We start from the raw sequence: 57,671 nt of genomic DNA on the forward strand, positions 1-57,671 counted from the left end.
CGAACATGCGGTTGTAGGTCATGACCGGCGGTTTCTGGTCGAGCAAGTGATCTTCCAGGGCTCGCCAGTACAGGCTCAGGGCCTCGAAGAAAAACCGGTCCGGGTCATCCTTGGCAAAGCTCATCTGGCCCACCGCCGTCGGCACATCCAGGCCGAGGTTTTCGATGAACCCGGCGGCGGCGACAAAACAGTCCAGCAACGGCGCAGACGCAAGCTCTCCCTTGACCTTGTAATCGAAGCCAGGCCCGGCGCTGGCGTCGCCGCCAAGGGAGGCCAGGACACGCCTCGACGATTCGTAACTATCCAGCCATATCAATGGCTTACGACAGAAAGCTTGAAACAGGGTTCGCTTCACCGCCGATTCCGCACGCAGTGTCAGCTTGGCGTTGGGCCGGGTCAGTTGTGGATTTTCCCCAGGGTCGAAACCCAGCACCACCCAAGCATCAAGCGACGGAATGTAACCGTGGCAATGAAAGGCGCTGCCATTGATATCAAAAGCCTGGCGGTTGGGTTCGATACCCTTGATCGGCCAGGCGCCGGCGCGGAACCACAGGTCTTCCACCAGGTCGCAGAGTTCCTCATCGCGTTTGGCCGCCAACTCGGTGACGGCCACGCGTTTCTGCACATCGGGGTGGTCGCGCTCCAGCTCCTTGAGTTGCAAGGCGTGGCGCGACAACGGCTGGATCAGCTCGCGAAAACGCTGATCGCGGCTGTGCAAGGCGTGATAACAGGCGTTGAGTTGCTGACGCTGGGCGTCATTGATACGCAGGTCGAACGGGTTGCTGTCCACTTCGTCATCCGCGCCTTGGGCGCGGTGACTGAGGTTTTCGAAGGCTTGCAGCCGTTCGAAGCCCGGCAGGCTGCGAACCATCGGCAGGATCCGCGAGTGGAAGGTGCGCACCAGGTCACGCGCGTCCCTGAAGCTGATTACCCGCCCCCAGAGCGCGAACAGCTCGATCAGTTTATTGATGAAATCCTTGCGCGACTCGCGGGTAAAGGTCACCACGGTCATCGAGCCCAGCTCGAATCCCAGGTAGTGGTGGAGCAGCAAAATGCGCAGGACCAACGTCGTCGACTTGCCCGCGCCCGCTCCGGCAATCACGGAGGTCGAAGGCGTGTCACTGAAGATCATCTTCCACTGCGCGGCGCTGGGCTGGGCATATGCCGGCAGCAGCCGGGCGACGTCGGCCTTCACGCGCTTCTTCAATTCGGCGCTCAATGGCAGGCGCCAATCGTCGAACAGATGCTCATCGATGTTCGGTGGCCGGTGCTCGGTGCTGCGCGAGTCGCGAATCAGCAGGACCTGCCGGCCCTCTTCGAGTCCTTCGAGCTTGCCTTCCTTATATCCGTAATCCACCCCGGCGATATGCCCACTGCGAAAACCGTCTGCCTGGCCATGCAACCAGGACGCGCGGTGCTGCGCGCGCAGGCGTGTCAGGCCATGACCAAAAAAGCGCGCGGCCAGGCGTTTGAGCAGTGGCATTTCAGCCAGGGGGCGAAGTTCAGGCGGAAGATCGGGGGTGTGTTGCGGCACGCGGACGGACTCCAGGGTGTGAGGCTGTTGAGGGCTATGGTGTCTGTATTTGCCGTTCAGTTCTAGTGAAATGCTTAGGACTCATCGACTTATGCGCGATATTGAAGGTTGTATAAGATCCATTTGAGGTAACTTCCTATCAAACTATTCGATGATTATGAGGCACTTTTTACGCTTTTTATCGATTATTGCCTGATGGATGATGCCCGTCATCAACCACCGGTCTCGATTCGTGGCCAGGCCCTTGCGCCCCATGACGAACCTTACAGGAGACGATCATGCTTGAACTCAGACCTTTCAACTCGCTCGGCGGCGCTCACCATGGCTGGTTGGATGCCCATCACCACTTTTCGTTCGCCGAATACCATGACCCCAAGCGCATGAACTGGGGCAACCTGCGGGTATGGAACGATGACGTGATCGCCCCGGGCACCGGTTTCCCGCAGCACCCGCACCGGGACATGGAAATCATCACCTATGTCCGTGAAGGGGCGATTACCCACCAGGACAACCTGGGCAACAAGGGTCGCACTGAAGCCGGTGACGTTCAGGTCATGAGTGCTGGCACCGGGATCGCCCATAGCGAATACAACCTGGAAGCGACACCGACGCGGATTTTCCAGATCTGGATCATCCCGAACGAATCCGGCCTGGCACCCTCCTGGGGCGCCAAGCCGTTTCCGAAGGGCCAGCGCGAAGGGTTTGTGACCTTGGCCAGCGGCAAGGCCGGGGACGATCAAAGCCTGCGAATCCGCGCCAATGCGCGGTTGGTGGCGGCGAACCTGAAGGCGGGTGAAACGGCGGAATATCACTTGGACAACGGCCGTCGCGCTTACCTTGTTCCGGCCACGGGGGTCATTGAAGTCAATGGCTTGCGAGCACAAGCTCGAGACGGTGTTGCGATTGCTCAAGAGCAGCTGTTGCGGGTGACGGCGATTGAGGACAGTGAGATTGTGTTGGTGGATCTGGCTTGATTAGGTAAGTCCCAAGCACCGTTGGTGCCTGGACTACCGTCTTCGCTGGCAAGCCAGCTCCTACAAGGTTGCATCAATCCTGCAGGAGCTGGCTTGCCAGCGAAGGGGCCATCATTTATTTCGAAGAAATAGCGCCATCCACCAGGGTCTGGGCCTCAGCCACCAACTGCTTGAGGTGGTCGTCGCTCACGAAGCTTTCCGCATAGATCTTGTAGATGTCTTCGGTGCCCGACGGACGCGCCGCGAACCAGCCGTTTTCGGTCATGACCTTCAGGCCGCCAATGGCCTGGTCATTCCCCGGGGCGTGGCTGAGGATGGCCTGGATCGGTTCGCCCGCCAGCTCGGTCGAGGTGACCTGATCCGGCGACAGCTTGCTCAGCAGTGCCTTTTGTTCCGGGTTGGCCTTGGCGTCTACCCGCACCGAGAACGGCTCGCCCAGTTCATCGGTCAGGGCACGATAAGCCTGGCTTGGGTCGCGACCGGTACGGGCGGTCATTTCAGCCGCCAGCAAGGCCGGGATCAGCCCGTCCTTGTCGGTGCACCAGACGCTACCGTCCTTGCGCAGGAACGAAGCCCCCGCACTTTCTTCGCCACCAAAGCCCAGGGAGCCGTCGAACAGGCCATCGGCAAACCACTTGAAGCCCACCGGCACTTCGTACAGGCGGCGTCCCAGGCGCTTGGCCACCCGGTCGATCAAGCCGCTGCTGACCACGGTCTTGCCCACCGCGGCATCTGCTCGCCAGTGCGGGCGGTTCTGGAACAGGTAATCGATCGACACGGCCAGGTAGTTGTTCGGCGCCAGCAGACCGCCAGAGGGGGTCACGATGCCATGACGGTCGTGATCCGGGTCGCAGGCGAAGGCCACGTCGAATCGTTCTTTCAGGCCGATCAGCCCCTGCATTGCGTGGCTGGACGATGGGTCCATTCGGATCTGGCCATCCCAGTCGACAGTCATGAAGCGGAAGGTAGGGTCGACCTGCTTGTTCACCACGTCCAGGTCCAGACGGTAGTGCTCGGCAATCGCCGACCAGTAGCGCACGCCTGCGCCTCCCAGCGGATCGACGCCCAGGCGCAGCTTGGCATCACGGATGGCGTCGAAATCGATCACATTGATCAGGTCGGCGACATAGGTGTTGAGGTAGTCGTGACGATGGGTGGTACTGGCCTTCAGCGCCTGCTCGTAGCTGATGCGCTTGACCCCGGCGAGTTTGTTCGCCAACAGCTCATTGGCCTTGGCTTCGATCCACTTGGTGATGTGGGTATCGGCCGGGCCGCCATTGGTCGGGTTGTATTTGTAGCCCCCGCTTTGCGGCGGGTTGTGGGACGGGGTGATGACGATGCCATCCGCCAGGCCCGAGGTACGCCCGCGGTTGTAGCACAGGATCGCATGGGAAACGGCTGGGGTCGGCGTGTATTCGTCACCTTCGGCGATCATCACCGTCACGCCATTGGCAGCCAGTACTTCCAGGGCGCTGGCGCCGGCCGGCGTGGACAAGGCGTGGGTGTCGATGCCGACGAACAAGGGGCCATCGATGCCCTGGGCCTCGCGATACAGGCAGATGGCCTGGCTGATCGCCAGGACGTGCCATTCGTTGAAACTCAAATCGAACGAGCTGCCCCGGTGCCCGGAGGTGCCGAAGGCCACTCGCTGGGTCGAGATGGCGGCATCGGGCTGGCCGGTGTAATAGGCCGTGACCAGTCGCGGGATGTCTACCAACAATTCTGCCGGTGCCGGCTTGCCCGCAAAAGGACTGAGTGTCATGCGCAACCTCTGAGATAGAGTTCAGGAATTGGAACGGAGTTTACTGGCAGTTTGACCTAAGCGCGATGGAATCGATCCATCGGCATGATTTTACCTGGGCTCAATCAATGGCTTCCAGGCGCAAGGCGTCCCCCAGCAAGCCCAGCGCGGCGGCCAGGTCCTGATCGCTGCCAACGCCATGGCTCAAACGCAAGTGTTGCCCATGCAAGCCTTGCAGACTGAACAGCTCGCCGGGCGCAACCACCACCTGTTGCCTGAGCAAACGCTGGAACACCCGGCTCATATCGACCCGGCGCAGCGAACGCAACCAGATCGTCGCGCCGCCCTGGGGCTCGACGTACTGCAAGGCGTCGCCCAGTCGCTCCTGGAGCAGCCGGGTCATCTGGTCCTTGCCGTCCTTGAGGCGCCGACGCAATACCTGCAGGTGTTGATCGATGCGTCCGTTGCTGTACAGGCGAGCGATGGCTTTCTGGCGAATCGGCGACAGGCGAAAGGCTCGTAATAGAAATTGCCGCTGCAGCTCGCCGCTCATATGGCGAGACAGCAGATAACCGTAAGGCGCTTCCGGGCCGATGATCTTTTCGAATGCGGAAAACACCATCAGGCGCTCCGGGGCCAACAGCTCGCGAAATCGCAGTAGATCGGGCTCAAACCCGAGTTCGCCATAACTATCGTTTTCCAGCACCCAAGTGTCATGTCGGCCCAGCAATTGCGCGATCGCTTGCCGGTTATCATCGGGTGCCTTGCTGCCCCGGGGCATGTTCAGCCCGGACGACACCATCACCAATCGCACCGGCTGCTCTTCCAGCAGGTCTCTGAGGCGCTTGCAGTCCAGGCCACCGTCGCCCAGCAGCGGCCATTCGATCACCTTCACGCCGGCTGCCTGGAACAGGCGCAGGATCGCCCAGTCACACGGCGACTCGACCACCACCGTCGCGTCCTTGAGAGCCAATACGACGATCAGTATTTCCAGCACACCGCGTAGATCGGCGCCGATGTAGACATCATCGGCATGCCAGCAGCGCACCGGCGAGGTGGTATAGCGCGCCGCCAACGCGGTACGCAGCTCCAGTTCGCCGCAGGGCTGCGCAGACGGCTGCGGCTGGCGCGGGTATTGGCGCAGCAGCTCCCTTTCCAGCAGCAACAGCGGGCTGTCGAGCGGTTGCAGCAAGGCCGGTTCATCCGCGCTGAGGACCAGCATGGCGGGAAGACGGGCGTTGACATAGACGCTCTCGAGCAAGTCATTGCCATCGTACAGCGTACTGCTGGGCGCGACCGGTAGCGCGTAATAACCGGACTTGGCCACCGAATAGACCCGCCCCTCCTTTTCCAGAAGCGAATAAGCGTACTGGATGGTCGAGATCGACACGCCCAGGCGCTCGGACAGCTCACGCAAGGATGGCAGGCGTACGCGACTGTCACTCACGGGTTCGCTGATCAGGCAGGTCAGGTAACGGTAGACCGCCTGGTAGGCGAAATCGGTTTCACGCTGTCCTTTCATGACAAGGGGCCCCATCCGTGGCGGTGGCCGCCACGCACATCCGAAAGGGCCGGCAACATGCGCACGATCAACGTCCTGCCGACCATTGAGCGGTCATCGACGCCTCGTCGCTTGCCTGCACTGGCACCGAGGCCTCGCTCGCGGGCGGGTTCATCGGCCTGCCCTGCTCTGCCACCGGCCCCATGCGATACAACCTGCCGATCAGGCTCACAGGCAAGCCGCTGACATCGACCATCCACTGCAGGATCTGCTCCGCGACCGGATGCCCCTGCATGGCCCGGTGCAACTCGGGCAAGGCCACGAGCATGCCCGGGTGACATAGACGCAGGAAGCGCTCGAGGGCCGCGCCCTGCTCGACAAAAGGGGCAAACAGCAGGCACACCCATTGCGCCTCGTTCAGGCCAAAGTTCTGCTGCGCCTCCTCGGCGATGCGTGCGCGCTGGCCGGCCAGGGTCGCCGGGTTGCCGTACGCCTCCTCTGCCCGTTCGTACAAGTATTCCTCCAGTTGGTTACGACGCATCATCACCAGGGCGCGCTGCAGGTAGTGGGCAACACCTGCCTCATAGGTGCCGCCCTGGACGAAGCCGGCTTGCAATCCGCGCAGGTGCGCCGAGACAGCCACGCTGACGAACTGGTTTTCGCCAAGATGAACCGCCAGTTCATCGGCCTGGAAGCCGAGAAACTCGGTCAGCAACGGCCAACGATCTTCAAGGTGGCTGACCAGTACGTCGTGAATATCGATGTAGGTAGTACGACGACAGGCTTCAAACTGTTCAGCCGGACGCCAGGTCTCCTGGCCGTAGTCGGCATAAAACGCCTGGTAACAGTCACTGCCCAATTCATCGAGCAGCATGAACAACCCGCCGTAATCCGCCTCGTGACGGTTCGACGTCTCGAGACCTGCCTTGGCGGCCGCGCGCTTGAGCCCTTCGATAAAGCGCTTCTGCTGGCGCGGCGAGTCGCCACTGACCAAGGCATCGACACCATGATTCCAGCGGGCGATCTGTCCATGGAACTCGCCCGTGGCCAGATACCCGTCGTCCAACAGGTCAAGAGGTCCGTCCACGGCACGACGATGGCCGATCATCAGCAGGTTCGTCCGATTGGCTTCACACCCGGCGCTGGACACCGGTGCCTGGTGATCGAACGGCAGTACCTCACGGTTATCCACCATCAACACTTCGACTCGGGGATCGTCGTAGAGGAACAAAGCGCTGTAGCTGCGATGGATGTTATCCAGCGCCAATTGGCTCATGCCATTGAGCCGCAGGGTCGCGACCCGCAACTGGAATGTCGCGGGCGCCCGACTGGCGATCGTCAGCTGCGCGGCACGCAGCAGTGCCAAGGTGTAGCAACTGTCACGCGAGCCACACTGGATGGCCAATACCTTGAAGCCACCGATCCGATCCATTCCTCCGGCGGCGACAGCCAGGCGCTGTATCAATAACTGCAATGCCGTGCGCTCGGCACGGGAAAAAAAACTCAGCAGTCGTTGCAGCACTTGTTGATAGACATAGTTCATCGCCTGATCATGGATATGGGTCATTTTCTATTTACCTGATATTCGTAAGTTCGACACAGCGCAAACAACTGCACGCACAGCGCAAAGGGATGCCTGAATGGGGATTAATTACTGGACTTTATTACCAAATGCTAACGCTAAAGTTTTTGGTCAACATTTGAAATAATTGATCGCCAGAAGCGAGACAGCCACGCAAGGGCTTGCGCGCAGGCTCTTGGCCGCAGCTTGTGACGATTGCCTTCGGCATCCTAGGAAATGTCTGACAGCGTCCCACAGACATTTAATACAAATAATGAGGAAAGAAGCTTCTCGAAATAATGTGGCGACCGCACAACGATTCACTAGTTGTCGAACATGGGTCAACGACGCGCATTGAAAAGTTTCGGCTAGATACCTGGCCATGACTCATTCCTTGAGATGAAAGTAATCATGCAATTATCAGTACTTGGATGTTGATTAGAAGCTACAGATCGAGAGCAAAAACCGGTTCAGTTGCTGAACCGACCCACCTTCAGGCTGGTGGGACGTCTCATGTCGGGGGGGGGAAAGGCACTCAAACGCAAGAGTCCGTGCAGGCACGGACTCTTTGAGGGGGATCAGGCAGGTTCGACTTGCAGGGCAACCCTTTCGCGGCATGGGCATTCGTCCATGTAGCGGTGCGCCTCGACAAACTCGGCAAACGGGAAGACCCGGGTCTTGAGCGGCAGCAATACGCGATCGGCAGTCATCTGGTTGATGTCGCGCAAGGCACGTTGCAGTGCGACCTGGTCCTGGATGATGCCCAATTCCGGCTTGCCGGTGAAGTTACCGATGCAGTGCACGAAGAACTGAATGTTCTTCTGGAACGCCGCACACGCCGGGAATGGCGTCTGGTTGCCGCCTTGCAGGCCGTACAGCACCAGGCTGCCGCGAGGCGCCAGTACGTCGCCGAGCAGGGACATCTGAGGGCCACCCAAACCATCAAACACCACGTCCACGCCGCGGTTGTCGGTGATCTTGTTGATCCGCATCAGCAGGTCTTCTTCCTCGGTGACGATGACTTTCTCGGCACCCAGCGACAGCAGGTATTCACGCTCGTCCGCGGTCTTGGTCGCGGCGATCACTCGAACACCCAGGGCCTTGCCCAATTGTACGAACGAAGGGCCGGCGCAGTGACTGGCGTCGGTGACCAGGGCAAATTGCCCGGGTTTGACCCGCGCCAGATCAACGTAGCCAAAATAGGCAATCAACAGCGGCGTGTAATGCACGCTGGCTTCGATCGGGCTGAGCACGTCCGGGTAACGCGACAGCGACGAGCGCGGCAGCACGATCAGCTCGCCGTAGACCGGATAATCGTTCGGGCTCTGGGCCGGGAAACTGGCAACCTTGTCACCGACCGCAAGGTCATCGACACCCTCACCGACAGCGGTGACGATACCGGCCATTTCCTGGCCAATACCGGCTGGCAAGCGAGCGTGTGACGACGCCAGGTTCTGCCGCCAGAGCGTGTCGTACCAGCTGATGCCAATGGCTTCGACGCGCACCTGCACTTCGCCCGGTGCAGGCAGGGCCGCCGCATGCTCTTCGCATTTGAGCACCTCGGCTGAACCAAACTTGTGAAAACGGATCGTGCGGGACATCGCAAACCTCGCCAATTGAACCTCTAATGCCTTGAACTCTAGCTGGGCTTTCAACCCAACACTATCAGTGGCTATTAATAGTCGACATGCCTGTCATTGATTCCGCAGCTGCGGCGACATCGTCAAATGTCGCAAGAAACCGAAGCAGCCTTTTTGGGAAAACTGAATTACCCGGTGCAGAGTACCAGCCTTTGCCCGTAATATTCCTGCTGGCCATTGTTCCCATATGGCCGCTCACGTCAAGTTTGCTGACTCTGCCAGGACTCAAGATGAATCGTAATGACCTGCGTCGTGTCGACCTGAACCTGTTGATCGTATTCGAAACCCTGATGCACGAACGCAGCGTGACCCGCGCCGCGGAGAAGCTGTTCCTCGGCCAGCCGGCCATCAGTGCGGCGCTCTCGCGCCTGCGCGGGCTGTTCGACGACCCGTTGTTCGTGCGCACCGGTCGCAGCATGGAACCGTCCGCGCGGGCGGTCGAGATCTTCGCCCTGCTCTCTCCGGCGCTGGATTCGATTTCCACCGCCGTCAGCCGTGCCGCCGAGTTCGACCCGGCCACCAGCACCGCGGTGTTTCGCATCGGCCTGTCGGACGACGTCGAATTCGCCCTGCTGCCCATGCTGCTCAAGCGCCTGCGCGCCGAATCGCCGGGCATCGTGCTGGTGGTGCGACGGGTCAACTACATCCTGATGCCCGGCTTGCTGGCCTCCGGCGAAATTTCCATCGGCGTCAGCTACACCACCGACCTGCCCGCCAACGCCAAGCGCAAGGTGTTGCGCCGCAGCATGCCAAAACTGTTGCGCGCCGACACCGTGCCTGGCCCATTGAGCCTGGATGACTTCTGCGCCCGCCCCCATGCGCTGGTGTCGTTCGCCGGCGACCTCAGTGGCTTTATTGACGAAGAGCTGGAAAAGCTCGGGCGCAAACGTCACGTGGTGCTGGCGGTGCCGCAGTTCAACGGCTTGAGTACCCTGTTGAGCGGTACCGATATCGTCGCCACCGTGCCGGACTATACGGCCGATGCGCTGACGGCGGCTGGCGGGGTGCGGGCTGAGGACCCGCCGTTGCCGGTGCGCAGCTTTGAATTGCACATGGCGTGGCGTGGGTCCCAGGATAATGATCCGGGGGAGCGTTGGTTGCGGTCGCGGATTCAGATGTTTTTTGGGGATCCGGATAGCCTGGCGTAGGCGCCTGAGCGTCACCCATGACGCTGGCCGAATTAAAACGGCGTTAGCTCAGCAACTCGACGTTCTCGTCGATTCGGCCTTGAATGGTATCAAGGGTGTCCTGGGTAATATCGCGCGGGTACATGTCCTGGGCGATGGCAACGAACTGGCTCGCGACGCGGCGAATGCTGTCAATGATGCCGCCAGCAATCTCCACTGAGACCTCTGCCTCATCTGCAAGCCTGATCATCGCACCTCGATCAATCGCCATCGCCTCGCCCATCACGTCCATCTGGTGATAACCGCCCGGTCCCTCGCAGAACGTCACGTCGTAGGCTGGCGCCAGCTGCCAAGCACCGGACCGCGACATGACATAGGCAAAATTTTTGGGGTGGTCGTCCCGGTTGTTGAACGCGACATTGAAGACGGCACGCTCGAAGGCGATAGCTTTCTCTCGTACGTCGTTGGTGCACATCTGTGTCGCCCGCAAGAAGTTGACATAGTCCAGGGCTCCCGGCGACCTGTAGTCAGCCCCGGTAAAGGCTGCAAGGCTTTGCATGGGCACGCGCTGGCCGTCCAGGCGATCAAAGCGTTTACTCGCGAAGGCTGCCAGCCCATTGGGCAGATTGAAGTGCTGCGTGTCCGGGGTCTGGATGCCGCACCTGCGCAGGCACTCGGTATAGACCATTTCGATAGCGCAGACTTCAGGATGCTCTTCCTTTGCCGGGAACTTGATCAGCCAGGCTTCGAGGTCCGGCTTGGCGGCGGTGGTAAAAGCCCCCGTTTGAGGATTGCGATAGACCAACGCCTTTGGCCTTGCGCCTTGTGGCGAGCCCCCCACCAGAAGCAATGTCTGCAGGAATTCCCCGCCTTCACCCTTGAGAACTTCCTGAACTTCAGCCGCCAGCAACTCAAGGGGGATATGCGCTTGCGGCTGCTGCCCCTCGGGCGCTACGGGCTCGAACGACATTGCCCCCATGGCGTTGTTGCCAATAAAAGCCAGCCGCTCCAGAGGTCCTATGCGTGCCGTATTTAGGCCGCGGCGCCGGATCAACCGGTCCATCAGCAGCATGCCCCAGCCGTCAGGCAGTGAGTCATAAACTGGCCCTGGCAGTGCCAGCTGGTGGGACGCAAAGCCTCGACGCAACTGGGGTCCCGCCAATGGAAGCGTGTAGGACGAAAGCTCCAGGCCTCTAGTCTTCGCTTCATTGCTGTACTCAAACACAATTTGCGGGCGACCGGTGATGGCAGTCGTAGACACGAGCGTGCCCCACAACCAACGCTCACCCCAACCATCGTAGTAGACGTCAACCTGCTCAAGCATGGTCGGTCTTCCTTTTGATCCGATGACGATTGACGGTGTTCTCGTAGCGGCGAATGTCTTCAATGCTGTCCAGCTTTGGCAAGAACAGTGCTTCGAGCTCCTTGGTTCGTCCAAGGACCATGGCCACACGAATCACGTTCTCCAACCCGACATTGCGCCCGGCTTCGAGGTTCGACACGGTATTGGTGCCGATACCGGCGCGACCGGCCACATCGGCTTGTGTCATCTGCTGAGCCAGCCGCTCCGTGCGCAGGCGCTCGCAGAGCCGCTTGACGATCTCATTCGGCTTACTGAAGCTCAAATCCAACATAACGGGTCTTCCGTCGATTTACGCCACTTAATACCCAAAATTATAGAATTATCATCCATCGAATTCAAGAAACATAATTCCCTTTAATTGTGGCTTATCTTCTAATGAACCGGATAAACCACACAATTCAGGAATTAATATTACTTTGGGGTTCACCCTGCCGAATGGCTCACGCCGAATGCAGCACATAGTGCACGGAGTAGCCTCCAAGCCGTTGCTCCAGCTGTTCGCGCTGCCCAGCATCCAGACCAGCCACTCGAATATCCACCCGCTGCCCATGGCGATCATCACTAAGCACTTCCACCTGGCCATCGGCTGCCACCTGCCAGACCTCCTCCTCGAACACCCGGCGGATCGCATCCAGGCGCAAGGCGGGCTTGAAGGTCTTGCCCACGGCCGTCAACGGGATCTGGTCGATCAGCCAGATATTCTTGGGGAGCGCGGCACGCTCGTGAATGTGTTGTATGGCGTGCTCCATCAACTCGGCTTCGCCCACCTGCTCACCGGCCTTGAGCTGGACGTAGACCACCGGCAGCTCGCCGGCCTTGATGTCAGGCTTGCCCACCGCAGCGGCCAGCGCGACCGAAGGGTGGTGATGCAGGGCTTCCTCGATCACCTGCGGGTCGATGTTGTGGCCGCCGCGGATGATCAAGTCCTTGCTGCGACCGGTCAACCAGATGTAGCCATCGCGGTCGATGCGCCCCAGGTCGCCGGTGTTGAACCAGTCGCCGTCGAGCCACAGACCCTGGTTCTTGTCCGCTTGCAGGTAGCCCTTGAATACCGTGGGGCCGCGCAGGCACAAGGTGCCGGCCTCATCCGTCGCGGCGTCACGCAGGTAATGGCCGTCATCATCGAGCACGACGATCTTGACCTGGCAATACGGCAGGCGCAGGCCAATGGAGCCGGGTCGGCGCTCTCCGTCGCTGGGGTTGCACGCTGTGGCGCAGGTGCCTTCGGTCAAGCCGTAGCCTTCGATGATTTTCAGTCCCGTGCGGGATTCGAACTGACGGATCAGTTCCACGGGCATGGGGGCCGCCCCGCACAGGGCAAAGCGCAAGCTCGAGACATCGATGCCGTCGTTGGGGATCTGGGCCAGTGCCGCATAGATGGTAGGGACGCCGCTGAAACTGCTGACTCGGTATCGCTCCACCAGCTTCCAGAAATCCTTGATGAGGGTCGGATTGCGATAGCCCTGCGGACCGGCTAGCAAGACTTGGGCGCCATAGGCAAAGACGGCGAGCCCGGAGACCATCACCCCGTTGACATGAAACAACGGCAGCCCGCATAGCAGCACGTCATCGGGCACATAGCGACCGTGCAGGCCAATGATCTCGGCCATCGCCACCTCGTTTGCATGGCTGTGGGGTGCCAGCTTTGGCGTGCCCGTGGTGCCGCCCGTGTGGAAGTAGGAGGCGATGTCGTCCGGGCGGATCACCCGTGCGCTTTCCAGATGGTCATCGGGACAGGCAGCCAGCAGATCGTCGAAGTCCAGCACACCTTCCGGCATGGCCGGGCGCTGGGCCTTCACGGCACTGCGTTGCGGCTCTGGCAGCAGGTTCGCCAGATCGACGGTCACGATAGTCGCCAGCTCTGGCAGGCTCTCGCGCAACGTGGCGACCTTCTGCCACAGGTCAGCACCGGGGAACGGCGCCAGGGTGACCAGCACCGTGGTATTGGAAGCGCGGATCAGTTCGGCGATGTGTTGCGGCTCCAGCAGCGGATTGATGGCATTGACGATCCCGGCCGCTTCGCCACCCCAGATGACAAAGTGGGTGTGTGGCAGGTTGGGTAGCAGAAAGGACACCGCCTTGCCTGGACGCACACCCAGGCGATGCAGGGCATTGGCGGTTTGCGTGACCTTGGCGAACAGCTCGGCGTAACTGATAGTCCAGGGCTGGTCCTCGATACTGCCGGTCGGCAAAAAGCTCAGGGCGGGCAGCTCGGCGTAGCGGCGTGCCGAACGTTGCAACAGTTCATAGGTGCTGGAAGGCAGGTCGCGCTGTGCCAGTGGCTGTTGTTGTTCCAGGGCTTCGATATCAATCAGCCGGGCGAGAGATACGGGTGCAGTCATGGTCTTGTCGTTCCGTCAAAGAAGGTCCGCGGGTGTCAGCCAGCTTAGGTCAGTTCCTGATTATTGGCGCCGGCGGATGCGTGGTTGGAAACGCCTGCTCAAAGGCCCGGCATACCCGCAGCACCTGATCATCGTTAAACCGCGCGCCAACCACCTGTAACCCAATGGGCAATCTGTCGCTGGAAAACCCACAGGGCACTGAAGACTCCCGATGCGTCGGGCCCTTGTAGGAGCAAGCTTGCTCGCGATGGAGGTCAACGATGACGCGGGGATCCTGACACCACGCGGTGCTCTCAGGTTTTTCGCGAGCATGCTCGCTCCTACAGTTAATCGGGTACAGCCGCAGGAGATTGGTCGACCTTGAGGCCGCCATCGCCGGCAAGCCAGCCCACAGGGACCATTGCGAATCCGGAAACACACAATTTCCATCAACCGGGTTGATTGCCTCCTGACGCAAGGCGCAGGCTAGAGAGCTGCCCAGGCCTCTCCTATCATTCCGAATGATAGTTACCTTCGCCCCATTCGATTCGTGCGATACCACCCTGCCGAGCATCATTCGCCAATCTTAATACATTGGCGGATGCATCCATGGAACAGTCATTCAAACATTTGCGCTTGCCGTTGGCCCTGTTGGCCGTCGTTGTGATGAGCGCCTGCGGCAAGGCGCCAGAGACTGCCGCCAGCCTGCCCGCAGCCAAGGTCAGCGTGGCCAAGGTGCTGGAGCAACCGGTCAACGAGTGGGACGAATTCACCGGACGCCTCGAAGCACCGGAAACCGTGGAGATTCGTCCACGGGTCTCGGGCCAGATCGATGAAGTGGCCTTCACTGAAGGCGCCCTGGTCAAGAAAGGCGACCTGCTGTTCCAGATCGACCCGCGTCCGTTCCAGGCTGAGGTCCGTCGCCTCGAAGCGCTGGTCGCCCAGTCCCGCGCCAACGCCACCCGCAGCGAAAACGAAGCCCAGCGTGGCGAACGCCTGCGCACCAGCAATGCGATTTCTGCCGAACTGGCCGACTCGCGCACCAGCGCTGCCCAGGAAGCCCGCGCCGCCGTTGGTGCCCTGCAAGCACAGCTCGACCTGGCCAAACTGAACCTGAGCTTCACCCGTGTCACCGCGCCCATCAGCGGTCGAGTCAGCCGTGCGGAAATCACCGCCGGCAACCTGGTGACTGCCGATACCACCCCGCTGACCAGTGTGGTCTCCACCGACAAGGTCTACGCCTACTTCGATGCCGACGAGCGTGTGTTCCTCAAGTACACCCAGCTCGCCCGCCAGGGCAAACGCGGCGCCACCACCCCGGTGTACATGGGCCTGTCCAACGAAGACGGCAACCCGCACCAGGGTGTGATGAACTTCGTCGACAACCAGGTCAACCCGAAAACCGGCACCATCCGCGGTCGCGCCGTGTTCGACAACAGCGACGGCAGCTACACCCCGGGCCTTTACGCGCGCCTGAAACTGGTGGGCAGCGGCACCTACAACGCCATGCTGATCAACGATGAGGCGGTGGGTACGGACCTGGGCAAGAAATTCGTGCTGGTGATGGATGCCGACAACAAGACGGCGTATCGCGCCGTGGAGCTAGGTCCAAAAATCGAAGGCCTGCGCATCGTGCGCAACGGCCTGAACAAGGACGACACCATCATCGTCAAGGGCCTGCAGCGGGTACGCCCGGGCTCACCGGTCACCCCTGAAGTGATCCCGATGGCCACCGAGCAAACCCTCGCGGCCCTGGCCCAACAACGACAAGCGCTGGAAGCCAGCAACCTGCCCCAAGTCGCGCCTGCCAAGGTCGCGCCGGGTACGGTTGTGAAAGTGGCTGCCGCGACTCCACGCGGTTAAGGGATAACGACTCCGATGAATTTTTCCCAATTCTTCATTTCACGGCCGATCTTCGCAGCGGTGCTGTCATTGCTGATCCTGATCGCCGGTGCGATCTCGCTGTTCCAATTGCCGATCAGCGAATACCCGGAAGTGGTACCGCCGACCGTTGTCGTGCGCGCCAACTTCCCGGGTGCCAACCCGAAAGTCATTGGTGAAACCGTAGCCGCTCCCCTGGAGCAGGCGATCACCGGCGTCGAGAACATGCTGTACATGTCCTCGCAGTCGACCGCCGACGGCAAGATCACCCTGACCATCACCTTCGCGTTGGGCACGGACCTGGACAACGCTCAGGTACAGGTGCAGAACCGCGTGACCCGCACCGAGCCGAAACTTCCCGAGGAAGTGACGCGCATCGGTATCACCGTGGACAAGGCGTCGCCCGACCTGACGATGGTGGTGCACTTGACCTCGCCGGACAAACGCTACGACATGCTGTACCTGTCCAACTACGCGATCCTCAACATCAAGGATGAGTTGGCGCGCCTGGGCGGTGTCGGTGATGTGCAGCTGTTCGGCATGGGCGACTACTCGCTGCGTGTCTGGCTCGATCCGAACAAGACCGCTTCGCGCAACCTGACAGCAACCGACGTTGTAACCGCCATTCGTGAGCAGAACCGTCAAGTGGCCGCGGGTGCACTGGGCGCGCCCCCTGCCCCGAATGCGCAAAGTTTCCAGTTGTCGGTCAACACCCAGGGCCGTCTGGTCAGTGAAGAAGAGTTCGAGAACATCATCATTCGCTCTGGCGAAAACGGTGAAATCACTCGCCTCAAGGACATCGCCCGCGTCGAACTGGGTTCCAGCCAGTACGCCTTGCGTTCCCTGCTGAACAACCAGCCGGCGGTGGCGATCCCGATCTTCCAGCGCCCTGGCTCCAACGCCATCGAGATCTCCAATGAAGTCCGGGCGAAAATGGCCGAACTGAAGAAGGGCTTCCCCGAAGGCATGGACTTCAGCATCGTCTATGACCCGACCATCTTCGTGCGCGGCTCCATCGAGGCGGTGGTTCACACCCTGTTCGAAGCGCTGATCCTGGTGGTCCTGGTCGTGATCCTGTTCCTGCAGACCTGGCGCGCCTCGATCATTCCGTTGGTGGCGGTGCCGGTCTCGCTGATCGGTACCTTTGCCGTGATGCATCTGTTCGGCTTCTCGTTGAACGCCCTGTCGCTGTTCGGCCTGGTACTGGCGATCGGTATCGTGGTGGACGATGCGATCGTGGTGGTGGAGAACGTCGAGCGCAACATCGAACTTGGACTCACACCGGTTGAAGCCACCAAGCGCGCCATGCGTGAGGTGACCGGCCCGATCATTGCCACGGCGCTGGTGCTCTGTGCGGTGTTTGTACCGGCCGCGTTCATCTCCGGGTTGACCGGGCAGTTCTACAAGCAGTTCGCCCTGACCATTGCCATTTCGACGGTGATCTCGGCCTTCAACTCCCTGACCCTGTCGCCGGCCCTGGCTGCCGTGTTGCTCAAAGGTCATGACGCACCCAAGGACCGTTTCTCCAGGGTGCTGGACAAGCTGTTTGGCGGCTGGTTGTTCCGTCCGTTCAACCGCTTCTTTGAAAAGGCCAGCCATGGTTATGTCGGTACCGTTGCCCGGGTTATCCGCTCGAGCGGCATCGCCCTGCTGCTGTACGCCGGCCTGATGGTGCTGACCTTCTTCGGTTTCTCCAGCACCCCGACCGGTTTCGTACCCGGCCAGGACAAGCAATACCTGGTGGCCTTCGCGCAACTGCCGGATGCCTCGAGCCTGGACCGCACCGAAGACGTGATCAAGCGCATGTCCGACCTGGCCCTGAAACAGCCAGGTGTGGAAAGCGCAGTGGCCTTCCCTGGCCTGTCGATCAACGGTTTCACCAACAGCCCGAACGCCGGCATCGTGTTCGTGACCTTGAAACCGTTCGATGAGCGTAAAGACCCGAGCATGTCCGCCGGTGCGATTGCCGGTGCCTTGAACGGCCAGTACGCGGACATCCAGGAAGCCTACATGGCGATCTTCCCGCCGCCGCCGGTACAAGGCCTGGGCACCATCGGTGGTTTCCGCCTGCAGATCGAAGACCGGGGCAACCTGGGCTACGAAGAGCTGTACAAGGAAACCATGAACATCATCGCCAAGAGCCACAGTGTTCCGGAACTGGCGGGCCTGTTCACCAGCTACACGGTGAACGTGCCGCAGGTCGATGCCGCCATCGACCGGGAAAAAGCCAAGACCCACGGCGTGGCCGTCAGCGACATCTTCGACACCCTGCAGATCTACCTGGGTTCGCTGTATGCCAACGACTTCAACCGCTTCGGCCGCACCTATCAGGTCAACGTCCAGGCTGAGCAGCAGTTCCGTCTCGAGTCCGACCAGATCGGCCAGTTGAAAGTGCGCAACAACAAGGGCGAGATGATCCCGTTGGCGACCTTCATCAAGGTCAGCGACACCTCGGGCCCGGATCGCGTCTCCCATTACAACGGTTTCGTCACCGCGGAAATCAACGGTGCCGCAGCCCCCGGCTACAGCTCCGGCCAGGCGGAAAAAGCCATCGAGAAACTGCTCAAGGAAGAACTGCCTAACGGCATGACCTACGAATGGACCGACCTGACCTACCAGCAGATCCTGTCCGGCAACACCGCGCTGTTCGTGTTCCCGCTCTGCGTACTGTTGGCGTTCCTGGTGCTCGCGGCGCAGTACGAAAGCTGGAGCCTGCCACTGGCGGTGATCCTGATCGTGCCGATGACCCTGCTGTCGGCGATTACCGGGGTGATTGCTTCGGGCGGCGACAACAACATCTTCACCCAGATCGGCTTGATCGTACTGGTGGGGCTTGCGTGTAAGAACGCGATCCTGATCGTCGAGTTCGCCAAGGACAAACAGCTCGAAGGCATGAACCCGCTGGCCGCGGTCCTGGAAGCCTGCCGCCTGCGTCTGCGGCCGATCCTGATGACCTCGTTCGCCTTCATTATGGGTGTAGTGCCTCTGGTGTTCTCCAGCGGTGCCGGTGCCGAGATGCGTCACGCCATGGGTGTGGCGGTGTTCTCCGGGATGCTCGGGGTGACCTTCTTCGGTCTGTTGCTGACGCCGGTGTTCTACGTACTGATTCGCAACTTTGTCGAACGCGGCCAAGCGCGCAAAGCAGCCAAGGCCAACTTGAAGCTGGAGTCGCACTGATGAGTTTGAAAGCTTTCCTGCCGAGCCTGCTGGCATTGGCGCTGAGCGCCTGTGCCGTGGGCCCGGACTACCAGACCCCAGCCACTGAACCGGCCCACATCACCACGGCCACCGACGGCGCTGCCGGCCAGAAGAACTTCGACCGCTCGCGATTCGAAGGTATCTGGTGGCAGCAGTTCGAAGACCCGACGCTCAACCAGTTGGTGACGGAGTCCCTGAAAGGCAACCGCGACTTGCGCGTCGCGTTTGCCCGCTGGAAAGCGGCCCGGGCGATTCGTGATGACGTCAGCAATGACGCCATGCCGACCATCACCAGCCGCGTCAGCAGTGACATTGGCAAAGGGCAGATTCCGGGCGAGACCACCGACCGGGTCAATCAGGAGCGCTACGACCTGGGCCTGGACATGGCCTGGGAGATCGACCTGTTTGGCCGCATCCAGCGCAACCTGGAATCGGCCAACGCCGAGCAACAGGCGTTCGAAGCCGACCTGTACCAACTGCAAGTGACCATGATTGCCGAATTGGTCGATGCCTACGGCCAACTGCGGGGTGCGCAGCTGCGTGAGAAAATCGCCCTGGCCAACCTGCAGAACCAGCAGGAGTCGCGCAAGATCACCATCAGCCTGCGCGATGCCGGCGTCGGCGATCAGCTCGACGTGGAACGCGCCGACGCACGCCTGGCCTCGGTCGAAGCCAGCGTGCCGCAATTGCAGGCCGAGCAGGTGCGGCAGAAAAACCGCATCGCGACCCTGCTGGGTGAGCGTCCGGACAAGCTCACGGTCGACTTGCGTCCGAAGGACTTGCCGGCCATTGCCAAGGCCCTGCCGATCGGAGATCCGGGCGAGCTGCTGCAACGCCGTCCGGACATTCGCAGTGCCGAACGCCAACTCGCATCGGCCACGGCACGGATCGGTGTGGCCAAGGCGGATCTGTTCCCGCGCGTCAGCCTCAGTGGCTTCCTTGGTTTTACCGCCGGGCGTGGCTCGCAGATCGGTTCCTCGGCGGCCAATGCCTGGGCACTGGGCCCGAGCATCACTTGGGCGGCCTTTGATCTGGGCAGCGTGCGCGCCCGTTTGCGCGGCGCCGATGCCGATGCCGAAGGCGCTCTCGCCTCTTACGAGCAGCAAGTCTTGCTGGCCCTGGAAGAATCGGAAAACGCCTTCAGCGATTACGGTAAACGTCAGCAGCGGCTGATTTCGCTGATCCGTCAAAGCGAATCGAGCCGCTCGGCTGCCGACCTCGCCGAGATCCGCTACCGCGAAGGCACCGCCGACTTCCTCGTGCTGCTCGATGCCCAGCGTGAGCGCCTGGCCGCGGAAGACACCCAGGCCCAGGCTGAAGTCGACCTGTACCGCGGCATTGTCGCGATCTACAAGGCCCTTGGCGGTGGGTGGCAGCCGGAGACGGTCGCCAGCAAGTAACACGATTTTCTACAGAGCTCCTTTGGTTGGCCGCAACCAACCAATTTTTTGGCCCCGCGTCTCATTCGGTCGCGGGGCTTTTTTTTGCCTGCGCGGTATTGAATCCACAACACCCCCTGTAGGAGCTGGCTTGCCAGCGAAGACGGAGGCACATTCACCATTGAGGTGACTGAACCACCGCATTCGCTGGCAAGCCAGCTCCTACAGGGTTAGTGGTGTTCCTGGACGGTGACGGTCGCTGTTGTTCCCGCCCGTAATTTCGCTTTACCGGCATAGTCATCATCGATCCTGATCCTTACCGGGACCCGTTGCGCCAGCTTGACCCAGGTGTAGCTGGGGTTGATGTTCGCCAGCAAGCGTCCACCCGGCAGGTTTTCCCGGTCGGCGATGGCGAAGGCGATGCTTTGCACGGTGCCACCGAAACGTTCGCCGCTCATCAACTCGATGTCGACCCGATCACCCTCCTCGATGCGCGGTAGTTTGGTTTCTTCGAAGTAGCCGCTGACATAAAACGAATCGCTGTCTACCAGTGCCACCAAGGGACCGCCTGCGGTGGCGTAGTCGCCCTGGCGGGTCAGCAGGTTGGTAACGTAGCCGCTGATGGGCGATTCGACCCGGGTGCGTTCCAGGTCGTGTTCGGCTTCGGCCAATGCGGCGCTCGCCAGTTGCACATTGGCCTGGGCAAACCCCAGGTTGGCCTGGTTGCGCAGCAGATCAGCCTCGGCCACCGCCACATCGGTACTGGCTTTTTCCCACTCTTCGCCGGAGATCGCCGAACGCTCCTTGAGCGTCCGCCGGCGACGCTCCTCGCTTTGCCGCTGCCTGAGCAACGCCTGGCTGGCGACAATGGTCGCCTGCGACTGCCCCAACGAGGCCTTCGACACTTCCACCGCGCGCTTGCCGTGTTCCACCGCCAGGGCATAACGCGAGGGATCGATTTCCAGCAGCAACTGGCCCTTCTCCACATGCTGGTTATCGTGCACGGCAAGTTTGACGATGCGTCCGGCGACATCGGCGGACAGGGTCACCACATCAGCCCGCACCCGTGCGTCGCGGGTCCAGGGGGCGCGGGTGTAATGCTCCCAGGCAAACCAGCCGAGCACGAAGGCCAGTAGTACCACCGCCAGCGTGGTGAGATGGGCAAGGATCTTCTTCACGGCATCAGGCTCCCATCACCAGGATCAGCGTCGCGCACACGCAGGCGTACAACGCGCCTTCGAACAAGGCTTCATGCCAGACGAACTGCAACACACCGAGGCGCCGCAGCAGCCAGTCCAGCACCAGGAAAATCGGCAGCCCCAGCAATAGCGCCTGGGCGATCGGCGGCAGGTAGACGCCGCCTATTTCCACATCAATGGGCAAGTTCAGGTACTCCTGGCGAGGGTTCGGGCTCGAAGTGAGCACGGTGGCGTTCCAGGAACGACACCACGATCAACAGCGCCACGCGCATGCGAAACACTGACCACAGCTGTTCATGGACACTGCAGTGCAGCGCGTCCAGTTCATCGCCCAGGCCGTGCAGGCTGTCGAGCACGCGATCGACGTCGATGCCGGGCCGCCCGGCGACCAGCCGACCGGTTTCGCGCACGGTGGCGGACAGTCGATTCTGCGTCTCGGGACTCAGCAGCGCGTTGCCCTGCCCCTGCTGCCGGAGCTGGTTCAAGGCGATGCCTAACGCCATGCAACCGAGACTGACTTCGAACAGGTCCCTCGTTGGCTTGTCCTGGATGGCCGGCAGCAGGCCGAGCATCGTGGTCAGGCGGTCGACGATGCGGCTTTCGAAGGCGAACTGGTTTTTATCGGTGGGCGGGGATTTCAACAACGCGTAGACCTGCTCGCAATTCTCCTGATGCAACCGGCGCAGGCGCAGGACCGGCCGGAACGGAAAGATCAAGGCATACACACTCAATGCCAGCGCGGCGGCGCAGGTGTAGGCACCGGCAAACTCGAACCACTGGATCGCGGTGTTTTGCCCCAGACCGGTGTTTGCCGGGCCCAGCAACAGGAAAGTCGTCAACCCCAGGCCAATCCCCGTGCCCGTGGTCGGCGGGCTGGACAACCCCACCGCGACGGCATAGAGCAACGGCACCAGCAGCAGGGCCAGCAGTTCGAAACTGCTGATCATCGGCACCAGCGCGAACTGCAGCACCGACGACACCACCAGCGCCAGGCCCAGCCCCCGGGCATAGCTCTGCACAGCCAGCAACGGCCGGGGAAACGTCGCCATCAGCGAGCACAGGATCCCCGTCACCACCATCCCGCCCCGCGCCCCGTCCCAACCGGTTTCGATCCAGATCAGGCCGGCGACCATCAGGGCGCACCATGCGCGGATGGCATTCATCGTCGCCAGGGTGAAATCCAGGTGCAGCGGATTGGCCTGGCCGCGAAACACACTGCTGGCCTTGCGTCCGCTCTGGATCACGTCGCTCAGTTCCAGAATCGTTTCCAGCTGCTCGAGCATCCGCGCTTGTTCCCAACGCAATGACCAGGACAGTGAGCGCAAGGTCGCCTTCAAAGGCTCGGTCAGTTGCTCGGACCGGTAGGCCAGCGCATCGAAACGCTGCTGCAACCCTGCAAACTGGCGCCGCTGCTCAGCCGGCAGCGCACGTCCCTGGCGGGCCAGTTCATCGAGGAACACCAGTTCTTCGCCGAGCAAATGCTGTATTTCGCTCGGGATCTCGCCTTCCCAGCGCTCCAGCAGCAACTCGCGCTGGTGGCGCAAGGCGGTGAGTCGGGCGGTCAGCAGCAACAGTTGGTTGCCGAGCAATTGCACCAGGTCGTCGGCGCTGCGCAGTCGCGGCGCGTCGTAATACAGATGCCGGCGTACCCCCTCCAGCGCACTGATCTGCCCCAGCAGCTGCATTTGCCGACGGTGAAAGTCTGCCTCGCTTTCCTCGGTGCGGATGACGGCACTGGCATGGGTTGCCAGCAGCTTGATGACCTGATCGATCCTGTCGAAATACTCCTTGGCCACCGCCTCCGGGCGCGCGGTCAGCAGGCTGACGACGCAGACGCAGGCCACCGCCAGCAGCGTCTCGGTCACGCGGGTAACGGCGAGCATGAAGGTGCCGTCCTGGTCGGGGACCGCCAGCAGGCCCACGACCACCGCCGTGTAGCCGCTGAGGACAAAAGCCTGGGAGCTGGTGTAGCGCAACAAGGTGCCACCGGCGGTGCACAGCGCCAGCCACAGGGACAAGGTGATGAGGAAAGGCAGCGGCGCCTGGGGGAAGATCGCCATGATCACCACGGCCACCGCCGCCCCCAGGGTGGTGCCGATGACCTGGCCGAAACTGCGCGCCAGCACCATGCCGGCCAAGGGTTGGCTGATGATGACCACGGCCATGATCGACCACTTGGGCTGCTCGAGATCGAATACGAACGCCAGGTACAGGGTCAACAGCCCGGCCGCGATGGTGCGCAGGGCGAACAGCAGCACGCCGCGCCCGGGGTTGAGCATTGCCTTGAAGTATAACAACAGCGCTTGCATGGGCACGCCTGTCCAGTCCAATCCAGCAAGCGTAGTCACTGCGGCGCAGTCTCGACAGGTTTGAGTATCGCAGTCAGGGTTTGACTCCAGGCCGTGCCTGACCGAAGCTGACAGCTTTGCCCAAGCCTGCCAGCTTCCGGATTTTGCATGCCCCAGTCCCGCCGCTATCTGCTCATCAGCCTCTGTGTCCTGTTTGCCGTCGGCCTTGCCTGGATGTTCCTGCGCAGCAGCGCCCCGGTGGTGCCCGAAGCGATCAAGCGCGGCTACAGCGAAGCGCTGACGGCGGCCCGCAATGGCCAACCGGGGGCCGCGCGGGTGCTCTACCAGCAATTGGCCCGCCCGGACATTTCGCCCAAGCGGCGCGTCTGGCTGCATGCCGAACTGCCCAACTACCCCAGTTCCGTGGCGCTGAAACTGGCGGATGCAGACTTGCAGAATGAGGCGCCGCAGGTCCGTGTCGCGGCGATCAGGAGCATCAGCGGGCTGGTGCCCAGCGGTCAACGCAGCCTGTTGCTGGGGCCGTTGCTCGATGACGGCGAGCAGAGCGTGCGCTTCGCCGCCGTCAATGCGCTGCTGGGCTTGTCGCCCGATGATCTTGGCCTGTATTTTGGCCCGCTGGAGCAGGCCATCGATGCCTGGCAACAGGTACTGAAAAGCGCCCCGGAAAGCGCCGACAACCAATATCAGCTGGCCCGGTTGTACCTGCACAATGCCGAATTCAAGGAGGCCCAGCAGGCCCTTGAGCATACCTTGCGCCTTGCGCCAGACAACCTGCCGGCACTGGTGATGCAGATCGAGGTCCTGGACAAACTGGGCCAGGTCGACGCCGCCCGCCAACTGTTGGCCAAACAACTCAAGGCCCAACCCGATTCGGCCTATCTGCAACATGCGCTGGGGATGTGGTTGCTGCATCACGGCCAAAACGAGTTCGCCCTGCTGGGTTTGTCCAAGGCGGTGGAGCTGGAGCCGAACAACAGGGATTACCGCTACGACCTGGCCACGATGCTGCATGACGAACAGGAGCTGGAAGCGGCGCAGAAACAGCTGCAGGAAATCGTTCAGCGGCATCCGAACGATCGTCGGGCACGGGTGCTGCTGATCAATTACTGGAAGGAAAGCGGGCAGTTGCAGAACGTGCAGATATTGTTGGCGCAGCTGGAACAGATGAATCCGGATGATCCGGCGTTGCAGCAAGGGCTCTAGAAGATCCAATACACAACGCCATGCCATGTTTCTGCGCGCTTCTGTAGGAGCCCGGCTTGCCGGCGAAGGCGTCCTTGAGATCGCCTTCGCCGGCAAGCCGGCTCCTACAATGGTTGCGAACACCCAACGCCTTCTCCTTACAAAAAGTTGAACGCTCATTGCCGCCAAAGGTCAAGTGAACAGGTAGCCGACTATGCTTTACGTGCTGCCTCGCTTCCCCTAGTCATGAGAGGGCATTTTTTGTCTACATCCAACGAGTTGATCAGCGTAAAAGCCGCCACAGGGATTGATGGTCTCGATGACATCCTCAATGGCGGACTGTCCCGCGGCCACGTGTTTTTGCTTGAGGGAGAACCCGGTACCGGCAAGACCACGGTCGCCCTGCACTTTTTGTTGGCCGGCGCCAAAGCCGGCGAACGCTCGTTGTACATCACCCTGTCGGAAACCGAACGCGAATTGCGCCAGGGTGCGCGCTCCCATGGCTGGGAGCTGGACGACAATGTCCATATCTTCGAACTGACGCCCCCCGAAAGCCTGCTGACGGCCGAGCACCAGCAATCGCTGCTGTATTCATCGGACCTGGAGCTGGGTGAGGCCACCAAACAGATTTTTGAAGTGGTCGAACGCGTCAGGCCAACCCGCGTGGTGCTCGACAGCCTCTCCGAGATTCGCCTGCTGGCGCAAAGCTCGCTGCGTTACCGCCGGCAGATCCTCGCCATCAAGCACTACTTCGTGCGCTACGAGGCCACGGTGCTGCTGCTCGACGACCTGACCACCGAATCCCTGGACAAGACCGTGCACAGCGTCGCCCACGGGGTGGTTCGCCTGGAGGAGCTGACGCCCAACTATGGCGCCGAGCGCCGCCGGGTTCGCGTGGTGAAGTACCGTGGCCAGAAATACCGCGGCGGTTATCACGACTTCACCATCATGGGCGATGGCGTCCACGTGTTCCCCCGCCTGGTGGCCGCCGAGCACCGGGGCGATTACCTGCGCCAACAATTGACCAGCGGCATCCGCGAAATGGATGCGCTGCTTGGCGGCGGTATCGAGACCGGCTCAAGCACGCTGATCCTCGGCCCGGCCGGCACTGGCAAGTCGTTGATCTCGATGATTTTTGCCGCCGCTGCCGTCTCCCGAGGCGAGAAAGCGGCCCTGTTCATCTTCGATGAAGAACTGGGCCTGCTGTTCGCACGCATGAAGAACATCGGCATCGACTTGAAAGTCTTACAAGACACCGGCAATTTGCTGATCGAGCAAGTGGATGCTGCCGAACTCTCTCCTGGCGAGTTTTCCCACCGGGTGCGGCGCTGCGTCGACGAGGGCGACATCAAGACCGTGGTGATCGACAGCATCAACGGCTATCAAGCGGCGATGCCCGAAGAAAACGCCCTGGTGCTGCACATGCACGAGCTGCTGCTGTACCTCAATCGCAAAGGCGCGGCGACTTTCATGACGGTCGCCCAGCATGGCCTGGTCGGTGACATGCAGGCCCCGGTGGACATCACTTACCTCGCCGACACGGTCATCCTGTTGCGCTATTTCGAAGCCCTGGGCAAGGTACGGCGAGCCATTTCGATCATCAAGAAACGCACCGGCAGCCATGAATCGACCATCCGCGAATACAAGATCAATGGCAACGGCATGACCATCGGCGAGCCGCTGGAAACCTTCCAGGGCGTGTTGCGCGGTGTGCCAACCTACCTGGGCGCGAGCAATCCCCTGCTCGGGGATGAAAGCCCGTGATCGTCCATGAAGCGACGTCCGAGCGAGCGATCATTCTTGCACCGCTCGGGCGCGACAGTCAGATCGCCATGATGCTGCTCAACGAGGCAGGCTTCGCCGGAGTCGTCAGCAACGACCTGCCGGGGCTTTGCCAGGAACTGGAGCAAGGCGCCGGCTTGTTGCTCATGTCCAGCGAAGCCTTGCTGCACAGCGACCTTGAGCCGCTGCTCGGGCTGATCGAGCAACAACCGGCCTGGTCCGATTTGCCGATCGTGCTGCTGACCCACCACGGTGGCCCGGAACAAAATCCGGCGTCACGCTTTGGCCCCCTCCTGGGCAATGTCACGTACCTGGAACGGCCCTTCCACCCGGAAACCTTGATCAGCATGGTCGCCGCCGCCCTGCGCGGACGCCGACGACAATATGAAGCCAGGGATCGGCTGGTGGACCTGAGCCAAAGCGAGCTGCGCCTGCAAAACACCCTCGAGACCCTGGAGCAGCAGGTCGAAGAGCGCACCGCACAACTGCGCCACAACGAGGAAGTGTTGCGTCAGTCGCAAAAAATGGAAGCGGTCGGCCAACTCACCGGTGGCATCGCCCATGACTTCAACAACATGCTGACCGGCATCATCGGCAGCCTGGAACTGTTGCGCCGACGCCTGGCCCGGGGGCGCACCGAGGATCTCGACAGCCTGATCGACCTCGGCGTGACTTCGGCCAACCGCGCCGCGAGCCTGACCCACCGGCTGTTGGCGTTTTCCCGGCGCCAGTCGCTCGATTCCAAGCCCGTGCAGATGAACACCCTGGTGGTGTCCATGGGCGAACTGTTGCAGCGCAGCATCAACGAAAGCATTCACCTGGACATGCAGTTGGACGAGCAGCTGTGGGTCGCCGAAGCCGACCCCAATCAACTGGAAAGCGCCCTGCTCAACCTGGTCATCAATGCCCGCGACGCCATGCCCAATGGCGGAAAACTGCTGGTGCAGACCTCCAACCGCCACCTGGACGCCGAATTCACCCAGCCCCACGGCAACCTCAAGCCCGGCGACTACGTGGTACTGAGCGTCACCGACAATGGCTGCGGCATGCCGCAAAGTACGATCAATCGAGCCTTCGACCCGTTCTTTACCACCAAGCCCATCGGCCAGGGCACCGGCCTCGGGTTGTCGATGATCTATGGCTTCAGCAAACAATCGGGCGGGCATGTCGCCATTCATAGCGAAGTCGGCACAGGCACCACGGTTAACCTGTATCTGCCGCGTTTTGGCGGAGACCTGCCCGAGGACCAGCCGATCGACACGGAACATCCTCCCTACGCGCAAAACGGCGAGACCGTGCTGATCGTCGAGGACGATCCGGCGGTGCGGCAATTGGTCAGCAACGTGCTGGGCGACTTGGGCTATGCCTTCGTCGAGGCCTGTGATGCCGACACGGCAATGCCGATCCTCGACTCGACCCAGCGCATCGACCTGTTGATCAGCGACGTCGGCCTGCCCGGCATGAACGGCCGGCAACTGGCGGAAATCGGCCGGCAGCTGCGGCCGGACCTGAGGGTCCTGTTCATCACCGGGTATGCCGAGCACGCGGCGGTGCGCGGCGGGTTCCTCGATCCGGGCATGCAGATGATCACCAAGCCATTCACCTTCGACCTGTTGACGGCCAAGGTGCAGGAGATGATTCGCGCCTGATCCCGTTCAGAACACACCACTCCCTGTGTAGGAGCTGCCGCAGGCTGCGATCTTTTGATCTTGATCTATAAAAAAGCAAGGTCAAAAGATCGCAGCCTTCGGCAGCTCCTACGACAGCATTTCCTGCATCATTTCCTGCAATCGGTCGAGATCGAAGGGCTTCTCCAGAATCGGTGCCTTGCGCGTGATCGGGCTGTCCGTCTCGCGGATTTCCTGGGCGTAGCCGCTGATGAAAATCACCTTGAGCTCGGGCCGCAGCTTCACCGCGGGTTCGGCGATCTGCACGCCGGAGATTCCGCCCGGCAGGCGGAAGTCGGTGATCATCATGTCCAGGTGCGGCTTGCTGGCGAGGATCTCAAAGGCCTGCTCGCCGTTCTCGGCCTGCAGGACCCGGTAGCCCTCCCCCGACAGGTAGGCCGAGAGCACCATCAGGATAGAGGGATCGTCCTCGACGACGAGGACTACATCTTGTGCATCTTCACTCATGGGAAGCCTTTGTTCGGTCAATAGCTGCTGATACGACCGTGGGGTCGATCAGAGGTTGCGTTTATCTGGCTGTTTTCCTACAGCGGCAGACAAACGCGAAACAGGGCGCCTTCGCCAATCCGGCTTTCGACGGTAATGGTGCCGCCATGGGCGGCAACTATCTGTTCGGAAATAAACAACCCCAGGCCCAGCCCGGCGGCAACATGGTTGGCCGAGACGCGCTCGAATTGCTGGAAAATTCGCTGTTGGTTCTCTTCACTGATGCCGATTCCGCTATCACGGACTTCGACCCGTGCCTCACCGTTCTCACTGTACACCTTAAGGCTGATCGGGCTCTTGGCGCCATAACGCAAGGCGTTGGTCAGCAGGTTGGAAATCACCTGTTCAATGCGAAATTCATCCCAATCGCCCATCACCGGTTGCTCGGCGTCAAGACTGACCGACGCCTCGGCGGCCTCGATCTGCGGGGCGAAATTCTGTACCAAACCCCGAGCCAGCGCCGCCAGGTCGAAGTGTGTGGGGCGGATCGACAACTTGCCGGTGCGGATGCGTGACACATCCAGCATGTCTTCGATCAGGCGGATCAGGCTCTTGATTTGCCGTTCGTCGCGATCGACCATGGCGTGCATCTTGTCGAGGGTAAACGCCGCGGCGTTGTCCCGGGCCAGGTGCATCTTGCGCAACTGGGTTTCGAGAATCAGGCCATTGAGCGGCGTGCGCACCTCATGGGCAACGATGGACATGAAATCATCGCGCATGCGCACCGCCTGCTCCAGCTCCAGCTGGGTACTCTGCAACTGCTGGAGCAGCGCTTCCTGCTCGCGGCGGCTGCGCTCAAGCGCTTCGACCTGTTGTTTCATGGCCTTGCTCTGGCGGTAAAGGTCGACGAAGACGTTGACCTTGCTCTTGACCGCCTGGATATCCAGGGGTTTGTGCAGGAAGTCGACGGCGCCGCTTTCGTAGCCCTTGAACGCGTAGTTCAGTTCGCGACCGGCGGCGCTGACGAACACGATCGGGATGTTTCGGGTCTTTTCCGTACCGCGCATCAACTCGGCCAGCTCGAAGCCATTCATGCCGGGCATCTGCACGTCGAGGATGGCCATCGCGAATTCGTGTTGCAACAGCAGCGACAAGGCCTCATCGGCAGACAGCGCCTTGTAGACCAGACGGTCTTCACGGGCGATCAGCGCTTCGAGCGCCAGCAGATTTTCCGGCAGATCGTCGACGATCAGCAGTTTGGCCTGAATATTACTTAGCATGCGATTCTTTCCAGCTCGACAAGCAAACGGCCGATGCCGCGTAGGGTGAGTATGTGGTCGGGTTGCAGGATATCCAGCGCCGCCTGGGGCATGGTCGCGACCTGGGCGTCCTCCGGGTCCTGGACGATGGTCAGCCCGCCACGCTGCTTGACCTGGGACAAGCCTCGCGCGCCATCCTGGTTGGCGCCGGTCAGCAACACCGCGGCCAGGGTCGGACCGTAGGCATCGGCGGACGATTCGAACAGATAATCGATGGCTGGCCGCGAATAATGCACTCGGTCCTCCAGGCTCAAGGAAAAACTGCGGTCCCGTTCAACCGACAAGTGATACCCGGGCGTGGCGAAATACAGGGTCCCGGCTTCGACCGGGGTCTTGTCCCGGGCTTCCAGGACCGGCAGCGACACACGCCGGGCGAAAACTTCCGCCAAATGGCTGCGGCGCTCGTCCGGCAGGTGCAGGACCACGATGATCGGCAATGCGAACCCCTCACGCAGGGGTCCGAGGATGTTCAGCAGCGCCTCTACCCCGCCGGCCGACGCACCGATCACAATCGCTTCAATGGAAGGTAAGCCCGTTGCGCTGTTCATGTTTTGCGATAGATCCGTTCTTGTTTGACCAACGGCTCGAACTGGTTGCCGAAGGCCGAAAAATCCGGGGTTTCCTTGCTGCCCAGCACCAGGAAACCACGGTGGCAAAGCGACTCATGAAACAACCCGAAAGCGCGATCCTGTAGTTTTTTATTGAAGTAAATCAATACATTGCGACATGAAATTAATTGAGTTTCTGAAAACACACTGTCCGTCGCCAGGCTGTGATCGGCGAAGGTGACGTTTTCGCACAACGATTTGTCGAAAATCGCGTACCCATAGGCCGCCGTGTAGTAGTCGGCGAAGGAGCACTGGCCCCCGGCCTGCTGGTAGTTGGAAGTGTAGGCGCGGACATTTTCCATGGAGAAAATCCCCTGCTTGGCTTTTTCCAGCGAGCGCGGATTGATGTCGGTGGCGTAGATGATGGTGCGTTCGAGCAGGCCTTCTTCGCGCAGCAGGATGGCCATCGAATAGACTTCTTCACCGGTGCTGCACCCGGCGATCCAGATCTTGATCGACGGGTAAGTCTTGAGCAACGGCACCACCTCGCGGCGGATGGCGAGGAAGTGCGACGGGTCGCGAAACATTTCACTGACCGGGATCGTCAGCAGTTGCAGCAGCTGCATGAACGCCGTCGGGTCGTGCAGGACTTTTTCCTGCAACGCCGAGATGGTGTTGCACTCGAACTGGCTCAATGCATGCGCCACCCGACGCTTGATCGATGCGCCGGAGTAATCGCGAAAATCGTAGCTGTACTTGAGGTAGATCGCCTCGATCAACAAGCGCAGTTCGATTTCGCTGCTGCGCTCCCCTGAATAATCACGCTCCACTAAATGCGTTCCATCTTCGGTAACCACACACGAATCAGCGAAAACAGGCGATCGAGGTCGATGGGCTTGGCCAGGTAATCGTTGGCGCCGGCCTGCAGGCAGCGCTCCTGATCGTCCTTCATGGCCTTGGCCGTCACCGCGATGATCGGCAGCTTGCGCCAGCGCGGCTCTTTGCGGATCAAGGTGGTGGCTTCGAAACCATCCATTTCCGGCATCATCACGTCCATCAACACCAGATCGATGTCTTCGAATTCATTCAATCGCTCGATCGCTTCACGGCCGTTTCGGCCGATCACCACGACGGCGCCCTTTTGCTCCAGCGCACTGGTGAGGGCAAAGATGTTGCGAACATCGTCGTCCACCAGCAGCACCTTGCGCCCCTCGAACACCTTGTCGCGACTGCGGGCGGTCTTGAGCATCTTCTGCCGGTCATGGGACAACCGTGATTCGACTTTGTGCAGAAAAAGTGTCACTTCGTCCAGCAGGCGCTCGGGGGAACGCGCGCCCTTGATGATGATCGAGCGCGAATACTTGCGCAGTTCGGCCTCTTCGTCCCGGGTCAGGTTGCGCCCGGTATAGACAATCACCGGCGGGAACGAGCAGATGTCCTCGGTGGACATGCGCTTGAGCAGATCGTTGCCGAGCATGTCCGGCAGCTTGAGGTCGATGATCATGCAATCGAACACGGTGGTGCGCAGCAGTGCCAGGGCATCCTGCGCCAGGCCAACGGCGGTGATCTCTATGTCTTCATCGCCGATCAGCCGGGAGATGCTGTCGCGTTGCAGATCGTCGTCCTCGACCAGCAGCACGCGCTTGACCTTCTGGGTCAGCTTGGCTTCCAGGCGCCCAAACACCTCCTTGAGTTCTTCGCGGGTGGTCGGCTTGACCGCATAACCGATGGCCCCCATGTGCATCGCGGCTTCGACCCGGTCTTCGACGGAAATCACATGCACCGGAATATGCCGGGTCTCGGCGTGCTCCTTGAGGCGTTGCAACACGGTCAGCCCGGAATGGTCCGGCAGGCGCATGTCCAGCAGGATGGCATCCGGAACGAATTGCCGGGCCAGGTCGTAGCCTTCGTCAGCGCCGTGGGCCACCAGGCACTGGTAACCCAGTTCATGGGCGAGGTCATAGAGGATGTTGGCAAAATTCGGCTCGTCCTCCACCACCAGGATACAGCGCACGTCGAAAGGTGCCTTGAGACGGTCATCGTTGAAACGCGCGATCTCCTGGACCGGTGCCTGCGCTATCGCGACGGGCGCAACCCGGGTGCTCGTGTGGGTCGGCGAGGCACGCATCGGCTCGACGGGCTCCTCGCCCGGTTCGACATATTGCAGCGGCAGGATCAGGCTGAACGCGCTGCCCTGCCCCGGCGTGCTGGTGACGTTGATCGAGCCGCCGAGCAGCGCGGCCAGGTCGCGGGAAATCGACAGGCCCAGGCCTGTCCCGCCATAACGACGATTGGTGGTGCCGTCGGCCTGGCGAAAGGCTTCGAAAATGATTTCCTGTTGATCGTCGGCAATGCCGATCCCCGAATCGCTGACAATAAAGGCTATGCCGTTGTTCGGCGCCGCGCTCACGGTCAGGCTGACTCGGCCTCGCTCAGTGAACTTCACGGCGTTTGAGAGCAGATTCTTGATCACCTGCTCCACGCGCTGGCGGTCGGTATACATCATCAATGGCGCGCCGTCCTGCAACTCGACCGCAAACTCCAGTTGCTTGTCCGCCGCCAGGGGCTGGAACATGCCGCGCAAGCCGTCCACCAGGCGCGCAACGCTGGTGTTTTCCGGGCGTATCTCCAGTTTGCCGGCTTCGACCTTGGAAATATCGAGAATGTCGTTGATCAGGTTAAGCAAGTCGTTGCCGGCGGAGTAGATCGACTCGGCGAACTTGACCTGTTCGGCACTGAGGTTTTCCTGCGGGTTTTCCGCCAGCAACTTGGCCAGGATCAGCGAGCTGTTCAACGGCGTGCGCAGCTCGTGGGACATGTTGGCAAGGAATTCGGACTTGTACTTGCTCGAACGCTGCAATTCTTCGGCACGCTCTTCGAGCTGGGTCTGGGCCTGATTGAGCTCGGTATTCTTCAGGTCCATGGCGTCGCGTTGGTCGGCCAGCACCTGCGCCTGTTCGGCGAGCTGTTCGTTGGTCTGTTCCAGCTCGACCTGCTGGGTTTCCAGATGGGCCTGGGATTCCTTGAGAATCCTTGACTGCTCTTCAAGCTCTTCGTTGGCGGTCTTGAGTTCTTCCTGCTGCACCTGCAGTTCTTCGTTGAGCTGCTGGGTTTCGGCCAACACCTCCTGCAAGCGCTGGCGATAACGCGCGGCCTCGATTGAGGTGCCGATATTGCCGGCGATGAGCTCCAGCAGATCGATGTCCCGCTCGGTCAGCGGGCGCAGGAAGCCCAATTCGATCACGCCGTTGATCCGGTCGTCGTCGCTGGTCGGCACCACCAGCACGCTGCGCGGCAAGCCTTCGCCGAGACCGGAACTGACCTTGAAATAGTCGCTGGGCACATCGTCCAGGCGAATCAGGCGGCCCTGTTGCGCCACCTGGCCGACAATGCCTTCGTCGCTGTAGATCTGCTGCTCACGCTCCTGCTGCTCACGGGAAAACCCATAGGACGCCACGCGGCGCAGACCGCCGTGTTCTTCGCGTACATAAATGGCCGCCACGGCAGTGCCCAGGTACTGCGCGCAGAACTGCAGGATGTTGCGCCCCAGCAGGTTCAGCGACAGTTGCCCCAGCACTTGTTCGGCCAGTTGGGTCTGGCCGTTGCGCAGCCAGGCCTGTTGCTCCAGCCGGTGGGCACTGGCCTGTTGCGCCGCCAGGGTCGCCGCGAAGCTTTGCGACAGATTGACCAGATCGCGACGACCGATGTACGCCAGCAATGCGCTGATAGCGGCAATGAACAACAGATAAAGGGTGATGCTCCAGATCGTGGTACGACGCACTTCCTCGTTGCGCGTGGCGCGCAACTGCTGCTCCATGTCGATCACGTCTTCGTACTGCTTGCGGATCTCATCGGTCAGGCGCTTGCCTTTCCCGGTCCTGACCGCCCCGCGGTAGTCACCGTTGGCGCGCTGCAGTTCGATCATCGATTGCGCGTAACCGGCCCACTCCTGCTGCAAGGACTCCAGCCTGTGCAAGCGGTCAGTCTGGACCGGGTTGTCGGCGGTCAGCTCGAGCAGGGTCTTGAGCACGACCTCGATGCGCGGCTTGGCCGTTTCATAGGGTTCAAGGAACTTGTCATCGCTGGTGAGCAGGAAACCGCGCATGCCGGTTTCCAGATCGACCGTCAGCTTGACCGCCTCATTGGCGTTATTGATCACCCGGTCCGTGTGTTCGACCCACTGGATGGTCGACAGCAGATAGGTGATCAGCGACACGAAGAAAACCGCACTGATGGCGCCGACGCCCAGCGGCAGGCTGATGTTGCGACTCAGGAGCTTACGGAATCGCTGCTCATCAACCGAAGACTCAGAGGTCATAGTTAAGCCTTGTTGAACCGATGAAAACCAAGGAGTTTGCCCCAAAACTGACGTAATGATCGAATTTTCTCACAGCGATGGGCGCAAAATCCCACATTCCACTGCTGCCGCGCCTGCACAGCGGTTATCCTTTGCCCAGGCGTATGCCGCCATTCTTTTTATAGCGCATGGGGAACTTGTCGGGATCCGTCACTTACTCATGCAAGAGAGCCGGCGATTTTGATCGGCCGAAAACCTAACCACCCTTTCGAGAGCGCCATCATGATCACCAACGCCCCCACCATCCTGGTCGTCGAAGACGATGCCATCGTGCGCATGTTGATTGTCGACGTGCTGGAGGAGCTGGAGTTCAAGGTGCTTGAAGCAGATGGCAGCGAACAGGCGCTGGAGCTGATCAAGGACATGGGCCAGCACATTGACCTGATGATGACCGATGTCGGTCTTCCGGGCATGGACGGCCGCGAGCTGGCCATTGAAACGCGTACCCTGCGCCCCGCCCTGCCCATCCTGTTCGCCAGTGGTTACGCAGAAAATATCGATGTTCCGGATGGCATGCACCTGATTGGCAAACCCTTTTCCATCGATCAGTTGCGCGACAAGGTTAAAGGTATACTGGTTGAGCCGCTTACAAACCTGCCCAAATGAATACCCCATTTATTTATAATCATTGCCATAGCCGGCCAGAAACCTGGCCGCCTTGAAAACCAACTCCCCGCAAGAAACAAAAAGCACAACATACCCTCTGGCAAATTCAATATCGCCGGCCCTACTCTGCAACTGAACAATCACAAACACCCTGCAAACCGTCCTACCCGGTTATCTCCACAGACTCGCGCTCGCCTGCGAGATCATCAACAAAAGGATTTATTGATGAATACTCTTAAATATGATTTTCGCAAGACATCGACTATTGAAAATTTAAAATCCGACATCGTTGCCTTGCTGGAGGCAAACAGGTTAGAAAAAAACCTCATCATTGAGTCGCTGGAGGGATATGTCAATGACCTCCCCGATGCAAACGTCGAATTCAAACTAAGCAACCTGCTTATTTCTACCACCCCGGGAAGCGCTCTGGAGTTAGCTCAACGTGCGGGCCAAGCCAAACTGAACGACCTGCTGGAAAGCAACGAGTTCATGAGCCTGGAGGAGTTATCCAGCCTTCCCGAATCCGCCAGCTACGTGTGCAACTCGAACAAAGAGCTTCACGTCGTGATTGACGACACGCCCATGCAAATCGATGACCTTCTCAAGGAGAATGAAACTCTCAACCGACACCTGGATGAACTCAGTGAATACGCGACCAACGCGGGTGGCTCCATTTACAGCGCTGGCAAGATCAACGTAGAGCAGTGGATCAGATTTTATGGGTATCCTCTGCCCTCCACGGCCCAGCAACTTGCCCACCTGATGGTTGTTTTCCAGAAAGGACGCCCTGCATTATCTGGAACGGGAAAATATTACGAGATACTCAAGGACCCGCAAATCTCCCCGACTGCATTGTCTCTCGTTCAGCGCGAAACAATCAGGAACATAACGACAGCGTTTGGGCTGGGTGGCACAGGCCAACTCTTGAATAGCCTTTTCGTACATTACCAGAACACGCTGGTCAACGAGAAACTGGACTTGGCTGAATGTATTGACGCGTTCATGAAAGGCATGATCGGTATGAATGTCGCGCAGGACAGCATTGAAGCGTTAGGCTGGTACGGCAGCGACGTGGATGAGCCACCCCGCAAAGAGGATCTGCAACAACTCCTCATGGCAGCGATCGTTTTGAACATTGATCCGAACATAGGTGAGGTGCAAAGCAAAGGTCGCGTGCAGGGTTATGAAATTTACCAACCCAAAAATGCGGACCTGCACCCCACTCAAATCTTGCTGAACCTGGAAGAGCATCTTGTCGCCACTAATCTTATTCTCGCTAAAGCAGCGCCCCTTGCCGCCTATATTCTAATGGCTGACGAGGCACCTGAATTCCTTGTGAAAAATATTCCGGGCAGTATGACCATCAGCTCGCCTGGATGGGTCGCGCATAGTATTACTGTCGCAAAAATCGAAATCATTTCCCCGGGATCATCGCGGGACATGACCTATGACCAAGTACAGTCTTATGCCGACCTGGTGCCCATCGACCAGTTGCTCGACAAGGTCAAAGGCGTACTTGCTGATCGACTTAAAGCCCCTCGCAGATGAATATCCAGCTGACCCTTTGAGCATCGAAACCCCAGAACCTCCTGCAAAACAATTACCCAGCTATCTTCACAGACTCGCGCCCTGTTGTGAAATCATCAAAAAAAGGATTTATTGATGAACACCCTTGAATACGACTTCCGCAAAACATCGACTATTGATAATTTAAAATCCGATATCGATGCCTTAATGACGGTAAACAAACTGGAAAAAAATTTCATCACTGAGTCGCTGGAGGGTTATGTGAATGACCTTCCCGATGCAAACGCCGAGTTCAAACTCTGCAACTTGCTTATCCCTGCCACCCCTGGAAGCTCTTTAGAAATAGCTCAACGTGCGGGGCAAGCGAAACTGAACGATTTATTGAACAGCGACGAATTCAATCGCCTGAATGAATTATCGAGCCTGCCCGAATCCGCCATCTACGTGTGCAACTCGAACAAAGAGCTACACGTAATGATTGACGACACCCCCATGCAGATCGATGACCTTCTCAAGGAGAATGAAATCCTCAATCGACACCTGGAGGAGCTCAGTGAATACGCGAAAAACGCGGGCGGCTTCATTTACAGTTCCGACGAAATCAACGTAGAGCAGTGGATCAGATTTTATGGACATCCTCTGCCGTCCACGGCGCAGCAACTTGCAAACCTCACGGACTTTTTCAACAAAGAACGCCCTGCATTATCAGGCACAGGAAACTATTATGAGATTCTAAAAGACCCGGAAATTTCCCCAACTGCATTATCTCTTGTCCAGCGCGAAAAAATCATAAACACAACGGCAACGTATGAACTAAGTGAAACAGGCCAATTACTCAACAACCTGGTCGAGCAAAACAAAAATTCACAAGTCGATTTGAAAGTCGACCCGGATCGATACATCAACGAGTTCATGGAAGGCATGATCGGCATGAATCTCGCGCAAGACTGCCTTGTAGCGTTAGAGTGGTACGGCACCGACTCGGATGAACCCTCCAGCCATGAGGATCTCCGACAACTCCTCATCGCAGCTATCATACTGAACATCGATCCGAATGTAGGTGAAATTGAAAGCAAAGGTCGTGTGCAGGGCTACGAGCTTTACCAACCGGCCAATGCGGATCTACACCCCACTCAAATCTTGCTGAACCTGGAAGAGCATCTTGTTGCCAATAATATTGTTCTTGCTAAAGCATCGCCCCTCGCCGCGTATATTCTAGTCGCTGACGAGGCACCTGAATTCCTGGTAAACGAAATTCCGGACAGCATGACAATCAGCTCACCGGCGTGGGTCATGCATACCTTTGCTGTCGCAAAAGTTGAGATCATTGCCCCAGGTTCATCGCGGGGCATGACCTATGACCAAATACAGTCTTACGCCGACCTGGGGCCCTTCGATCAGCAACTCGAGCAACTGTTCGGGCTCGGCGTGATAACACACATGCTTAATTGGGGCGCAGTGAACGGCCTTTTTCCCTACAGTCCTGACGGTGAATACACCGTTGAAAACTTCTGCACCGCCGAGACTCATTACAACCAATACACCGAGGCCTTGGAGCAATGCAGCAATGCCATAAATACCCCCCTTCCTACGCGCGAAGAAGTCGCCTTGGCCGAACTTAAAAGAGCCTTGCCGGATGGTGAATACCTGACCGACAAACGTTACGGCCACAAGGACCTTCCAAGGAGCAAGGCAATATCGATTCATGAGTTGTTTATGTCAGGAGACTTGATGCATAAGGGCTGGACGGGAACCCATATGTCCGCAGACATCTTTACTCTTGACTACCATGACGGACTGAAATTAGCCCAACCTTATTTTTACATGCTTCAAAACATCCAGACTCTATACGCCAAGACATTCGACGACTACTTCAAAAAAATACAACAAGGAACATCCACAGCATTAAAGCTCGCCTTATCAAAAATCCCCGAGACAGATCGAATTCGCCTGGAATATGGTGCCCTGACCTTTTATACAGTCCGCGAAAAATTCTCCGATCACGCAACACATGAGACACAACGATTGAGAGACAAATACAGAGGGCGCTATGGCGTGATCATCTGCGCTGAACACGACTTTCAAAAATATTATTATGAACTATTTACCCTGCGAGCCGAATGCTACAGCCGACAGGATCTTGGCGATATTTTCCTGACTACTTCCATTGAATATTTCGAGCCTAGCATCAATACTGATAAAGACCGATTGCAATGGCAGACGCAAGCCCTTGATTGGCCTTTGGATATAAACGCCTATATCAAGGGCACGGCACCCGTTAAAAACGCCACCGGTAAATTGGTGGTCGAGAAATTATGGGAATCCAACGAAACCCCACAACACGCCCCGCACACCAGGAGCCAACTTGAAACTTTCTTCTCGCAAAGAACAAGCAGCACTGTAGCGCGAATACTTTCACACTTCCCACCGGCCACATACAATGAACTTTTCGATGCCGGTTATGGCATAGCTCCCCTTGAAGCTGCGCGAAAGAATACAAAAGACAATATAGACCTGGTTCTCAATTTGATTATTCCGTTCAAGGGCTGTATCGAAGATCTGACTTCGGCTGACCCTGACCGTGAAGCATCCGGAATTTTTGGATGCGCACTGGACGCGCTGGCGGTTGTTGGCTCTGTAGCAGGCGTCGCCTCTAAATTTGCCAGCGTCGCTTTGAAGTCGGGTAGCCTTCTTTCAAAATCGGTAAAACTGGTCAGGCTCAGTGGCAATTTTGCGTTGAGTCTGATTAACCCACTGGATGGCATCCCGAGCCTCTTGAAAAAGGGCGGGAAGATTAGCAAAAATGGCGTGTTGCTCATCACGGGTCAAGGCATCAAGACCTCCGGCAAAGCCACCCGACAAATTCGATCCGTAAGCGGAACGCTCGATGCATTTAACGCGGCAAAGTCCTTGAATATTGCAGATGTGAAAGCTGCCCGCCTGGGGGATATTGGCGAGCTTTCTCAAGCAACGGATGTACTGATCTGCAACACAGCGAACAACTGGTACCAACTCTCACTTAATTCCAATCGGGCCAGAGGCGGGAAGATCACCAATTTCCGGGAGATAAGCGGAGTGAGTCAATACGTTTGACTTGACCCAACAGCGACGTCGACGGGCGGTGCACATCAAGGGCGCTGCCCTTCGTCAGCTCAGCTATCCGTCTCCTGTTCGCCGGCTGTGGTTTAATGCGCGCGTTTTTTCCCCCGCCCCTGGCCGCATCAAGGAATTCGCAATCATGAATCAGCCCCGCGCAACCAAAATCCTGGTCATTGGTTACGTCTGGCCCGAGCCTCGCTCTTCTGCGGCCGGTGGGTATGTGATGCAACTGCTCGGGGCTTTCCTGCAACAGGGCTGGGACGTCACCTTCAGCAGCCCCGCCGGGGCTGGCGAGCATCAGGAAGACCTGACGGTGCTGGGCATTCGTGAAGTACCGATCGAGCTGAACGACAGCAGTTTCGACCGATTCATCAGCGAACTGGCCCCGGATATCGTGCTGTTCGAACAATTCATGATGGAAGAACAATTCGGCTGGCGGGTCGAAACGCACTGCCCGAATGCCTTGCGCGTGCTGGGGACCCAGGATTTGCAAAGCCTGCGCCATGCCCGTCATCAACGGCTCAAGGATCGGTTGAAGGGCAGCGACGATGACAATGACTTCAACGATCTGTTCGCGCCGGCGCTGCGCCAGGAGTTCGAATTCATGGCCGTGACCGACGTGGCCAAGCGGGAAATCGCCGCGATCTATCGTTGCGACTTGAACCTGATGATCTCCGAAGTGGAGATCGAGTTGCTGGTCGAGCACTTCAAGCTGCCGCGCAGCTTGCTGCATTGGTGCCCGCTGATGGTGGACCTGCCCACCCATGCGCCTGCGCCGTTCGAAGACCGGGCGCACTTTATTCACATCGGCAATTTTCGCCATGCCCCCAATTGGGATGCGGTGCTCTGGTTGAAAACCACCATTTGGCCAATGATTCGCCAGCATTTACCCGCTGCACAGCTGCACATCTACGGCGCCTACACACCGCCCAAGGCCACCGCGCTGCATAACGCGGCACAGGGGTTTCATGTGATGAACTGGGCTGAAGACGCCTTGCAAGTGATGTCGGCGGCGCGGGTGTGCATGGCGCCGTTGCGTTTTGGCGCGGGCATCAAAGGCAAGATTGTCGATGCAATGCTCTGTGGCACGCCAAATGTCACCACACCCGTCGGCGCCGAAGCCATGCACGCAGACGAACCCTGGCCGGGGGCGATCACCCGCACTGCCCGGTCGTTTGCCGACAGTGCCGTTGAGCTTTACCAGGACAAGGCGCAGTGGCTCAGCGCCCAGGCCCTGGGCCTGGACTTGCTGGCGAGTCGTTATCAGCCACGTATTCATGGCCCGGCACTGATCGCACGGCTCGAGGATTGCCGCCGACACCTGGTGGCCATCAGAAGAGACAACTTTACCGGCAGTATGCTGCGTCATCATCAGCACAAGAGTACCCAATACATGGCGCAATGGATTGAAGCCAAGAATCGCCACAAGGCAGATAGCTGACAGCAAAAGACATTTCTTGCATCAAGCCTTGGTTGGTTGCAGCCGTTGAACATGGTTATAAATGGCTGCCATTTATTATTCTCCACCCCAAGGCAGGGGTGGAATAAACCACAAGGAATGACAATGACACAATCTGAAAGAGGGGCTCTGGACACCAACAGATGGATGAGTAACTGCCTCGAAATCGAACGCCTGAAACTGACTGACATTGTCTGGCCAGGCGCCCATAACGCCGGCATGGACAAACAAGCCCCCAACTACGAAGTCGTCGTCGGCAACTGGACCACTTGCCAAAACGATTCGTTTGCCTGGCAATTGTCAAAAGGCGCGCGGGTGTTTGATATTCGACTTGGCTATACCGAAGGTCTCGACCAACCAGTCTTCTACTTCCATCACAATGGTCACCAGTCCCATCGCACCCTCGATGAATTGATCGACGCAACAACAGCTTTCCTTGATCAGAACCCTGACGAGTTCATCGTGTTTGACTTTCATCAGTTGGGCGACGGCCAGAAGTATTTTGCCCATAAAAAGCTGAGTGACCTGCTGATAAGGCGTCTCGGACAACGCATCATCCCCCCTGGCGACGCCACTAAAACGGTGGCCGAGCTCATGCGCACCAGCACTCGACGCAGGGTGATATTGGCAGCACCTGTCGTCCGCGAGCTGCACGATGATTATTTCTGGCCTTCCATCACCCACAAGTGGAGCGGCATGTCCTTTGCCGATACCCTGGACCTGAAGCGCCACATCTCCAGCACGCTGGCATCCGTACCTTTCACATCCTTCCTCTGGTCGTTGTCAGCCACCAGCTATGGCTTTTTGGGCGGGCCGCAGAAGATCAAGGACGAGATCAACGACTGGTTCAACCCAACACGCGACTGGGTCACACGCTGCAGCATCATCAACCTCGACTTCTTCGAAGAGTCCAACATCGTGCGTTATTGCTGGAGTGCCACGAGCATGAAGGCCGTTTATGGCAGCGCCCTGTTGTCGCGACCTCTATCCACATAACGCCCTGGCCTATTCGCCTGTGAAAGAGGCATGATCGAGGTGCGATAACAATATAAGCGCCCCGACATGAGCCGAGCCACCCGCGTTACCGACCCTTCCTATGAACTGATGGACGACCATAACGGGTTGTCCATCATCTATCGCCAGCACGGATTCCCGTGTCCCCTGGTACGCTGGCATTTTCACAAGGAGTACGAGCTGCACCTGATCGTCGCCAGTTCAGGCAAGGTGTTCATCGGCGACTACATCGGTAACTTCCACCCGCAAACCCTGTTCCTCACCGGCCCCAACCTGCCCCACAACTGGATCAGCCAGGTGGCCGAAGATGAAGTGGTGCCCAAGCGCGACATGCTGGTCAACTTCACCGACGAGCTGTTCGACAGTGGCTATCAGGTATTTGCCGAGCTCAAGACCTTGGCGCCCCTGCTGGAGCGCGCGCAGTACGGCATCGAGTTTCGCTGCAAGCACACGATCGGCAAGGCGATGGAGTTGATGCAGCGCATCGCCGATACCCAGGGCGTGACCCGCCTCGGGCACTTTTTCATTCTGCTGGAACTGCTGGCCGCTTCTGACGATTACCAGTTGCTGTCCGGCGCCACGACGCCGCAGCTGGCCGACGAGCACAGCATCGACCGCACCAACCGCGCGGTGGATTACATCTTCGCCCACTACGCCCGCGAGTTGCCGCTTGAGGAAGTTGCCGGGCATCTTGGCATGAAGCCGACCTACTTCAGTCGCGTGTTCAAGCAGGCCACCGGGCGCTGCTTCATCGAGTTCGTCAATCGACTGCGCATCAGCAAGTCCTGTGAGCTGCTGGCCGATGGCGACAAACCCGTGACCGATGTGTGCTTCGAATCGGGCTTCAACAATATTTCCAACTTCAACCGGCGTTTTCAGCAGCTAAAGGGCATGACCCCTTCGCATTATCGGCGGTTGGTGGTGCAGCGGTTGACCGAGCAGAATCAGGGATAGCGCAAAGATCAAAAGATCGCAGCCTTCGGCAGCTCCTACATTGGAATGCATTCCCCTGTAGGAGCTGCCGCAGGCTGCGATTTTTGCTTTTGCAGGTGCAAAATAGTATCAGTCCAAGTGCGATGGATGATTTGTCTCGCCCGCCATTCAAGGCTGTAATCGCTGCACATTCTTCCAACCTTCGGAAGACACAAAAACAATAACTGTCCTTCTGTGGCCCTCCGGGTGCAGAAAAGGAGTGCACGATGCAACCTTCTGTAAAAGCCCTGCTCGCCCTCACCTGCATGACCCTCAGTAGCGTCAGCCTTGGCGCCCAGACCCTGACCATCGCCACCGTCAACAACAGCGACATGATTCGCATGCAAAAGCTGTCGAAAACTTTCGAGGCAGAGCATCCGGACATCAAGCTGAACTGGGTGGTGCTCGAGGAGAACGTCCTGCGTCAGCGCCTGACCACCGACATCGCGACCGAGGGTGGGCAGTTCGACGTGCTGACCATCGGCATGTACGAAGCGGCGCTGTGGGGCGCCAAGGGCTGGCTGGAACCCATGAAGGACTTGCCCGCCACTTACGATCTGGACGATGTGTTCCCATCCGTGCGCGAAGGATTGTCGGTGAAAGGTTCGCTGTATGCCTTGCCGTTCTACGCTGAAAGCTCGATCACCTATTACCGCACCGACCTGTTCAAGGACGCCGGCCTGACCATGCCCGAGCGCCCGACCTGGACTCAGATAGCCGAGTTCGCCGCCAAACTCACCCACAAGGACAAAGAACAGTACGGCATCTGCCTGCGCGGCAAGGCCGGCTGGGGCGAGAACATGGCCCTGATCACCACCGTGGCCAATGCCTATGGTGCGCGCTGGTTCGACGAGCAGTGGAAGCCGGAATTCAACGGCCCTGAATGGAAAAATGCGCTGAACTTCTACGTCGGCACCATGCAGAAGTCCGGCCCGCCGGGTGCGTCGAGCAACGGTTTCAACGAAAACCTGGCGCTGTTCAACAGCGGCAAGTGCGCGATCTGGGTCGATGCCAGCGTTGCCGGCTCGTTCGTCACCGACAAGACCCAGAGCAAGGTCAGCGACCACGTCGGTTTCACCTACGCGCCCCATGAGGTCACCGACAAAGGCTCGGCCTGGCTGTATTCCTGGGCACTGGCGATCCCCACCAGTTCCAAGGCCAAGGAAGCGGCAAAGACCTTCAGTGCGTGGGCCACTTCAAAGGAATACGGGGCACTGGTCGCGGAAAAAGACGGCATCGCCAACGTGCCGCCAGGCACCCGGGCGTCTACTTACAGCGAGGCCTACCTGAGCGCCGCGCCCTTTGCCAAGGTCACGCTGGAATCGCTCAAGGCGGCGGACCCGGGCAAGCCGACCCTGAAACCGGTGCCCTACATCGGCATTCAGTTGGTGACCATCCCGGAGTTCCAGGGCATCGGGACCCAGGTGGGCAAAGCGTTCTCGGCGGCGCTGATCGGCCAGACCACCGTTGACCAGGCGCTGGCAGCGGCCCAGCAAACCACTGAACGCGAGATGAAGCGCGCGGGTTATCCGAAGTAACCCCGTATTCAATGTGGGAGCGGGCTTGCTCGCGAAGAGGCCAGTACATCCGATGCATCTTCAGCGTCTGGAATGTTGCTTTCGCGAGCAAGCCCGCTCCCACAGTTGATCTTCATATGCCTGCCATTAATCGGTTGTGATCACCATGAATACGTCTACTGCCAAAGCTCACATGGAAATACCTCAGCCACTGCGCAAAAGCCGGCTGGCAAACCCCGGCTGGTTCCTCGTCAGCCCTTCGGTAGCGTTGCTGCTGTTGTGGATGATCGTGCCGCTGGGCATGACCCTGTACTTTTCGCTGATTCGCTACAACCTGCTCAATCCAGGTGAAAACGAGTTCGTCGGGCTGGAAAACTTCAGCTACTTCCTGACCGACTCGGGCTTCATGCCCGGGGCTACCAATACCTTGCTGCTGGTGGGCAGCGTGCTGCTGATCAGCGTGGTGCTCGGCGTGTTGATCAGTGCCCTGCTGGAGGCCAGTGAGTTTCTCGGTCGCGGCATCGTGCGGGTCATGCTGATCTCGCCGTTTTTCATCATGCCCACGGTCGGCGCGCTGATCTGGAAGAACCTGATTTTCCATCCGGTGTCGGGGATTCTCGCCTACGTCTGGAAGCTGTTCGGCGCGCAACCGGTGGACTGGCTGGCGCACTACCCACTGCTGTCGATCATCATCATTGTCGCGTGGCAATGGCTGCCCTTCGCGATCCTGATCCTGATGACGGCGATGCAGTCCCTCGACCAGGAACAAAAGGAAGCCGCGCGCCTCGATGGCGCCGGGCCGATCGCGATCTTCTGGCACCTGACCCTGCCGCACCTGGCGCGACCGATCGCGGTGGTGGTGATGATCGAAACCATCTTCCTGCTGTCGGTGTTCGCCGAAATCTTCACCACCACCAACGGCGGCCCCGGCTACGCCTCGACCAACCTCGCCTACCTGATCTACAACCAGGCGCTGGTGCAGTTCGACGTCGGCATGGCGTCCGCGGGCGGCTTGATCGCCGTGGTGATTGCCAACATCGCGGCCATCGTCCTGATCCGGATGATCGGCAAAAACCTGACTGACAAAGCCTGAGGCCCGCGCCATGACCCTTCAACAATCCCGTCGCCTGCAAAGCCTGCTGCTGGGCACCCTGGCCTGGGCCATCGCGATCCTGGTCTTCTTCCCGATCTTCTGGATGGTGCTGACCAGTTTCAAGACTGAAATCGATGCCTTTGCCACGCCGCCGCAGTTCATCTTCACCCCGACCCTGGAGAACTACCTGCACATCAACGAGCGCAGCGACTACTTCAGTTTCGCCTGGAACTCGGTGGTGATTTCCTTCAGCGCCACGGCGCTGTGCCTCTTGATCGCGGTGCCGGCGGCGTACTCCATGGCGTTCTACGAAACCCAGCGCACCAAGGGCACGCTGCTGTGGATGCTCTCCACCAAGATGCTGCCGCCGGTGGGTGTGCTGATGCCGATCTACCTGCTGGCCAAGAGTTTCGGCCTGCTCGATACGCGCATCGCGCTGATCGTGATCTACACCCTGATCAACCTGCCGATCGTGGTCTGGATGGTTTACACCTACTTCAAGGACATCCCCAGGGACATCCTCGAAGCCGCTCGACTGGATGGCGCAACGCTGGCGCAGGAAATGCTCCGGGTCCTGCTGCCGATCGCCAAGGGTGGCCTGGCCTCGACCGTGCTGCTGTCGCTGATCCTGTGCTGGAACGAGGCCTTCTGGTCGCTGAACCTGACCTCCTCGAAAGCCGCGCCCCTGACCGCGTTGATCGCCTCGTACTCAAGTCCCGAAGGCTTGTTCTGGGCCAAGTTGTCGGCAGTGTCGACCCTGGCCTGTGCACCGATCCTGATCTTCGGCTGGATCAGCCAGAAACAATTGGTCCGCGGGCTGTCGTTTGGCGCCGTGAAATAACGCGATTTGCCGGCCCCACGCGATCCCCTGTAGGAGCGAGCTTGCTCGCGATGGGCGTGAACGATGACGCGCGCTGCCTGAAAGAACTCATTGTCTGGATGTTTTTCGCGAGCAAGCTCGCTCCTACAGAAAACCGTCCGGTGTAACGAATAACAACAATCGGAGGCCCATGATCATGGCCAACCTGAAAATCAAGAATCTGCAAAAAGGTTTCGAAGGCTTTTCCATCATCAAGGGCATCGACCTTGAAGTGAACGACAAGGAATTCGTGGTATTCGTCGGCCCGTCAGGTTGCGGCAAATCCACCCTGCTGCGCCTGATCGCGGGGCTGGAGGAAGTCAGCGGCGGCACCATCGAACTCGACGGCCGCGACATCACTGAAGTCAGCCCGGCCAAACGCGACCTGGCGATGGTGTTCCAGACCTACGCCCTGTACCCGCACATGAGCGTGCGCAAGAACATGTCGTTTGCCCTCGACCTGGCCGGAGTGCCAAAAGCCGAGGTCGAGAAAAAAGTCGGTGAGGCGGCGCGCATCCTCGAACTCGGGCCGATGCTCGAACGCAAGCCCAAGCAACTGTCCGGCGGACAACGTCAGCGCGTGGCGATCGGCCGGGCGATCGTGCGCAACCCGAAGATTTTCCTGTTCGACGAACCCCTGTCCAACCTCGACGCCGCGCTGCGGGTGCAGATGCGCCTTGAACTGCTGCGCCTGCACAAGGACCTGCAAGCGACGATGATCTACGTGACCCACGACCAGGTCGAAGCGATGACCATGGCCGACAAGGTCGTGGTGCTCAATGGCGGCAAAATCGAACAGGTCGGCTCGCCGCTGGACCTCTATCACCAGCCGGCCAACCTGTTTGTCGCAGGCTTTCTCGGCACACCGAAAATGGGCTTCCTCAAGGGCCAGGTCAGCCGGATCGACGGCCAGGGCTGCGAAGTGCAACTGGACGCCGGCACCCGCATCAGCCTGCCGCTCAGCGGCGCGAGCCTGAGGGTCGGCGGCGCAGTCACCCTGGGCATTCGCCCGGAACACCTGCAACTGGCCACGCCCGGTGACTGCACGCTGCAAGTCACCGCCGACGTCAGCGAACGCCTGGGCAGCGACACCTTCTGCCACGTGCGCACCGCGTCCGGCGAAGCGCTGACCCTGCGCGTTCGCGGCGACCTGGCCAGCCGCTACGGCGAGACCCTGAGCCTGCACCTGGACGCCAGCCACTGCCATTTGTTCGATGCCGACGGCGTGGCGCTGACCCGCCCGTTGCGCGTCGCCGCCTGACTCAGAGAGCCTGTGATGAAACTCGATAAAAACAACCTGCAGCGCCTCGCCCCCGAGGTGGTCCTGCCCGCCTACGCCCTGAGTGACACCCGCCAGGGCATTGCGCACATCGGTGTCGGCGGTTTCCACCGCGCCCACCAGGCGTATTACACCGATGCGTTGATGAACACCGGCGTTGACCTGGACTGGGCCATCTGCGGCATCGGCTTGCGCAGCGAAGATCGTCGCGCCCGGGATGACCTGCGGGAACAGGACTACCTGTTCACCCTGTTCGAACTCGGCGACAGCGACGACACCCAAGTGCGCGTCATCGGTGCGATCCGCGACATGCTGCTGGCCGAAGACGATGCCCAGGCGCTGATCGACAAACTCGCCAGCCCCGAGATCCGCATCGTTTCGCTGACCATCACCGAAGGCGGCTACTGTATCGATGACAGCAACGGCGAGTTCATGGCCCACCTGCCGCAGGTCCAGCACGACCTGGCGCACCCGAATGCGCCGACAACCGTGTTCGGCTTCCTGTGCGCCGCGCTGGCCAAACGCCGCGCGGCAGGCACACCGGCCTTCACCTTGATGTCCTGCGATAACCTGCCGCACAACGGCGCGGTCACCCGCAAGGCCCTGCTGGCCTTCGCTGCCCTGCGCGATTGCGATCTGCGCGACTGGATCGAGGGCCACGTGAGCTTCCCCAACGCCATGGTCGATCGCATCACGCCGATGACCAGCACCCAACACCGCCTGCAACTGGCCGACCAGCACGGTGTGGACGACGCCTGGCCGGTGGTCTGCGAACCGTTCGTGCAGTGGGTGCTGGAGGACAAGTTCGTCAACGGTCGCCCGGCCTGGGAAAAGGTCGGCGTGCAGTTCACCGACGACGTCACGCCCTATGAAGAGATGAAGATCAAGCTGCTCAACGGCAGTCACCTGGCCCTGACCTATCTGGGTTTTCTCAAGGGTTACCGCTTCGTCCACGAGACCATGAATGACCCGCTGTTCGTGCGCTACATGCGTGCCTACATGGACCTGGACGTCACGCCGCAACTGTCGCCGGTGCCGGGCATCGACCTGACCGAGTACAAGAACACCCTGGTGGCGCGCTTCTCCAACCAGGCGATTGCCGATCAACTGGAGCGCGTGTGTTCGGACGGCTCGTCGAAGTTTGCCAAATTCACCGTACCGACCATCAACCGCTTGCTGGCCGATGGCAGGGACACCCGGCGAGCGGCGCTGGTGGTGGCGGCGTGGGCCTTGTATCTGAAGGGGGTGGATGAGAATGGCGATACCTACGCCATTGCGGACCCGCGGGCGGCGTTCTGTCAGGCGCTGGTGGTGGATGATGTATTGATTACCCAACGATTGTTGGCGGTTGAGGAGATTTTTGGTAAGGCGATTCCGCGCTCGCCGGAGTTTGTGGCGGCGTTTGAGTGGTGTTGCAACAGTTTGCGCGAGGTTGGGGTGACGCGGACGTTGGAGCGGATTCTGGCGTGATGTCGGTGGTGTAGCCATTGCCGTCTTCGCGAGCAAGCCCGCTCCCACATTATTTGTGTCCGCTGAAGATCTCCTGTGGGAGCGGGCTTGCTCGCGAATGACTTCACCGAGATCAACCTGACACACCAAGGACCTGCCATGGCAAACCAACAATTATTCCTCGGCATCGACTGCGGCACCCAAGGCACCAAAGCCATCATCCTCGATGCGCTCAGCGGCCAGGTGCTGGGCCAGGGTGCCGCCGCGCATGAACTGATCAGCGGCGCCAACGGTCGTCGCGAACAGGACACGGCGCAGTGGCTGGACGCTTTCACCCTAGCCACCCGTCGTGCGTTGCTGGCGGCGCAGGTCGACGGCCAGGACATCCTCGGCATCGGCGTTTCCGGCCAGCAACATGGCCTGGTACTGCTCGACGATCAAGGCCAGGCCCTGCGCCCGGCCAAGCTCTGGTGCGACACCGAAACCACAGCAGAGAACGATCGACTGCTCAAGCATCTGGGCGGCGAAAAAGGCTCGCTGGAACGCCTCGGCGTGGTCATTGCGCCGGGCTACACGGTGTCAAAATTGCTCTGGACCAAAGAGCAGCACCCCGAGGTATTTGCCCGAATCGCACACATTCTGATGCCCCACGACTACCTGAATTTCTGGCTCACCGGTCGCCGTTGCAGCGAGTACGGCGATGCCTCGGGCACCGGCTATTTCAATGTGCGCACCCGCCAGTGGGATTTGCAGCTGCTGCGCGACATCGATCCCACCGGGCGTCTGCAAGCCGCGCTGCCGGAACTGATCGATGCCCACCACGCGGTGGGCACGGTGCTGCCGGGGATCGCCGAACACCTGGGCATCAACCCGCATGCGCTGGTATCGAGCGGCGGTGGCGACAACATGATGGGCGCCATCGGCACCGGCAACATCAAGCCTGGCGCCATCACCATGAGCCTCGGATCGTCCGGCACGGTGTATGCCTACGCCGAGCAACCGAAGATCAGCCCGGACACGACCGTCGCTACGTTCTGTTCCTCCAGCGGCGGTTGGTTGCCGTTGATCTGCACCATGAACCTGACAAACGCCACCACGGCTGTTCGCGAGCTGCTCGAACTGGATATCGAAACTTTCAACGCCCTCGTTGCCCAGGCCCCCATTGGCGCCGAAGGGGTCAGCATGCTGCCGTTCCTCAACGGCGAACGTGTCCCCGCGCTGCCCCACGCCACCGGTAGCGTGCTGGGCCTGACCATGGGCAACCTGACAAGGGCCAATCTGTGTCGCGCCGTGGTCGAGGGCACGACCTTCGGTTTGCGTCATGGGCTGGACCTGCTGCACCACAATGGCTTACAAAGCCTGCGCATCTGCCTGATCGGTGGCGGCTCGAAAAGCGCGGTGTGGCGGCAGATCGTCGCCGACACCCTGAACATGCCCGTCGTCTGCCCCGAGCAAAGCGAAGCCGGCTCCCTGGGCGCGGCGATCCAGGCGGCGTGGTGCACGTCCTCGGCAAACGGGCATGAGGACAGTCTTGCGGATCTGTGCGAACGCTGCGTGAGGCTCGATCCGGCCAGTGAAACCTGGCCCATTGCAGAAAACGTGGCCGCCTCCCAGTTGGCCTACGAACGCTATCAACGGCATGTCGCAACCCTTTAAAGAGCGATCAACTATGTACCTGGTGTGTGGCGAAGCGCTGTTCGATTTCTTCAGTGAAAACGAGGTCAGCGGCCTGGCTTCAAAAGTGAATTTCAAGGCAATTGCCGGCGGCTCGCCGTTCAACGTTGCGGTGGGTTTGTGCCGCCTGGGCATGGACGCTGCGCTGTTTGCCGGGTTGTCCACCGACTACCTCGGCCGGCGTTTGCTCCAGGTGCTGGAGGAGGAAGGCGTATGCACCGACTATCTGGTGGATTTCGCCGCACCGACCACCCTGGCGATGGTCGCCGTGGGGGCCAATGGCTCGCCGCACTACAGTTTCCGCGGCGACGGCTGCGCCGATCGACAACTTCAGCCCGGGCACTTGCCGGCGTTGGGACCTGAAGTGCGGGGTTTGCACATCGGTTCGTTTTCCCTGGTGGTGCAACCGATTGGCGACACGCTGCTGGAGCTGGTACGCCGGGAAAGCGGCAAGCGCCTGATCAGCCTTGATCCGAACGTGCGGCTCAACCCTGAACCGAACATCGAGCTGTGGCGTTCGCGGGTGGCCACTCTGGTCGAACATGCCGACCTGATCAAGGTCAGCGATGAGGACCTGAGCCTGCTGTACCCCGAACAGGACCCGGCGCGGGTGATCGAGGGCTGGTTGCAACACCGCTGCCAACTGGTGTTCCTCACCCGTGGTGGCGAAGGTGCGACGGTGTTCAGTCGGGTCCACGGTTCGTGGTCGGTGCCGGCCTGTGCCGTGAAGATTGCCGACACCGTGGGTGCCGGCGATACCTTCCAGGCCGCATTGATCAGCTGGCTGACCGAGCAGCGGCTGGACTCGGTCGAGGGGGTGCGGCAATTGAGTCGCCAGCAGATCGAGGCGATGCTGAGGTTTGCGGTGCAGGCGGCGGCATTGACATGCAGCAAGACCGGGCCGGATTTGCCATATCGGCATCAGCTGGATTTGCATTGAATGTGACGGCCCCTTCGCGAGCAAGCCCGCTCCCACAATGGATCGTTGTTGAACACAAATTCGTGTCCACCGATATCCAATGTGGGAGCGGGCTTGCTCGCGAAAGCGGTATACCTCACACCGCCAAACTCAAGGTCACAACACCGAGAAGTTGTAGCTGACGATCACCCGCGTCTCGTCCACATCCCGGGCGTACTGCGCGTAATTGCTGCGATAGGTCGCATTGCGCAACCGCAGGCTGACATCCTTGAACGTCCCGCCCTGCACCACATACTTGAGCTCGCTGTCGCGCTCCCACTCCTTGCCTTCCTGATCGCTACCCGGCACCTTGATGTGATCTCCGTTGACATAGCGGGTCAGGAACGTCAGGCCGTTGAGGCCGATGGCCTTGAAGTCATAGTCGTAGCGCAACTGCCACGAGCGTTCCTGCGCCGCGGCGAAGTCGTTGACCTGCACGTAGTTGACCAGGTACGGATTGCTGCCATCGAGGTACGGCATCGAGTTATCGCCGTTCATGCGCTGCCAGCCAGCGCTGAACGTATGGCCGCTGATGGCGTAGGCGAGCAAGGTGCTCAGGGCGCGGTTGTCGATGGAACCGGCGCGGGCCTCTCCGCTGTCGGCACTCTTGAGCAAACGCAGATCGGCCTTGAGCACGCCGCCAGCCAGCGGCTGGTTGGCCAGCAAGCCGAGGAAATGCTGTCGGTAGATGTCTTCCAGTTCGGCATAGTGGTACTGCCCCGTCAGCCGATCGTTGATCTTGTAGTCGAAGCCGTACATGTCGAAATGATCGGCGGTGATGTTGCAGGCATAACGCTTGTTCTTGCAGTGCACGCGAATGTCCTGGGAATCAGTGGAGTCCCGGGCGGTGTACTTGTCCAGGCGCGCGGCCATGACATTCAGGTCCTTCACTTCCCTGGACGTGAGCATCGCGCCATTGAACATCGTCGGCAGCAGGCGGCCATCGTTGTACTTGAGCAGCGGCACATCCGGCAGCAGCGCGCCGTACTTCAGTATGCTCTGCGACACGCGCACCTTGGCGGTCAGGCCGAGCTTGGTGTATTCGTCCGCCGAACCCCGCGGGTTACTGCCGCTGGACGGCAGCAGGCCGCTGTTACTGCTGTCGGGACTGGAGTCGAGCTTGAACCCCGCCATGCCCAATGCATCGACACCAAAACCCAGTGTGCCTTCGGTGAACCCCGATTGCAGATTGAGAATGAAACCCTGGGCCGACTCTTCGCGTTTGGACGCGCCCTGCTCGTTGGAGGTGTGGCCGTCACGGAAGTCGCGGTTGAAATACACCGTGCGTGATTCGATGTTCGCCGTGGTGTCGTCGATAAAGCCGCTCGCCTGGGCCGGCCCGGTAAAACCGGCGCACAGCACCAGGGCGCCGAAGCCGAATGACTGGCGCGCGAAGATGAACGTAAAGGGGGGACGCATTAAAAAGCTCCAACAATGCAGCGTTTGCGCCAGGGCGCAATCAGCCAGAAATAGCCTTCATCCGGTCAGGTAACAGACCGGGCTGAAGTGAAACGCGGGGTGAACGACAATGATGGCAGAACGCTTTTTCTTGCTGCAGACGACTTTAGTCTGAAAAGTGACCGTATTGTTTTTCGCCGAACGGTAGTGGTTTGACGACAGGCGGCATTCAACTGGCTTTAACCAATGCTTAATCGCGCAGTCCAACACTCTACTGGACCGCACGCCCTCAGAGTCCTCTGACGCCCAGTGCGGCAGGCTCGACGATACGTCGAGCTCACTTGCACCTGCACTGGAGATCACCCCATGAACTCGCGCGCCCTGCTCGTTTCAATCGCCCTTGTCTGTGCCGCATCGACCGGCATTGCCCAGGCCAATGACCCCGCCACACAAAACGTGCCCTCCTATCACTACGGCATGCCATTGCACGTGGGCAAAGTGATTGCGCTGAGCGAACCCACGACCCTGGACTGCGAAGTGATTACGGCGACGATGAAGTACATCGACTCACAATCGGGCCAGCCTGCAGAAGTCGCCTACCGAAAACTGTCTGACGCTTGCAGTTATCAGAACTGAAGGAAAATTCTGATTTAACGCCTTGCGGTACTCGTGGGGAATTTCAGGCGCTATGCTCAGGCGCTTCCTCACTGCCGCAAGGATTCGCCATGCAGTTGTCGTTTCGTACGTTATCGACATCAACCGCCGCTTTGTGTTTGCTGCTGGCACTGGCCTGGGGCGTCATGCCCGACTGGCTGCTGGCCACCTGGGATATTGAATACTCGCCGACCGCAGGCCTCATTGCACGACGCATAGCAGTACTGTTCGCAGCATTGGGGGTGATGTTCTATCTGGTGCGCAACCAGGCGCCCTCCGCGTCTCGCCAGGCATTGGCCATTGGCTTTGTGGTGGGCTGCTGGGGGCTGGCGATACTGGGTTTCGGCGAATGGCTCAATGGCCATGCCGGTCCGGGTATCCTGCTGGCAGTCGGGGTTGAACTGGCGCTGGGCCTGGCGTTTTTCCAGACCCGGCGCGAATCGGCAGAATTTGAAACAACCGCTTAAAGCGCTTTGCGCATGCCCTGGCTATGCCCGGGTTCCGTGTAGTGGTTTTGGAGATCGGAACGCAGAACGGCGATCAGTTCGTTGATTTCCCGACAGCCATTGAGTTGCTGGGCGTCGATACCGGTTTTCAAAAGATCGAGTTGATCGGTTTCACGATCGGTAAACACTTTTACAGTCATGGACAAGTCAGGCGACAGCGTGCATTGACAGCGTTTTGGTAGAAAACTGCTTTCAATGATATTGCGAAGTTCCAAGGCAGAAAGAAACATGGCGACCCTCTCCGTTGTGAGACTGCCAATTAACTATCGACGCTGACTCATATGGAATCCCGGTCAGCTTGAGAACAGCTACAGCATAAAACATGCCCTGAATTTCGCTGTGCAGCTCATCGGTAAATCAAGGGCTTATTGTAAGGTCTCGTAAAAATGGTCGTGCAATCTGCAAAAACGGCTTGTGCCGGTCCTGCAATTTGCACGCTGGGCGAAGGATTTGCATTGACCGCCGGCGCCGTCGAGAATGGCCGCCAGCCGATCCAGTATCCGCTCACCCCACACATTCGCAAGGAGGCATCATGGGTTCATCGACCATCAGTACCACCGTCGGGCTGATTGCCGTCACGCTGTCCGGCATCGTCCACGGGGCAAAACTCGAAGACGTCGCACCCTTCCCGAAACCGGACAGCGGTTTCACCCGCCAGGTCATCCACCTCACGCCACAAACCCGTGAAGACGATTTCCAGGTCGAGATCCTTGCCGGCAAGACCCTGGCAGACGACTGCAATCGCCAGCGCCTGGGCGGCATTCTCGAAGAGAAGAACCTCGAAGGCTGGGGCTATCCGTTCTATCGCCTGGACAAAGTCATCGGCCCGATGAGCACCCTGATGGCCTGCCCCGATGGCAAGAGCACGCAGGCGTTCGTGCCGGTGGTCGGCGACGGTTTCATGCTGCGCTATAACAGCAAGCTGCCGATCGTGCTCTACGTCCCCAAGGACATCGAGGTGCGCTACCGGGTCTGGTCAGCCTCCAGCAAGGTCGATAAAGCCGTCGCGGAGTAGGCCTTACATGCATCAAGCGAGCGTGTCGCACAACGCGGCACGCTCGGCGACATGGCGCAAACTGTCGAAATTGATATTGGCACCCGACTCGATGGCGATGAACGTCTGGCCGCGGGTCTTGCTTCTCGCCACGTACTTCTTGATGCCCGCCACCGCCAATGCACCGGAAGGTTCGGCGATCGAGCGGGTATCGTCATAGATATTCTTTATTGCAGCGCAAAGCTCATCATTGCTGACGGTCAGCACCTCATCGACGCAAAACCGGCATACCTCGAAACCATGGGCACCGATCTGGGCGACCGCCACCCCATCGGCGAAGGTGCCGACGTGGGGCAGGACGACACGTTGATCGGCCTCCAGCGCCGCTTTCAAGCAAGCGGAATGTTCCGACTCGACGCCGATGATGCGCACTTCTGGCCGCAGGTATTTGATGTACGCCGCGATGCCGGCGATCAGGCCGCCACCGCCCACCGGTACGAAGATCGCGTCCAGCGGACCTTGGTGCTGGCGCAGGATCTCCATGGCCACGGTGCCCTGCCCGGCAATCACATCAGGGTCGTCGAAGGGCGAAACAAAGGTCTTGCCGGTTTTTTCCGCCAGATCCAGCGCATAGGCCAGGGCAAACGGAAAACTCTCGCCGTGCAACAACGCCTGTGCGCCACGACTGCTCACTCCGAGCACCTTCAATTCCGGTGTCGTCGCGGGCATCACAATTGTCGCTTCGATCCCCAGCTCACGCGCCGCCAACGCCACCCCCTGGGCGTGATTGCCTGCCGAAGCCGTCACCACGCCCCGCGCCTGTTGCTCAGCACTCAATTGTACGAGCTTGTTGTAGGCACCCCGGATCTTGAAGGAAAAGGTCGGTTGCAAATCTTCGCGTTTAAGCAGGATCTGATTGCCCAAGGCTGCGGACAACGCCGGAGCTGGTTGCAAGGGAGTGCGCACCGCCAGTTCATAGACCGGCGCGGCAAGGATTTTCTTGACGTAATGCTCAAGCAGGGTTTGTTGGGCGGGCACACTGGTCATGATCGTCTCCTGACATTGATCAGAGCCCCGAGACAGAAAATGAAAACCCGCCTCAAGGGCGGGTTGGGTGCTGCAGTCGTGAGCTAGCCCGCCAAATGAGGAATGGCGGTAATAATGCTTGGCTGGCAGCGCAATACGGTGGAAGTCATGTCCGGAAAATATCCGGGCGTGGATGGCAAGTCAATGGTTCGATTTCAAGATAGCCATCGCGAGCAAGCTCGCTCCCACACTTGATCTCGGTCGAATGTGGGAGCCAGGCCTTTACTTCAATCCCACCCTGTACAGCCCACCATCCTCTTCATCGGTCAGTACATACAAATATCCATCCGGGCCCTGTCGGACATCACGGATGCGCTTGTCGAGTTCGCCCAGCAAGCGCTCTTCGTGAACCACCTTGTCGCCGTCGAACTGCAGGCGAATCAGCTCCCGGGTGACCAGCGCGCCAATGAACGCGTTGTGCCGCCAGGCCTTGAAACGGTCGCCGTCGTAGAAGGCCAGGCCGCTCAGGCCAGGGGATTTTTCCCAGACATGGTGCG

At 59.7% G+C, this 57,671-nt stretch carries 44 protein-coding genes and 2 pseudogenes (2 of these 46 only partly in view); 25 read left to right on the plus strand and 21 right to left on the minus strand.

Annotated features, from left to right (window positions below):
* Nucleotides 1-1,534, minus strand: the 5' portion of a protein-coding gene (locus tag NPS56_RS17725; protein WP_274075794.1) for a UvrD-helicase domain-containing protein. It extends 941 nt beyond the left edge of the window; 1,534 of the gene's 2,475 nt are visible here — the first part of the coding sequence; its start codon is at nucleotides 1,532-1,534; the stop codon falls past the left edge of the window.
* 278 nt (nucleotides 1,535-1,812) lie between these two features.
* Between NPS56_RS17725 and NPS56_RS17730 the strand changes: the two genes are divergently transcribed.
* Nucleotides 1,813-2,508 carry a pirin family protein gene (locus NPS56_RS17730; protein WP_274075795.1) on the plus strand — a complete coding sequence of 232 codons (696 nt, stop codon included), beginning with the start codon at nucleotides 1,813-1,815 and terminating at the stop codon, nucleotides 2,506-2,508.
* Nucleotides 2,509-2,623: 115 nt separating this feature from the next.
* Here NPS56_RS17730 and pgm read toward each other — a convergent pair whose 3' ends face one another.
* From pgm to NPS56_RS17750, 4 genes are all read right to left on the minus strand, one after another.
* Nucleotides 2,624-4,270, minus strand: coding sequence for a phosphoglucomutase (alpha-D-glucose-1,6-bisphosphate-dependent) (pgm, locus tag NPS56_RS17735; RefSeq protein WP_274075796.1), 1,647 nt, complete (start codon nucleotides 4,268-4,270; stop codon nucleotides 2,624-2,626).
* A 100-nt stretch (nucleotides 4,271-4,370) separates the two neighbouring features.
* Nucleotides 4,371-5,771, minus strand: coding sequence for a PLP-dependent aminotransferase family protein (locus tag NPS56_RS17740; protein ID WP_274075797.1), 1,401 nt, complete (start codon nucleotides 5,769-5,771; stop codon nucleotides 4,371-4,373).
* Nucleotides 5,772-5,838: 67 nt separating this feature from the next.
* Nucleotides 5,839-7,317, minus strand: coding sequence for a hypothetical protein (locus tag NPS56_RS17745; protein WP_274075798.1), 1,479 nt, complete (start codon nucleotides 7,315-7,317; stop codon nucleotides 5,839-5,841).
* Nucleotides 7,318-7,889: 572 nt separating this feature from the next.
* Nucleotides 7,890-8,912, minus strand: a complete 1,023-nt coding sequence (locus NPS56_RS17750; RefSeq protein WP_274075799.1) for a zinc-dependent alcohol dehydrogenase family protein — start codon at nucleotides 8,910-8,912, stop codon at nucleotides 7,890-7,892.
* A gap of 269 nt (nucleotides 8,913-9,181) precedes the next feature.
* Between NPS56_RS17750 and NPS56_RS17755 the strand changes: the two genes are divergently transcribed.
* Nucleotides 9,182-10,099: a LysR family transcriptional regulator gene (locus NPS56_RS17755; protein ID WP_274075800.1), complete on the plus strand. Its 918-nt coding sequence runs from the start codon at nucleotides 9,182-9,184 to the stop codon at nucleotides 10,097-10,099.
* Between the two features lie 43 nt (nucleotides 10,100-10,142).
* Here the strand turns inward: NPS56_RS17755 and NPS56_RS17760 are convergent, their stop codons facing one another.
* From NPS56_RS17760 to NPS56_RS17775, 4 genes and pseudogenes are all read right to left on the minus strand, one after another.
* The gene (locus NPS56_RS17760) at nucleotides 10,143-11,402 is read right to left on the minus strand and encodes a type II toxin-antitoxin system HipA family toxin (protein WP_274075801.1); all 1,260 of its coding nucleotides are present in this window, start codon (nucleotides 11,400-11,402) and stop codon (nucleotides 10,143-10,145) included.
* On the minus strand, nucleotides 11,395-11,712 hold the full coding sequence (locus NPS56_RS17765) for a helix-turn-helix domain-containing protein (RefSeq protein WP_274075802.1): 318 nt from the start codon (nucleotides 11,710-11,712) through the stop codon (nucleotides 11,395-11,397). The genes NPS56_RS17760 and NPS56_RS17765 overlap by 8 nt, the downstream gene beginning before the upstream one ends.
* A 169-nt stretch (nucleotides 11,713-11,881) precedes the next feature.
* Nucleotides 11,882-13,783 (minus strand): acyl-CoA synthetase, encoded by a 1,902-nt coding sequence (locus NPS56_RS17770; RefSeq protein WP_274075803.1) that lies wholly within the window; start codon nucleotides 13,781-13,783, stop codon nucleotides 11,882-11,884.
* A 49-nt stretch (nucleotides 13,784-13,832) separates the two neighbouring features.
* Nucleotides 13,833-13,988: pseudogene (locus NPS56_RS17775) on the minus strand (amidase); the annotation flags it as partial.
* A 6-nt stretch (nucleotides 13,989-13,994) separates the two neighbouring features.
* On the opposite strand from NPS56_RS17775, the pseudogene NPS56_RS31195 reads away from it, so the two are divergent.
* From NPS56_RS31195 to NPS56_RS17790, 4 genes and pseudogenes are all read left to right on the plus strand, one after another.
* A pseudogene (locus tag NPS56_RS31195) lies at nucleotides 13,995-14,111 on the plus strand (outer membrane lipoprotein carrier protein LolA); the annotation flags it as partial.
* Between the two features lie 260 nt (nucleotides 14,112-14,371).
* Nucleotides 14,372-15,625 (plus strand): multidrug efflux RND transporter periplasmic adaptor subunit MexE, encoded by a 1,254-nt coding sequence (gene mexE / locus NPS56_RS17780; protein WP_274075804.1) that lies wholly within the window; start codon nucleotides 14,372-14,374, stop codon nucleotides 15,623-15,625.
* Between the two features lie 15 nt (nucleotides 15,626-15,640).
* Nucleotides 15,641-18,820: an efflux RND transporter permease subunit gene (locus tag NPS56_RS17785; RefSeq protein WP_274075805.1), complete on the plus strand. Its 3,180-nt coding sequence runs from the start codon at nucleotides 15,641-15,643 to the stop codon at nucleotides 18,818-18,820.
* Nucleotides 18,820-20,241, plus strand: a complete 1,422-nt coding sequence (locus NPS56_RS17790; protein WP_274075806.1) for an efflux transporter outer membrane subunit — start codon at nucleotides 18,820-18,822, stop codon at nucleotides 20,239-20,241. Before NPS56_RS17785 ends, NPS56_RS17790 begins: the two co-directional genes overlap by 1 nt.
* A gap of 209 nt (nucleotides 20,242-20,450) precedes the next feature.
* Here the strand turns inward: NPS56_RS17790 and NPS56_RS17795 are convergent, their stop codons facing one another.
* Genes NPS56_RS17795 through NPS56_RS17805 form a run of 3 tightly spaced genes read right to left on the minus strand, consistent with a single transcriptional unit; the run spans nucleotide 20,451 to nucleotide 23,728 of the window.
* Entirely contained in the window at nucleotides 20,451-21,398 is a 948-nt protein-coding gene (locus NPS56_RS17795) for an efflux RND transporter periplasmic adaptor subunit (RefSeq protein WP_274075807.1), read from the minus strand.
* A 4-nt stretch (nucleotides 21,399-21,402) separates the two neighbouring features.
* Nucleotides 21,403-21,603 carry a DUF1656 domain-containing protein gene (locus NPS56_RS17800; protein ID WP_274075808.1) on the minus strand — a complete coding sequence of 67 codons (201 nt, stop codon included), beginning with the start codon at nucleotides 21,601-21,603 and terminating at the stop codon, nucleotides 21,403-21,405.
* Nucleotides 21,593-23,728, minus strand: a complete 2,136-nt coding sequence (locus NPS56_RS17805; protein ID WP_274075809.1) for an FUSC family protein — start codon at nucleotides 23,726-23,728, stop codon at nucleotides 21,593-21,595. Before NPS56_RS17805 ends, NPS56_RS17800 begins: the two co-directional genes overlap by 11 nt.
* 147 nt (nucleotides 23,729-23,875) lie before the next feature.
* Here NPS56_RS17805 and NPS56_RS17810 point away from each other — a divergent pair, with 147 nt between their 5' ends.
* The 3 genes from NPS56_RS17810 to NPS56_RS17820 all read left to right on the plus strand — a co-directional run bounded on the left by NPS56_RS17810 (nucleotide 23,876) and on the right by NPS56_RS17820 (nucleotide 28,341).
* Nucleotides 23,876-24,931 (plus strand): tetratricopeptide repeat protein, encoded by a 1,056-nt coding sequence (locus NPS56_RS17810; protein ID WP_274075810.1) that lies wholly within the window; start codon nucleotides 23,876-23,878, stop codon nucleotides 24,929-24,931.
* Between the two features lie 240 nt (nucleotides 24,932-25,171).
* Nucleotides 25,172-26,674 carry an ATPase domain-containing protein gene (locus NPS56_RS17815; protein ID WP_274075811.1) on the plus strand — a complete coding sequence of 501 codons (1,503 nt, stop codon included), beginning with the start codon at nucleotides 25,172-25,174 and terminating at the stop codon, nucleotides 26,672-26,674.
* Nucleotides 26,671-28,341, plus strand: coding sequence for an ATP-binding protein (locus NPS56_RS17820; protein WP_274075812.1), 1,671 nt, complete (start codon nucleotides 26,671-26,673; stop codon nucleotides 28,339-28,341). Before NPS56_RS17815 ends, NPS56_RS17820 begins: the two co-directional genes overlap by 4 nt.
* Nucleotides 28,342-28,449: 108 nt before the next feature.
* On the opposite strand, the gene NPS56_RS17825 is transcribed toward NPS56_RS17820, so the two are convergent.
* The 5 genes from NPS56_RS17825 to NPS56_RS17845 all read right to left on the minus strand — a co-directional run bounded on the left by NPS56_RS17825 (nucleotide 28,450) and on the right by NPS56_RS17845 (nucleotide 34,991).
* Nucleotides 28,450-28,827 (minus strand): response regulator, encoded by a 378-nt coding sequence (locus NPS56_RS17825; RefSeq protein ID WP_274075813.1) that lies wholly within the window; start codon nucleotides 28,825-28,827, stop codon nucleotides 28,450-28,452.
* Between the two features lie 77 nt (nucleotides 28,828-28,904).
* Nucleotides 28,905-30,086, minus strand: a complete 1,182-nt coding sequence (locus tag NPS56_RS17830; RefSeq protein ID WP_274075814.1) for a hybrid sensor histidine kinase/response regulator — start codon at nucleotides 30,084-30,086, stop codon at nucleotides 28,905-28,907.
* Nucleotides 30,080-30,673 (minus strand): chemotaxis protein CheB, encoded by a 594-nt coding sequence (locus NPS56_RS17835; protein ID WP_274075815.1) that lies wholly within the window; start codon nucleotides 30,671-30,673, stop codon nucleotides 30,080-30,082. The genes NPS56_RS17830 and NPS56_RS17835 overlap by 7 nt, the downstream gene beginning before the upstream one ends.
* Nucleotides 30,670-31,503 carry a CheR family methyltransferase gene (locus NPS56_RS17840; RefSeq protein WP_274075816.1) on the minus strand — a complete coding sequence of 278 codons (834 nt, stop codon included), beginning with the start codon at nucleotides 31,501-31,503 and terminating at the stop codon, nucleotides 30,670-30,672. Before NPS56_RS17840 ends, NPS56_RS17835 begins: the two co-directional genes overlap by 4 nt.
* A complete protein-coding gene (locus NPS56_RS17845) occupies nucleotides 31,503-34,991 on the minus strand; it encodes a response regulator (protein ID WP_274075817.1) in 3,489 nt (1,162 codons plus the stop codon). The genes NPS56_RS17840 and NPS56_RS17845 overlap by 1 nt, the downstream gene beginning before the upstream one ends.
* 261 nt (nucleotides 34,992-35,252) lie before the next feature.
* Between NPS56_RS17845 and NPS56_RS17850 the strand changes: the two genes are divergently transcribed.
* The 13 genes from NPS56_RS17850 (at nucleotide 35,253) to NPS56_RS17910 (ending at nucleotide 52,518) form a co-directional block, all read left to right on the plus strand.
* Nucleotides 35,253-35,636 (plus strand): response regulator, encoded by a 384-nt coding sequence (locus tag NPS56_RS17850; protein WP_274075818.1) that lies wholly within the window; start codon nucleotides 35,253-35,255, stop codon nucleotides 35,634-35,636.
* 225 nt (nucleotides 35,637-35,861) lie between these two features.
* Nucleotides 35,862-37,184 (plus strand): hypothetical protein, encoded by a 1,323-nt coding sequence (locus tag NPS56_RS17855; protein ID WP_274075819.1) that lies wholly within the window; start codon nucleotides 35,862-35,864, stop codon nucleotides 37,182-37,184.
* A gap of 114 nt (nucleotides 37,185-37,298) precedes the next feature.
* A complete protein-coding gene (locus NPS56_RS17860) occupies nucleotides 37,299-40,256 on the plus strand; it encodes a hypothetical protein (protein ID WP_274075820.1) in 2,958 nt (985 codons plus the stop codon).
* Nucleotides 40,257-40,401: 145 nt separating this feature from the next.
* The gene (locus tag NPS56_RS17865) at nucleotides 40,402-41,703 is read left to right on the plus strand and encodes a glycosyltransferase (RefSeq protein WP_274075821.1); all 1,302 of its coding nucleotides are present in this window, start codon (nucleotides 40,402-40,404) and stop codon (nucleotides 41,701-41,703) included.
* Between the two features lie 123 nt (nucleotides 41,704-41,826).
* Nucleotides 41,827-42,717 carry a phospholipase gene (locus NPS56_RS17870; RefSeq protein WP_274075822.1) on the plus strand — a complete coding sequence of 297 codons (891 nt, stop codon included), beginning with the start codon at nucleotides 41,827-41,829 and terminating at the stop codon, nucleotides 42,715-42,717.
* A 66-nt stretch (nucleotides 42,718-42,783) separates the two neighbouring features.
* On the plus strand, nucleotides 42,784-43,689 hold the full coding sequence (locus tag NPS56_RS17875) for an AraC family transcriptional regulator (protein WP_274075823.1): 906 nt from the start codon (nucleotides 42,784-42,786) through the stop codon (nucleotides 43,687-43,689).
* 245 nt (nucleotides 43,690-43,934) lie between these two features.
* Entirely contained in the window at nucleotides 43,935-45,245 is a 1,311-nt protein-coding gene (locus tag NPS56_RS17880) for an ABC transporter substrate-binding protein (RefSeq protein WP_274075824.1), read from the plus strand.
* A 172-nt stretch (nucleotides 45,246-45,417) separates the two neighbouring features.
* Nucleotides 45,418-46,317: a carbohydrate ABC transporter permease gene (locus NPS56_RS17885; protein ID WP_274075871.1), complete on the plus strand. Its 900-nt coding sequence runs from the start codon at nucleotides 45,418-45,420 to the stop codon at nucleotides 46,315-46,317.
* Nucleotides 46,318-46,327: 10 nt separating this feature from the next.
* Entirely contained in the window at nucleotides 46,328-47,158 is an 831-nt protein-coding gene (locus NPS56_RS17890; protein ID WP_274075825.1) for a carbohydrate ABC transporter permease, read from the plus strand.
* A 175-nt stretch (nucleotides 47,159-47,333) separates the two neighbouring features.
* Nucleotides 47,334-48,437, plus strand: coding sequence for an ABC transporter ATP-binding protein (locus NPS56_RS17895; protein WP_274075826.1), 1,104 nt, complete (start codon nucleotides 47,334-47,336; stop codon nucleotides 48,435-48,437).
* 15 nt (nucleotides 48,438-48,452) lie between these two features.
* The gene (locus NPS56_RS17900; RefSeq protein WP_274075827.1) at nucleotides 48,453-49,925 is read left to right on the plus strand and encodes a mannitol dehydrogenase family protein; all 1,473 of its coding nucleotides are present in this window, start codon (nucleotides 48,453-48,455) and stop codon (nucleotides 49,923-49,925) included.
* Between the two features lie 138 nt (nucleotides 49,926-50,063).
* Entirely contained in the window at nucleotides 50,064-51,560 is a 1,497-nt protein-coding gene (xylB, locus tag NPS56_RS17905) for a xylulokinase (RefSeq protein ID WP_274075828.1), read from the plus strand.
* A gap of 13 nt (nucleotides 51,561-51,573) precedes the next feature.
* Nucleotides 51,574-52,518: a carbohydrate kinase family protein gene (locus NPS56_RS17910; RefSeq protein ID WP_274075829.1), complete on the plus strand. Its 945-nt coding sequence runs from the start codon at nucleotides 51,574-51,576 to the stop codon at nucleotides 52,516-52,518.
* Nucleotides 52,519-52,653: 135 nt separating this feature from the next.
* Here NPS56_RS17910 and NPS56_RS17915 read toward each other — a convergent pair whose 3' ends face one another.
* Entirely contained in the window at nucleotides 52,654-53,955 is a 1,302-nt protein-coding gene (locus NPS56_RS17915; RefSeq protein WP_274075830.1) for an OprD family porin, read from the minus strand.
* A 345-nt stretch (nucleotides 53,956-54,300) separates the two neighbouring features.
* On the opposite strand from NPS56_RS17915, the gene NPS56_RS17920 reads away from it, so the two are divergent.
* Both NPS56_RS17920 and NPS56_RS17925 read left to right on the plus strand, forming a co-directional pair.
* Nucleotides 54,301-54,570, plus strand: a complete 270-nt coding sequence (locus NPS56_RS17920) for a DUF2790 domain-containing protein (RefSeq protein ID WP_274075831.1) — start codon at nucleotides 54,301-54,303, stop codon at nucleotides 54,568-54,570.
* Between the two features lie 89 nt (nucleotides 54,571-54,659).
* A complete protein-coding gene (locus NPS56_RS17925) occupies nucleotides 54,660-55,055 on the plus strand; it encodes a hypothetical protein (protein ID WP_274075832.1) in 396 nt (131 codons plus the stop codon).
* On the opposite strand, the gene NPS56_RS17930 is transcribed toward NPS56_RS17925, so the two are convergent.
* Nucleotides 55,052-55,324, minus strand: a complete 273-nt coding sequence (locus tag NPS56_RS17930; RefSeq protein WP_274075833.1) for a DUF1652 domain-containing protein — start codon at nucleotides 55,322-55,324, stop codon at nucleotides 55,052-55,054. The two genes, NPS56_RS17925 and NPS56_RS17930, sit on opposite strands and share 4 nt — an antisense overlap.
* A 302-nt stretch (nucleotides 55,325-55,626) precedes the next feature.
* Here NPS56_RS17930 and eco point away from each other — a divergent pair, with 302 nt between their 5' ends.
* Nucleotides 55,627-56,109, plus strand: a complete 483-nt coding sequence (gene eco / locus NPS56_RS17935) for a serine protease inhibitor ecotin (RefSeq protein ID WP_274075834.1) — start codon at nucleotides 55,627-55,629, stop codon at nucleotides 56,107-56,109.
* A gap of 12 nt (nucleotides 56,110-56,121) precedes the next feature.
* Here the strand turns inward: eco and ilvA are convergent, their stop codons facing one another.
* Nucleotides 56,122-57,135 (minus strand): threonine ammonia-lyase, biosynthetic, encoded by a 1,014-nt coding sequence (ilvA, locus tag NPS56_RS17940; RefSeq protein WP_274075835.1) that lies wholly within the window; start codon nucleotides 57,133-57,135, stop codon nucleotides 56,122-56,124.
* 261 nt (nucleotides 57,136-57,396) lie between these two features.
* Nucleotides 57,397-57,671, minus strand: the 3' portion of a protein-coding gene (locus NPS56_RS17945) for a PQQ-dependent sugar dehydrogenase (protein ID WP_274075836.1). It continues 877 nt past the right edge of the window; 275 of the gene's 1,152 nt are visible here — the last part of the coding sequence; its start codon lies beyond the right edge, outside the window; the stop codon is at nucleotides 57,397-57,399.

The sequence above is a fragment of the Pseudomonas putida genome (assembly GCF_028682635.1).
Classification (GTDB): domain Bacteria; phylum Pseudomonadota; class Gammaproteobacteria; order Pseudomonadales; family Pseudomonadaceae; genus Aquipseudomonas; species Aquipseudomonas putida_AE.

Bases quoted from the DNA above. Each gene is read 5' to 3' on its own strand.
- NPS56_RS17805 (WP_274075809.1), bottom strand. From the start codon at position 23,728: ATGCAAGCGCTGTTGTTATACTTCAAGGCAATGCTCAACCCCGGGCGC.
- mexE (WP_274075804.1), top strand. From the start codon at position 14,372: ATGGAACAGTCATTCAAACATTTGCGCTTGCCGTTGGCCCTGTTGGCC.
- NPS56_RS17910 (WP_274075829.1), top strand. From the start codon at position 51,574: ATGTACCTGGTGTGTGGCGAAGCGCTGTTCGATTTCTTCAGTGAAAAC.
- NPS56_RS17855 (WP_274075819.1), top strand. From the start codon at position 35,862: ATGAATACTCTTAAATATGATTTTCGCAAGACATCGACTATTGAAAAT.
- NPS56_RS17755 (WP_274075800.1), top strand. From the start codon at position 9,182: ATGAATCGTAATGACCTGCGTCGTGTCGACCTGAACCTGTTGATCGTA.
- NPS56_RS17850 (WP_274075818.1), top strand. From the start codon at position 35,253: ATGATCACCAACGCCCCCACCATCCTGGTCGTCGAAGACGATGCCATC.
- xylB (WP_274075828.1), top strand. From the start codon at position 50,064: ATGGCAAACCAACAATTATTCCTCGGCATCGACTGCGGCACCCAAGGC.
- NPS56_RS17930 (WP_274075833.1), bottom strand. From the start codon at position 55,324: ATGTTTCTTTCTGCCTTGGAACTTCGCAATATCATTGAAAGCAGTTTT.
- NPS56_RS17825 (WP_274075813.1), bottom strand. From the start codon at position 28,827: ATGAGTGAAGATGCACAAGATGTAGTCCTCGTCGTCGAGGACGATCCC.
- NPS56_RS17885 (WP_274075871.1), top strand. From the start codon at position 45,418: ATGGAAATACCTCAGCCACTGCGCAAAAGCCGGCTGGCAAACCCCGGC.
- NPS56_RS17770 (WP_274075803.1), bottom strand. From the start codon at position 13,783: ATGACTGCACCCGTATCTCTCGCCCGGCTGATTGATATCGAAGCCCTG.
- ilvA (WP_274075835.1), bottom strand. From the start codon at position 57,135: ATGACCAGTGTGCCCGCCCAACAAACCCTGCTTGAGCATTACGTCAAG.
- NPS56_RS17730 (WP_274075795.1), top strand. From the start codon at position 1,813: ATGCTTGAACTCAGACCTTTCAACTCGCTCGGCGGCGCTCACCATGGC.
- NPS56_RS17845 (WP_274075817.1), bottom strand. From the start codon at position 34,991: ATGACCTCTGAGTCTTCGGTTGATGAGCAGCGATTCCGTAAGCTCCTG.
- NPS56_RS17860 (WP_274075820.1), top strand. From the start codon at position 37,299: ATGAACACCCTTGAATACGACTTCCGCAAAACATCGACTATTGATAAT.
- NPS56_RS17810 (WP_274075810.1), top strand. From the start codon at position 23,876: ATGCCCCAGTCCCGCCGCTATCTGCTCATCAGCCTCTGTGTCCTGTTT.
- NPS56_RS17740 (WP_274075797.1), bottom strand. From the start codon at position 5,771: ATGAAAGGACAGCGTGAAACCGATTTCGCCTACCAGGCGGTCTACCGT.
- NPS56_RS17785 (WP_274075805.1), top strand. From the start codon at position 15,641: ATGAATTTTTCCCAATTCTTCATTTCACGGCCGATCTTCGCAGCGGTG.
- NPS56_RS17925 (WP_274075832.1), top strand. From the start codon at position 54,660: ATGCAGTTGTCGTTTCGTACGTTATCGACATCAACCGCCGCTTTGTGT.
- pgm (WP_274075796.1), bottom strand. From the start codon at position 4,270: ATGACACTCAGTCCTTTTGCGGGCAAGCCGGCACCGGCAGAATTGTTG.
- eco (WP_274075834.1), top strand. From the start codon at position 55,627: ATGGGTTCATCGACCATCAGTACCACCGTCGGGCTGATTGCCGTCACG.
- NPS56_RS17750 (WP_274075799.1), bottom strand. From the start codon at position 8,912: ATGTCCCGCACGATCCGTTTTCACAAGTTTGGTTCAGCCGAGGTGCTC.
- NPS56_RS17865 (WP_274075821.1), top strand. From the start codon at position 40,402: ATGAATCAGCCCCGCGCAACCAAAATCCTGGTCATTGGTTACGTCTGG.
- NPS56_RS17765 (WP_274075802.1), bottom strand. From the start codon at position 11,712: ATGTTGGATTTGAGCTTCAGTAAGCCGAATGAGATCGTCAAGCGGCTC.
- NPS56_RS17790 (WP_274075806.1), top strand. From the start codon at position 18,820: ATGAGTTTGAAAGCTTTCCTGCCGAGCCTGCTGGCATTGGCGCTGAGC.
- NPS56_RS17745 (WP_274075798.1), bottom strand. From the start codon at position 7,317: ATGACCCATATCCATGATCAGGCGATGAACTATGTCTATCAACAAGTG.
- NPS56_RS17870 (WP_274075822.1), top strand. From the start codon at position 41,827: ATGACACAATCTGAAAGAGGGGCTCTGGACACCAACAGATGGATGAGT.
- NPS56_RS17760 (WP_274075801.1), bottom strand. From the start codon at position 11,402: ATGCTTGAGCAGGTTGACGTCTACTACGATGGTTGGGGTGAGCGTTGG.
- NPS56_RS17920 (WP_274075831.1), top strand. From the start codon at position 54,301: ATGAACTCGCGCGCCCTGCTCGTTTCAATCGCCCTTGTCTGTGCCGCA.
- NPS56_RS17875 (WP_274075823.1), top strand. From the start codon at position 42,784: ATGAGCCGAGCCACCCGCGTTACCGACCCTTCCTATGAACTGATGGAC.
- NPS56_RS17895 (WP_274075826.1), top strand. From the start codon at position 47,334: ATGGCCAACCTGAAAATCAAGAATCTGCAAAAAGGTTTCGAAGGCTTT.
- NPS56_RS17890 (WP_274075825.1), top strand. From the start codon at position 46,328: ATGACCCTTCAACAATCCCGTCGCCTGCAAAGCCTGCTGCTGGGCACC.
- NPS56_RS17835 (WP_274075815.1), bottom strand. From the start codon at position 30,673: ATGAACAGCGCAACGGGCTTACCTTCCATTGAAGCGATTGTGATCGGT.
- NPS56_RS17900 (WP_274075827.1), top strand. From the start codon at position 48,453: ATGAAACTCGATAAAAACAACCTGCAGCGCCTCGCCCCCGAGGTGGTC.
- NPS56_RS17915 (WP_274075830.1), bottom strand. From the start codon at position 53,955: ATGCGTCCCCCCTTTACGTTCATCTTCGCGCGCCAGTCATTCGGCTTC.
- NPS56_RS17830 (WP_274075814.1), bottom strand. From the start codon at position 30,086: ATGCTAAGTAATATTCAGGCCAAACTGCTGATCGTCGACGATCTGCCG.
- NPS56_RS17880 (WP_274075824.1), top strand. From the start codon at position 43,935: ATGCAACCTTCTGTAAAAGCCCTGCTCGCCCTCACCTGCATGACCCTC.